Origin of the sequence: Pseudomonas hamedanensis, assembly GCF_014268595.2 — a bacterium.
Taxonomy (GTDB): domain Bacteria; phylum Pseudomonadota; class Gammaproteobacteria; order Pseudomonadales; family Pseudomonadaceae; genus Aquipseudomonas; species Aquipseudomonas hamedanensis.
Genome location: NZ_CP077091.1, coordinates 22,501 through 80,171, shown reverse-complemented (window position 1 = coordinate 80,171; position 57,671 = coordinate 22,501). Strand labels below are relative to the sequence as shown.

Genomic DNA, 57,671 nt, shown 5'->3' with positions numbered 1-57,671 from the left:
ACCGGTTTGCCGGCGGCAGCGGAAAGGTCTTTGACCAGCGTCGCTTCCAGCGTGGCAACGTCGGCGAACGGCGTCTGGTTCAGCGAATTCAGGTACAGCTTGAACGACTTCGACTCGATGATATTCGGCGAATCCGCCGGGATGCTGAATTCGCCGATCGCCACCACCGGCTTGCCCGACGGCAACAGCCACGACAGCTCGAAGCAGTTCCAGAAATCCACGCCTTTGTACGGCAGGGTTTCGGCGGTCAGTCCCAGCTCGGCCCATTTCGCCGTGCGCGGAATCGGGAACAGCAGGGACGGTGTGTACGTGGCGATGTATTCGCTGGATTTGCCCAGCGGCGAGTGTTCGGCTGCGGGATGCATGGCGGAAACCTGACTGAAGAATCAGCGGATTCTACCAGCCTTTGCGTCCGCCTTTGAGTGCTTACTGACTGACAGTCAGTTTGCCGACCATGCCTGCCTGATAATGCCCGGGGATATTGCAGGCGAACTCCAGGTTCGTTGCCTTGCTGAATGTCCAGGTCAACTCGGCGCGCTTGCCCGGTTCGACCAGCACGCTATTGGGGTCGTCATGCTTCATCCCGTGGCCCATCGCCGCATGATCCATGCCCGCCATGCCGTGGGACATTTCTTTCATGCCTGTCGGCGTGAGCATGCCGCTCTGCTGCATTTGCAGCATTTCCTGCTGGTGACCGGCATGCATCGCCGCATCACCGAGGTTGAATTCGTGCAGCAACTGGCCTTTATTCACCAGCACAAAGCGAACCGTCTCACCGGCTTTGAGCTCAAGGGTTTTGGGCTCGAACGTCATGTCCTCCATGACGATCTCGACGCTGCGCGAAGCCTGGCTGGCAGACGCCGGTTGGCCGAAGTCATAGGTGTGGGCGGGCGCGGCCCACACCGGCGAACTGATTGCCAGCCAGCAGGCAGCCAGCGTCAGGGTTTTGCGCAAAAACATGGTCGTACTCCAACAAGAAAAGGTTCAGCCTGTGGGAAACTCTAAGCGCCCCGCGCTGGCATCGACCTGACAAGCAGATTACAACTTTGTCAGGTTCATGCCGGGCGAGCGTTCTCACGATATAAAGTCTGCGTATTGACACCCGAACCCACCCGAGTCGCCCATGAAACTGTTGATCGTCGAAGACCAAGCGAAAACCGGCCAATACCTGCGCCAGGGCCTGACCGAAGCCGGCTTCAACACCGAACTGGTGGCCGACGGCATCAGCGGCCAGCAACTGGCGCTGAGCGGCGATTACGCGCTGCTGATCCTCGACGTGATGCTGCCCGGGCGTAACGGCTGGCAAATCCTGCAAGCGGTGCGCAGCGCCGGGCTGGAGACGCCAGTGCTTTTTCTGACGGCCAAAGACGCGGTGGAAGACAGGGTTCACGGCCTCGAACTCGGCGCCGACGATTATCTGGTCAAGCCCTTCGCCTTCTCCGAACTGCTGGCCCGGGTGCGCAGCCTGTTACGCCGCGGCAGCGCCAGCGCACAGGAAACCAGCCTGCAACTGGCCGACCTGCGCCTGGACCTGATTCGCCGTCGCGTCGAACGCAGCGGGCAGCGCATCGACCTGACGGCCAAGGAGTTCGCCCTGCTGGAGATGCTGTTGCGCCGTCAGGGCGAGGTGCTGCCAAAATCGTTGATCGCCTCACAAGTCTGGGACATGAATTTCGACAGTGACACCAACGTCATCGAGGTCGCCATTCGGCGTTTGCGCCTGAAGATTGACGACGAATACCCGCAAAAACTGATCCACACGGTGCGCGGCATGGGTTACGTACTGGAAGAGCGCGGCGTCTGATGCGCCGGTTGTCCTTGAGTACCCGTCTGGCCTTGCTGTTTGCCGCCTGCACAGCCGTGGTTTCGCTGTTCGCCGGAGTGCTGTTCGATCGCGCCAGCGAGGCGCACTTCATCGAACTCGACCAGCAACAACTCGATGCCCGCTTGCTCGGTCTGCGCCGTGCCATGCAGGGCGTGCAAGCCGATCAACGGGAAACGCGCCTGGCCGATGAACTGAGCCGTCAGGCCGATCTGTCCCTGCGCATTACCGGCAGCGACGGCCAGCACTGGTACGCCAGTTCGCCGCAGATCCCCGAGCAGTTGCCACAAGCCGCAGGCCTGTCGACCATCAGCCACAATGGCACCGACTATCGCCTGCTCAATGCCCCGCTTTATCCGGGCCAACCTGACTCGCCGCAATTGACGCTGCTGCTCGACATCACCCATCACCAGCATTTTCTGCAACGCATGCAGCATCTGATCTGGCTGACGGTCGGCCTCTCGGCACTGGCCACCGCGCTGCTTGGGGCCTGGGCCGCGCGCAGCGGTTTACGCCCGCTAAGGCGCATGAGTGCGGTGGCCGGGGGTATTTCCGCACAATCGCTGAATGCGCGATTGCCGCAAGCACACATGCCGCCGGAGCTTGCGCAAATGGCCCACAGCTTCAATGCCATGCTCGCCCGACTCGACGAGTCGTTTCAGCGGCTCTCGGCGTTTTCCGCCGACATCGCCCATGAGCTGCGCACGCCTCTGTCAAACCTGCTGACCCACACTCAAGTCACCCTCACCCGCCCCAGGACGCTTGAGGACTACCGCGAAGCGCTGCACAGCAATCTTGAAGAACTGCAATGGATGGCGCAGTTGGTCAATGACATGTTGTATCTGGCCAAGGCTGACCACGGCTTGCTGATGCCCAAGCGCGAAGCGCTGGAGCTGGAAGATGAAGCCGACATGTTGCTCGAGTTTTTTGCGCCATTGGCGGAAGACGCCGGCGTGCGTTTGAGCCGTGAAGGAAAGGCGCGTATCGAAGGTGATCGCGGCATGTTGCGCCGGGCCCTGTCGAACCTGCTGGATAACGCGTTGCGGTTTACCCAGGCCGAGGGTTACGTTCGCTTGAGCATTGTCGATGAGACGAACGCCGTGCGCGTTTGCGTCGAGAACAGTGGTGAGGGGATTTCAGCGCAGTTGTTGCCACGCTTGTTTGATCGATTCTATCGGGCCGATCCGGCGCGACAGGAAGGCAGCAGTGAGCATGCGGGGCTGGGGCTGGCGATTACTCAGTCGATCGTGCGGGCGCATGGCGGGACGATTCATTGCGAATCGGAGGCGGGGGTGACGCGGTTTGTGATCCAACTACCCCGAACCTGAGGCCAGCAGGTCCGGCCCCTTCGCGAGCAGGCTCGCTCCTACAGGGGGGAACGCATTCCAATTGTAGGAGTGAGCCTGCTCGCGATAGCGGTTCTGAAGTTTACGAATATCTCAACGCATGCGCCGGCTCAATCTTCGCCGCCCGCCACGCCGGGTACACCGTTGCCAGAAAGCTGAGAATAAAGCCAGCCGAGCAAATCAACAGCACATCGCCACCCTGCAGTTCCGACGGCAGATTGCTGACGAAATACACATCCGAACTGAAGATATGCTGCCCGGTCACGCGCTCGACCCAGCCGACCAATTCACTGACATTGAGCGCTGCAATCACGCCCAACACACCGCCAATGATCGTGCCGACAATGCCGATCACCGTGCCTTGCACCATGAAGATCGCCATGATCTGCCGTGGCGTGGCGCCAATGGTGCGCAGGATCGCGATGTCTGCGCCTTTGTCGTTCACCACCATGATCAGCGTCGCGATGATGTTGAACGCCGCCACTGCGACGATCATCAGCAACAGCAGGCCGATCATGGTCTTTTCCATCTTCATCGCACTGAACAGGCTGCCCTGGGTGTGGGTCCAGTCGTCAGCCTTGAAGTCGGCACCGAGACCGCTGGCAATGTCGGACGACACCTTGGGTGCCGCGTACAGATCCTTGACCGCCAGCCGCACGCTCTGCACCTGATTCGGTTGCCAATGCTGCATGGTCGCGGCATCGGCCACGTGGATCAGGCCCATCGAGCCGTCCAGCTCGGCGCCGACCTTGAACACACCCACCACATTCAGCCGCTGCATGCGCGGAGTTATACCGCCCGGCGCGGTGCTGACTTCCGGGACGATCAAGGTGATCTTGTCGCCGACATTCAGACGAAAACGCCGCGCCGTGATCTCACCGATCACCACGCCAAACTCCCCCGGTTTGAGGGCATCGAGACGGCCCTGGACGATGTGCTGAGCAACGATCGAGACCTTGCCTTCCTGCGCCGGATCGACACCGCTGATCTGGATCGGCTGCATCGCGCCCTTATAGGAAAGCATGCCTTCCATTTCGGTGAACGGCACAGCGGCGGTGACTTCCGGGTTTTTCATCGCGGCGGCGGCCACCGGCTGCCAGTCATCGATCGGCTTGACGCCGACGATGGTCGCGTGCGGCACCATGCCGAGGATGCGCGAGCTCATTTCGCGCTGAAAGCCGTTCATCACCGACAACACCACGATCATCGCCAGCACGCCGAGGGCGAGGCCGATCATCGAGGTCATCGAAATGAACGAAACAAAGCGATTGCGGCGCTTGGCGCGGGTATAGCGCGTGCCGATAAAGATCGATAACGGTCTGAACATTCGCTGGGGCACCGTATAAAAATAAAAGACCCGGCGCCATTACGGGCGCCTGGTTTCAGCCAGTCAGATGGGGGTCAGGCAACCTTCCTGCAATTGCAGGACGCGGTCCATCTGGCGAGCCAGGTTCATGTCATGCGTGACCACCAGGAACGCCGTGCGCATTGAGGTGCTCAACTCCAGCATCAAATCCTGGATGCCTTCAGCGGTGTGCAGGTCGAGGTTGCCGGTCGGCTCGTCGAGCATCACCAGGCCCGGATTGTTCACCAGCGCGCGGGCAATGGCCACACGCTGGCGTTCGCCGCCGGACAGCTCCGAAGGTTTGTGTTCGAGGCGATGGCCGAGACCGACACGCTCCAGCAATGCCGTGGCACGCTGACGTGCTTCGGGAATTGCCGTTTTGCCGATCAGCAGCGGCATGCAGACGTTTTCCAGCGCGGTGAATTCCGGCAGCAAGTGGTGAAACTGATAGACGAAGCCCAAGGCACGATTGCGCAGCAGGCCACGCTTCTTCTCGCTCAGCGCCGACAGCTCTTCACCGTCGAGCCAGACGCTGCCCTTGCTCGGCGTATCGAGGCCGCCAAGCAGGTTGAGCAAGGTACTTTTGCCCGAACCCGACTTGCCGACGATCGCCACACGCTCGCCCGGGTGCAACTCCAGTTGCAGACCGGCCAGCACTTCTACCGACTCCGGGCCTTCCTCGTAGGATTTGCCCAGGTTGCGGCAGCTCAGAATTGCTTGTTCACTCATGCCCGACTCACTCATAACGTAACGCCTCCGCCGGCTGGGTGCGCGCGGCACGCCAGGCGGGATACAGGGTGGCGAGGAAACTCAGGACCAACGCGGCGGCGCAAACCATGACGACATCCTGGCTCTGCACCTGCGACGGAAGATAATCAATGAAATACACGTCAGCATTAAGGAATTTGTGGCCGATCAACCCTTCCAGGGCCGAGATGGCCGCGCTGACGTTAAGCGCGGCAAAAATGCCGACCACCGCGCCAATGGCTGTGCCGACCACACCGATCACCGTACCTTGCACCATGAACGTACGCATGATCGTGCCCGGCGTCGCGCCCAGTGTGCGCAGAATGGCGATGTCGCCCTTCTTGTCGTTCACCACCATTACCAGGGTGGAAATGATATTGAACGCCGCCACCGCAACGATCAGCAGCAACAGCAGGCCGATCATGGCTTTTTCCATGCGGATCGCCTGATAAAGATTGCCGTGGGTGCGAGTCCAGTCGCGGGCGTAGTAGCGGTCTTCGCCGAGCTGCTGGGCGATGTTCCACGCCTCACGTGGGGCCTGGAACAGGTCGTCGAACTTCAGGCGCAGGCCCTGCACCTGATCCGGCTTCCAGCGGTGCATCTTCGCCAGGTCCTGCAGGTTGGTCACACCGAGATAGCCGTCGAGTTCACCGGCGCCGACATGGAAAATCCCGACCACGGTAAAGCGCTTCATGCGCGGGAACATCCCGGCGGGGGTCACGCTGACCTCCGGCGCGACGAAGGTGACCTTGTCACCGATGCCGACACCCAGCTTGGTCGCAGCCTTGTCGCCGATGACGATGCCGAAGCTGCCCGGCGTCAGGTCGTCGAGTTTGCCCTGCTTCATGAAGTTGTCGATGATCGACACATTGCGCTCCAGCGCAGGGTCGATGGCATTGAGCAACACCTTGGAGACCTGACCGTTGTTGGTCAGCAGGCCCTGCATCTGGGTGAACGGCGCCACCGCCGTCACTTGCCGGTTTTGTTTGACCTTGGCGGCGAGGCTCTGCCAATCATTGATCGGTTCGCCAGTCTCAAGGGTCGCGTGGGGCACCATGCCCAGCACGCGGGTGCGCATCTCATGATCGAAGCCGTTCATCACCGACAGCACGACAATCATCACGACCACGCCAAGGGCGAGCCCGATCATCGAAGTCAGGGAAATGAATGACACAAAATGATTGCGACGCTTTGCACGGGTATAACGCGTGCCGATAAATACGAAGAGAGGTCTGAACATGTCGGGGCTTGTTCGGAGGGAAAAGGAACGTCCTTGTGGCGGGGGTCGATAACCAGCTTTACACTCAGACCACCGCCGCTACCATGGGTTCGCCATGTCGACATTAGATGAAGAAGATCGCCGCGAATACTACCGTATCGAGGACACGATCGCACTGGAAATTCGGCCCCTGTCCGCTCCCGAAGCCGCAGGCGAGGAAGTGTTGCAGGATGCTTCCCCACTCTTCAACCTGCTCAGCGAACTGCACCTGAGCGAATTCGAGTCGCAGCACCTGTTGCGCCAGATCAGCGAGCGCGACCGGGCAATCGCCGCGTTCCTCAAATCCCAGAACAAACGCATCGACCTGCTCAGCCAGGTGGTCGCCCTGACCGTGCTCGGCCACATCGGCGAGCCACAACCGGTGATCATCTCCGAAGGCGGGATCGACTTTCAGTACCCGACAGCGATTGCCACCGGGGCACACCTGTCGGTCAAGCTGGTGTTGATGCCACAGGCACTGGGCCTGCTGCTGCGCGCCCGCGTCACCCACTGCGACCGCAAGGGCGATGGCTATGACGTCGGCACCGAGTTCGAACACCTGACCGATGCCCAGCGCCAGTTGCTCGCCCGCTACATCTTGCAGAAGCAGGCGCAGGAACGACGTCTGGCTCGCGAACAGAACGAATCTGGCATCTAACTTAAGGAAGCACCGTGACCCTCATTTACGGCCACCGCGGCGCCAAGGGCGAAGCACCGGAAAATACCCTGAGCAGTTTTCAGGAATGTCTCAAGCACGGCGTGCGCCGTTGCGAACTGGATCTGCACCTGTCCAAGGACGGCGAGCTGATGGTCATCCATGACCCTACGCTCAAGCGCACCACCGACCGTCGCGGCAAAGTTGTCGAGCACACCGCTGCCGAGCTGGTGACCTACGACGCGCGCAAGGGTGGCCCGGGCTGGATCAAGCCCTGCCCGATTCCCACGCTGGAAGAGCTGTTCGAACAATGTGATTTCGAGCACTGGCAGCTTGAAGTCAAAAGCGCTTCACGCACGCGCGCCGCAACCACCGTGCTGGCGATTCGGGAAATGGCTCAGCGCCATGGCTTGCTCGACAAGGTGACGATCACCTCGAGTTCGCGGGAAGTGTTGAAAGCGGCAGTGGACCTGGTTCCGGACGTATCCCGTGGCCTGGTGGCCGAATACGCCTGGCTCGATCCGCTGAAAGTGGCGGCCAGCTATGGCTGTGAGATTCTCGCGTTGAACTGGACACTGTGTACGCCGGAACGCCTGCAAAAGGCGCAGCGCCAAGGTCTGCATGTGTCGGTGTGGACCGTCAACGAGCCCGCGCTGATGCGCAGACTCGCCGACTTCGGCGTTGACAGCCTGATTACAGACTTTCCCGGTTTGGCCACTGCCACCCTTGAGAATTGCTGAAATCGGTCTCCCCGGCCGGCTCAGGCCACCGGCCGGAGCCCGTCAAAAAAGCCGGTTGAGGCCGTCGTATGCAGCTACCCGATAGGCTTCGGCCATGGTCGGGTAGTTGAACGTGGTGTTGACGAAATATTTCAGCGTATTCAGTTCGCCCGGCTGGTTCATGATCGCCTGACCGATGTGGACGATCTCCGACGCCTGATAACCGAAGCAGTGCACACCGAGCACTTCCAGGGTTTCGCGGTGGAACAGGATCTTCAGCATGCCTTGCGGCTCGCCGGCAATCTGCGCCCGCGCCATGCTCTTGAAGAACGCCTTGCCGACTTCGTAAGGCACTTTGGCCTGAGTCAGTTCCTGCTCGTTCTTGCCGATCGAGCTGATCTCCGGAATCGTGTAGATGCCGGTCGGCACGTCATTGACGAAACGCCAGCTGCCGTTATCAACGATGCTGCCAGCGGCCGAACGGCCCTGGTCGTGAGCGGCACTGGCCAGGCTCGGCCAGCCGATCACGTCACCGGCACCGTAGATATTTTCCACGCAGGTGCGGTAGTTCTGGTCGACTTCGATCTGGCCACGGCTGTTGACCTTGACGCCAATGTTTTCCAGACCCAGCGTATCGGTGTTGCCGGTACGGCCGTTGCACCAGAGCAAGGCGTCGGCCTTGATCTTCTTGCCCGACTTGAGGTGCAGGATCACGCCGTTGTCCACGCCTTCGACGCGGTCGTAGTCTTCGTTGTGGCGCACGGTGATGTTGTTGTTGCTGAAGTGATAGCTCAACGCTTGGGAGATTTCCGAGTCGAGGAAGCTCAGCAACTGGCCACGGTTGTCGACCAGCTCGACCAGCACACCCAGACCACTGAAGATCGAGGCGTATTCACAGCCGATCACACCGGCGCCGTAAACGATCAGTTTGCGCGGGGTGTGGCCGAGGCTGAGGATGGTGTCGCTATCGTAGATACGCGGGTGATGGAAATCGATGTCCGCCGGACGATAAGGGCGCGAACCGGTGGCAATGATGATGTGCTTGGCGACCAGTTTCTCGACCACACCGTTGCCGCAGACCACTTCGATGGTTTGCTCGTCGGCGAAGCTGCCGGTGCCGAAGAATACGTCGACGCGATTACGGGCGTAGTAGCCGGTGCGCGATGCGACTTGTTTGGAAATGACTTTTTCGGCGCTTTTCAACACGTCCGGGAAGGAGAACCAGCGCGGCTCGCCGATCGCCCGGAACATCGGGTTGGTGTTGAACTGCATGATCTGCCGCACCGAGTGACGCAGTGCCTTGGACGGAATGGTGCCGAGGTGGGTGCAGTTGCCGCCGACCTGACGACGGCTGTCGACCATCGCGACCTTGCGCCCTGCTTTGGCGGCGTTCATTGCCGCGCCTTCTCCCGCCGGGCCGGAACCCAGCACCACCACGTCGTAGTTGTAGACAGCCATGCGTACTCCTCAGAACAGGCCGCGGTGCCAGCAGCACCGGCGGCTAAATCACGCCGAACAACGGCGCGAAGGAACAATTGGGGGCCAGTAGAGAACCCGGACACAGTCTATAGAAGCGTCAACGCCGCGCACATTAACCCTTGGTCGCGTCGTAGGCTACTTTTGCCTGCACTACAACGCCAGCTTTCGTCTTGTCTTCAATCAATTTTTTGCACCCGCGAGCTGATCGAACGCCTCACTGGTGCGGATGATAAAACCTGTATCGGCACGCAAGACAAAGAATGCAGCAATGGCATGTTTTTGGGCATAGTCCCGCGCCCTTTCCGGGCCGAGAATCAGCAACAGCGTCGATAGTCCATCGGCCATCAGCGCTGAAGGATGAATCACCGTGACGGACGCCAGGTCGTGTAGGACCGGGGCACCGCTGCGCGCATCGACGGTGTGGGAATAGCGCCGGCCATCCTGCAGAAAATAGTTACGGTAATCGCCGGACGTGGACACGCCGTAGCCGTCGACATTAATAATGCGCTCGGCCACTTGCTGGTCGTCACGAGGCTCTTCCAATGCGATGCGCCAGGGCGAGCCATCAAGCTTTTTCCCCTTGGCCTTTAATTCGCCCGTGGCTTCGACGAGGTAAGCGTGGATGCCCATGGCCTCCAGCCTCGCGGCAATGCTGTCCGCGGCGTAGCCGGCTGCGATGCTGTTCAGGTCGACTTCGACAGCGGCGTCCTTGCACAAGCGGTTGCCGTCGATGTGCAAGTGCTGATAGCCGACGCGCTGCATGACCTCACTTACCGCCGCCGGGTCGGGGATCTTTTCCGCGCGCCCTTGCGGACCGAATCCCCAGAGGTTGATCAGCGGTTCGACGGTCAGGTCGTAAGCACCCGCGCTTTGCGCCGACAGGTGTTCGCCGACACGGACCAATTGCAATACCGAGGCGGGCATGGCCAGACAGTCATTGGCGGGCAAGGCGTTGAAGCGCTCGATAGCCGAATCGCTCCGATAGGTCGACATCTGTAGATCGACTTCAGCGAGGATGCACGCCACTTCGCCGCGCACTTGCGCAGGATCGGCGAGGCCGGCATGGCGCACGTACTTGACCGACCAGGTACTGCCCATCGTCGGGCCGCCAATGCTCTCCATGGAATCGCCGTTGCCACAGCTGGCGCACAGCATCGCCAGCATCACAAGCCCCACCCAGCGTCCAGTTAACAATTCTTCATCTCCCCGCAAAACCGCGGCGGCCATTATGGACTACAGCGCCCGCTCGCTCCCGCACGGCTGCAATGCCTTTCTACAAAATTGAAACAGTGAGTAACCGACCATGTCCTCCACCCCGGGCAAAGGCAAAGCGATTTTCCGCGTTGTCAGCGGCAACTTCCTCGAAATGTTCGATTTCATGGTCTACGGCTTCTATGCCACGGCCATCGCCAAAACCTTCTTCCCCACCGACAGCGCCTTCGCTTCGCTGATGCTGTCGCTGGCCACCTTTGGTGCCGGCTTCCTGATGCGCCCGCTGGGGGCGATTTTCCTCGGCGCCTATATCGACCGTCACGGACGGCGCAAAGGACTGATCATCACCTTGGCGATGATGGCCGCCGGCACAGTGCTGATTGCCTGCGTGCCCGGCTACGCGACGCTCGGTGTCGCCGCGCCGCTGCTGGTGTTATTCGGACGACTGCTGCAAGGCTTCTCAGCCGGCGTTGAGCTGGGCGGCGTCTCGGTCTATCTGGCAGAAATCTCCACACCGGGGCGCAAAGGCTTTTTCGTCAGTTGGCAGTCTGCCAGCCAACAGGCTGCGGTGGTCTTCGCCGGCCTGCTTGGGGTCGGCCTCAACCATTGGCTGAGCCCGGAGCAAATGGGCGAATGGGGCTGGCGCGTGCCGTTTCTGATTGGCTGCTTGATCGTGCCGGTGATTTTCTTCATCCGCCGCTCGCTGGAGGAAACCCCGGAATTCCAGGCGCGTACCCACCGCCCCACCCTCGGCGAAGTCGTCCGTTCGATCGGCCAGAACTTTGGCATCGTCATCGCCGGCATGGCGCTGGTGGTGATGACCACGGTGTCGTTCTACCTGATCACCGCGTACACGCCGACTTTCGGCAAGGCAGAGTTGCACCTGTCAGATCTCGATGCGTTGCTGGTGACGGTGTGTATCGGCCTGTCGAACTTCTTCTGGCTGCCGGTGATGGGCGCGGTGTCCGACAAGATCGGCCGAAAACCCTTACTGCTGGCGGCGACGACTCTGGCGATTCTTACCGCCTACCCTGCCCTGTCGTGGCTGGTGGCGAATCCTAGCTTCAGCCATTTGCTGATCGTCGAACTGTGGCTGTCGTTCCTCTATGGCTCGTACAACGGCGCGATGGTGGTGGCGCTGACCGAAATTATGCCGGTGGAAGTGCGCACGACCGGTTTCTCTCTGGCGTACAGCCTGGCGACGGCGACGTTTGGCGGGTTTACCCCGGCGGCGTGCACGTATCTGATTCATGTGCTGGACAATAAGGCGGCGCCGGGAATCTGGCTCAGTGGCGCGGCGGTGTTGGGGTTGATTGCGACGTTGGTGCTGTTTCGTGGCAACCGGCATGAACTGCGCACGGCGCAAGCGTCGGTTGCCAGCGGCGCCTGACAGAATGCTTTCGCGAGCAGGCTCGCTCCCACAGGAGACGTGATCGTTCCCACGCTCTGCGTGGGAATGCACCCCGGGACACTCTGCGTCCCATTGGAACGCGGAGCGTCCCTTGAGGCATTCCCACGCAGAGCGTGGGAACGATCACTCCACAAACAAAAACGCCCCGACAAAATGTCGGGGCGTTTTCGTTCAAGCCTGCGGCTTAGCGCGGGAACGCTGGCGGATTTACATCAGCCATGTCTTCCATCACGCGAACCACCTGGCAGCTATAGCCGAACTCGTTGTCGTACCACACGTACAGCACAACGCGGTTGTCCTGAACGATGGTCGCTTCAGCGTCGACCACACCGGCGTGGCGCGAACCGACGAAGTCAGTCGACACCACTTCCTGCGAATTGACGAAATCGATCTGCTTGTGCAGTTCGGAGTGCAGCGCCATGTAGCGCAGGTACTCGTTCATCTCCTCACGGGTGGCGGCTTTCTCAAGGTTGAGATTGAGAATGGCCATCGACACGTTCGGCGTCGGCACGCGAATCGCGTTGCCGGTCAGCTTGCCGGCCAGCTCAGGCAGGGCCTTGGCAGCAGCGGTGGCGGCACCGGTCTCGGTGATCACCATGTTCAGTGCGGCGCTACGGCCACGGCGATCGCCCTTGTGGAAGTTGTCGATCAGGTTCTGGTCGTTGGTGTACGAGTGAACGGTTTCGACGTGACCGTTGATGATGCCGAACTTGTCGTTAACCGCTTTGAGCACCGGCACGATAGCGTTGGTGGTGCAGGAAGCAGCCGACACGATCTTGTCGTCAGCGGTGATTTCACCGTGGTTAATGCCGTGAACGATGTTCTTCAGCTTGCCCTTGCCAGGTGCGGTCAGAACAACGCGGTCGATACCCGGGCAGGCCAGGTGCTGACCCAGGCCATCGGCGTCACGCCATACACCGGTGTTGTCCACCAGCAGCGCGTCTTTGATACCGTACTGGGTGTAATCCACCTCGGTCGGGTTCTTCGCGTAGATCACCTGGATCAGGTTACCGTTGGCAGTGATGGTGTTGTTTTCTTCGTCGATGGTAATGGTACCGTTGAACGAACCGTGCACCGAATCGCGACGCAGCAGGCTGGCGCGTTTGGTCAGGTCGTTCTCGGCGCCTTTGCGCACGACGATGGCGCGCAGACGCAGGCCGTCGCCACCACCGGTTTTTTCGATCAGGATGCGCGCCAGCAGGCGGCCGATACGACCGAAGCCGTACAGCACAACGTCGGTGCCTTTGCGGGGCGAAGCGTTTTGCTGACCCACCACGTCAGCCATTTCTTCACGCACGAACTGCTCGGCGCTGCGGCCATTGCCTTCGTTACGGAATTTGAACGCCAACTTGCCCAGGTCTACCGAAGCCGCGCCGAGCTTGAGCTCGCTCATGGCCTTGAGCAGTGGGAATGTTTCGTGGACGGAGAGTTCGCTGTCGTCGGAGGAACGGTGGCGCGCAAAGCGGTGAGCTTTGAGAATCGCGATGACAGACTGGTTGATCAGGCTGCGGCCATAGATCGAGCTCACCACATTGTTATTGCGGTAGAGCTGACCGATAAGCGGGATCATCGCTTCTGCGAGTGCTTCACGGTCGATCCATTCACCAAGACACTGGTCGGGCTTCTGAGTCACGGTAACCTTCCACATGTAGGGGCAGAAAAAAGGGGCTACATTATGCCGCCGACAACCTCTTTCAGCAATGCGCGCTTGTCGCCAATCCGTTAACAAAATCCTCTTCAAAAAAATTACGCCGCTCTCCAGCCCAGTAAAACCGCGGCTTGCAGCGCAGTCAATTTTTCGACGACTGTTAGACGATGTCTGTAACCCTCCGAAACACCACCCGGTTTCGGCACTACATAACCACTGAAAAAGTGCTCGTTTTTATGGTTACCACTACATTTCGTCCAAACCGCGAAGATAGACGTAGTCTGCAACTGACAGGTGGCACCGCAGACCGCTACAATTACCGACTTTGTCGCAACGCCTGGAGCTCAACCTTCCGTGCCTGTTCTGCGTCTACCGCTACTCCCTGCCGAGGCAGGTAAACAGCATTGGGGCAATCTGCCCGGTGCTGCCCTCAGCCTGGCGATTGCCGAGGCTGCCAGCGCTGCCAAGCGCTTCACCCTGCTGCTGACCGCCGACAGCCAAAGCGCCGAACGGCTGGAACAGGAGCTGAGTTTCTTCGCCCCGGATTTGCCCGTGCTGCATTTCCCCGACTGGGAAACCCTGCCGTACGATTTGTTCTCGCCACACCAGGACATCATTTCCCAGCGCATCGCCAGCTTATACAGGCTGCCGGAATTGGCGCATGGCGTACTGGTGGTGCCGATTACCACGGCCCTGCACCGACTGGCGCCGACCAAATTCCTGCTCGGCAGCAGCCTGGTGCTGGATATCGGCCAGAAGCTCGATGTCGAGCAGATGCGCGCGCGGCTTGAGGCCAGCGGCTATCGCTACGTCGACACAGTTTATGAGCACGGCGAATTCACCGTACGTGGCGCGCTGATCGACCTGTTCCCGATGGGCAGCAAACTGCCCTATCGCATCGACCTGTTCGATGATGAAATCGAAACCCTGCGCACCTTCGATCCGGAAACCCAGCGTTCGATCGACAAGGTCGAATCGGTCAAGCTACTGCCGGCCCGCGAGTTTCCGTTGCAGAAAGATGCAGTCACCCGCTTCAAAGCGCGCTTCCGTGAGCGCTTCGACGTGGACTTCCGCCGTTGCCCGATCTTTCAGGACCTGAGCAGTGGTATCACACCGGCCGGTATCGAGTACTATCTGCCGCTGTTCTTCGACGAAACCTCGACGCTGTTCGACTACCTGCCGCAGGACACTCAGGTGTTCTCACTGCCGGGCATCGAGCAAGCGGCGGAGAATTTCTGGAACGACGTGCGCAATCGGTATGAAGAGCGCCGCGTCGATCCTTCGCGCCCTTTATTGCCACCGGCCGAATTGTTCCTGCCGGTGGAAGACTGCTTTGCACGGCTGAAGAACTGGCGACGGGTAGTGGCGAGTCAGCAAGACGTTGAGAGCGGTGTCGGCCGTGAACGCTTCCCGGCGCATGCATTGCCGGATCTGGCGATCGAAGCCAAAGCCACCCAACCGCTGGCGGCGCTGGCAGGCTTCCTCGAACAATTCCCCGGACGCGTGCTGTTCACCGCCGAATCGGCGGGTCGTCGCGAAGTCCTGCTGGAACTGCTCGAACGCCTGAAGCTGCGTCCAAAAACCGTCGATAGCTGGCCGGATTTCGTCGCTGGCAAGGATCGTCTGGCGATCACCATCGCCCCGCTCGACGAAGGTCTGGTGCTCGACGACCCGGCACTGGCACTGGTCGCGGAAAGTCCGCTGTTCGGCCAACGGGTGATGCAACGACGTCGCCGCGAGAAGCGCAGCGACGTCAGCAACGATGCAGTGATCAAGAACCTCACCGAGCTGCGCGAAGGCGCGCCGGTGGTGCACATTGATCACGGTGTCGGTCGCTATCTGGGCCTGACGATTCTGGAAATCGACAATCAGGCCGCCGAATTTCTCACCCTCGAATACGCCGAGAACGCCAAGCTCTACGTGCCGGTTGCCAACCTGCACCTGATCGCCCGTTACACCGGCAGCGACGACTCGCTGGCGCCGCTGCATCGTCTCGGCTCGGAAACCTGGCAGAAAGCCAAACGCAAAGCCGCCGAACAGGTGCGCGACGTCGCCGCCGAACTGCTCGACATTTACGCCCGTCGCGCCGCCCGCGAAGGTTACGCGTTCGCCGACCCGAAAGCCGATTACGCCACGTTCAGCGCCGGTTTCCCGTTCGAAGAAACCCCGGACCAGCAAGCGACCATCGAAGCCGTGCGCGAAGACATGCTCGCGCCGAAACCGATGGATCGCCTGGTCTGCGGCGACGTCGGCTTCGGCAAGACCGAAGTGGCCATGCGCGCCGCGTTCATCGCGGTGCACGGCGGTCGTCAGGTGGCGATTCTGGTGCCGACCACCCTGCTCGCCCAGCAGCACTACAACAGTTTCCGCGACCGCTTCGCCGACTGGCCGGTGACCGTAGAGGTGATGAGCCGCTTCAAGTCCGCCAAGGAAGTCAACGCGGCGATTGCAGATCTGGCGGAAGGCAAGATCGACATTGTCATCGGCACGCACAAGCTGCTGTCCGACGACGTGAAAATCAAAAACCTCGGCCTGGTGATCATCGACGAAGAACACCGCTTTGGCGTGCGTCAGAAAGAACAGCTCAAGGCGCTGCGCAGCGAAGTCGACATTCTCACCCTGACCGCGACACCGATTCCGCGCACGCTGAACATGGCGGTGTCGGGCATGCGCGACCTGTCGATCATCGCCACGCCACCCGCGCGACGCCTGTCGGTGCGCACCTTCGTCATGGAGCAGAACAAGAGCACGGTCAAAGAGGCCCTGCTGCGCGAGCTGCTGCGTGGCGGCCAGGTCTACTACTTGCACAACGATGTGAAAACCATCGAGAAATGCGCCGCCGACCTCGCCGAACTGGTGCCGGAAGCGCGCATTGGTATTGGCCACGGGCAGATGCGCGAGCGCGACCTCGAACAGGTGATGAGCGACTTCTATCACAAGCGTTTCAACGTGCTGATCGCCTCGACCATCATCGAGACCGGCATCGACGTGCCGAGCGCCAACACCATCATCATCGAACGAGCCGACAAGTTCGGTCTGGCACAGCTGCACCAGTTGCGTGGCCGCGTCGGCCGCAGTCACCACCAGGCTTACGCCTACCTGCTGACGCCGCCGCGCCAGCAAATCACTTCGGACGCGGAAAAGCGTCTGGAAGCGATCGCCAACACCCAGGACCTCGGCGCCGGCTTCGTGCTGGCGACCAACGACCTGGAAATCCGCGGCGCTGGCGAACTGCTCGGCGACGGTCAGAGCGGGCAGATTCAGGCGGTGGGCTTCACGCTGTACATGGAAATGCTCGAACGCGCGGTGAAGTCGATTCGCAAAGGCGAGCAGCCGAACCTCGATCAGCCGCTTGGCGGTGGTCCGGAAGTCAACCTGCGGGTGCCGGCGCTGATTCCGGAAGACTATCTGCCGGATGTGCATGCGCGCCTGATTCTGTATAAACGCATCGCCTCAGCCACCGATGAAGAAGGTCTGAAGGATCTGCAGGTCGAGATGATCGACCGCTTCGGCCTGCTGCCGGAGCCGACCAAGAACCTGGTGCGGATCACCGCGTTGAAACTGCAGGCGGAAAAGCTCGGCATCAAGAAAGTCGATGGCGGGCCGCAGGGCGGGCGCATCGAGTTCGAAGCCCAGACGCCAGTCGACCCGATGACCCTGATCAAGCTGATCCAGACGCAGCCCAAACGCTACAAATTCGAAGGCGCGACGATGTTTAAATTCCAGGTGCCGATGGAGCGCCCGGAAGAACGTTTTAATACTGTAGAGGCGCTGTTTGAGCGTCTCATCCCGAAATCCGCTTGAAGGACGCCCAATGCGCCTGTTCCGCTCTCTGACTTTGCTGCTCACCTCGCTGTCGATAACAGTGCTGGCACCGATGGCGTTTGCCGATGACACGTATCAGGTCGAAATGATTCTGGTGCGCCAGAATGCCGTGCCGGCCATCGTCAGCCGCGCCGCGCCGGAAGACTGGGCCGCCGGCGCCCAACGCCTGGGCAACGACAGCCTGCGCACGCCTGCGCTGAACGATGTCGTGAGCAAACTCACCGCCAGCGGCGAGTACACCGTGCTGATGCACAAAGCCTGGCAGCAAAGCCTCGGCGAAACGCCGGTGAAAGTCGCAGTCAGTGACGGCCAGGAGCAGTTTGGGCAGTTTCCGATCGAAGGCACGCTGGAGATGAAACTCGGTCGCTTCACCGACGTAACCGCCGACTTCTGGGTCAACCAGATCGACGCCAACGGCTTGGTCACCGCCAGTGAACGGCTGCGCCAGGACAGCCACACCAAGAACGGCCAACTCAACTACCTCGACAACGGCCACCTGGCTTTGCTGATCAAGATCACTTCCCTGACCGCGCCGGCGCCACGGGAAGCACCTGAAGCGATTCCGGACTGATCGAAGTCCTTATGCCCCCGCCCCTCAGCAAACCGTTGGCGCCCTCCTGGGTCAGCCGATTCAAGGAACAGAGCCTGGAGCGTGGCCGTCGCTACGCCCTGGAAAACCGGGTACGCATCGCACAGGTCGGCGATGCGACCATCACGGCCAGTTGCGAAGGCTCCGGTGGCAGCGTTTATCGCCAGACGATTCACTTGCGCGAGTCGGCCAAAGGCACGCTGCTGCTGGTCGACGCCGTTTGTACCTGCCCGGTCCGCAGCAACTGCAAGCACTGTGCAGCGGTGCTGCTGAAAGTCCAGGAAACCCTCGATTATCCCGCCGCCGCGAAAGATGCCGAGCTGCTGGAAAAGCTCCAGGCTGTCCTGGAAAACCGCAGCCCGAAAGCGCCGCCGCAGGTGCTGGTGGACAACGTGCAACCGCTGCCACGCCTGTGGCTGGCGAGCGCCGAGTTCAGCGCGTTCGAGCCGCGTAACGGCAAGATGCAGCGCTATATCCAGCACCGCGCGGCACTCTCGTTCAGCTATCTGGACGAGTACGTCAGCGGGCAGAAGAACAGCGATATCCTGATTCGCCAAGAGACCCAGACCCTGCGCGTCAAGCGCCACCCCGACGTCGAACAGTCCTACCGGGAACAACTGCGCATACTCGGCTTCCGTATCGCCACGCGGCAGAGCAAAGCCTTGCCGGAGAGCGCGGGCGAGCTGTACGAAATGGTCAACGACAGCGCCTGGCTGACCTTCACCCTTAACGACCTGCCAAAGCTGCGCAGCCTGGGCTGGGAATTACAGATCGACGAGGAGTTCGGCTTCGACCTGACTGCCGTCGACGACTGGTACGCCACGGTTGAACAGGTCCCGGAACGCGACTGGTTTGATCTGGAACTGGGCATCATCGTCAATGGCGAACGCCTGAGCCTGCTGCCGATTTTGCTCAATCTGATGCGCTCACACGCCGAAATCCTCAACCCGGAACGCCTGGCGCGCCGCCGCGATGACGAGCTGATTCTGGTCAATATTCCACAACGGACCAGCGAACACGGTCCGCTGCAGGTCGCGCTGCCGCTCGGCCGCCTGAAACCGGTACTGACCACCCTCGGCGAGTTTTACCTGCAAGAGCCTGGCGAAACCACCTTGCGCCTGAGCAAGGCCGATGCGACGCGCCTCAATGCGCTGGACGGCATTCCACTGTTGTGGGAGGGCGGCGAACAGATCCGCACACTCGCCCAACGCCTGCGCGACATCCGCGATTACAGCGCCGAAGCGCCGCAAGGCCTGAACGCGACGTTGCGTCCCTATCAGCTCGAAGGCTTGAGCTGGATGCAGTCGCTGCGGCAACTGGAGGTGGGCGGGATTCTCGCGGACGACATGGGTCTGGGTAAAACCCTACAGACCCTGGCGCATATTCTCAGCGAGAAGAACGCCGGGCGCCTGGATCGCCCATGCATGGTGGTGATGCCGACCAGCCTGATCCCGAACTGGCTCGATGAAGCCGCGCACTTCACGCCGCAATTGAGGTTGGTGGCGTTGTACGGGGCCACGCGCAAAAAGCATTTCGACAACCTCGCCGACTTTGACCTGATTCTTACCACCTATGCGCTGCTGCCCAAGGACGTCGAACGCTTGGCGAAACAGCCGCTGCACGTGCTGGTGCTGGACGAAGCGCAGTACATCAAGAACCCCAACAGCAAAGCGGCCCAGGCCGCGCGCGAGCTGAATGCGCGCCAGCGCTTGTGCTTGAGCGGCACCCCACTGGAGAACCACTTGGGCGAGCTGTGGTCGCTGTTTCACTTTTTGCTGCCGGGCTGGCTCGGCGATGTGAAAAGCTTCAATGCCGATTACCGCGTGCCGATCGAAAAGCGCGGCAGTGAAGTCAGACTTCAGCACCTCAACGGTCGGATAAAGCCGTTTCTGCTGCGCCGCACCAAAGAACAGGTCGCCACCGAACTGCCGCCGAAAACCGAAATCATCCATTGGGTCGAACTCAACGAAGCGCAGCGCGATGTCTATGAAACGATGCGTCTGGCCATGGACAAAAAGGTTCGCGACGAGATCACGCGCAAAGGCGTGGCGCGCAGTCAGATCATTATTCTTGAGGCACTGCTGAAGTTGCGTCAGGTCTGTTGCGATCTGCGTCTGGTCAGCGACACGGCCCTGCCCGCTCGTGCCAGCACCTCGGGCAAGCTCGACAGCTTGATGGAAATGCTTGAAGAGTTGTTCGAGGAAGGTCGGCGGGTTCTGCTGTTTTCGCAGTTCACCTCGATGCTGACATTGATTGAGGATGAGCTGAAAAAACGTAACGTCGCCTATGCGCTACTGACCGGGCAAACCCGCGACCGACGCACGCCGGTGAAGGAATTCCAGAGCGGCAAGCGTCAGATCTTTCTGATCAGCCTGAAAGCTGGCGGTGTCGGCTTGAACCTGACCGAAGCCGATACGGTGATTCACTACGATCCGTGGTGGAACCCGGCGACCGAGAATCAGGCAACTGATCGGGCGTATCGCATCGGTCAGGAAAAACCCGTATTCGTTTACAAGCTGATTGCCCGCGGCACGGTGGAAGAGAAGATTCAGCACCTGCAGAAGGAGAAATCTGATCTGGCGGCAGGCGTACTGGATGGGCGCAAGGCCGGGGACTGGAAGTTGCAGAGTGATGATATTGAAGCGCTGTTTGCGCCGTTACCGGACAAGATCGACAAGCGTTGAGATCGGCGTCGCCGGTTAGATTGTTATCGCGAGCAGGCTCACTCCTACAGGGGAACGCATTTCAAACTGTAGGAGTGAGCCTGCTCGCGAAAGGCATCACCTCGGTCTAACGATTGAAACCGAAGCTCAATCCCTGGAAACAGGCAACGGCGCAAACAGCGCCTCGATATCGCCCTGCTCCAGTTTGAAACCACCCGTCGTGCCCCCTTCCAGCACCGCCCCGGCCAGCGCAGCCTTCTCCTGCTGCAGCGCCTGGATTTTTTCCTCCACCGTGCCTTTGGCAATCAACTTGTAAACAAACACCGGATTGTTCTGGCCAATGCGATACGCCCGGTCAGTGGCCTGATTCTCCACCGCAGGATTCCACCAAGGATCAAAGTGGATCACCGTGTCCGCCGCCGTCAGGTTCAAACCCGTTCCGCCGGCCTTGAGGCTGATGAGGAACAACGGCACTTTGCCGCCCTGGAAATCCTTGACCGGCGTGCGTCGATCCGCGGTATCGCCGGTCAGCAACGAGTAACTTAACCCTCGTTGCTGCAACTCCTGCTCGATCAGCGCCAGCATCGACGTGAACTGGGAGAACAGCAGAATCCTGCGCCCCTCGCCGAGCAATTCCTCGAGCATCTCCATCAAGCTGATCAGCTTGCCGCTACCCGAGCGCAGGGCCTTCGCCGAGAGCGGCATGTTGATCAGGCGCAAGTCGCAACAGACCTGACGCAGCTTTAGCAGCGCATCGAGAATAATGATCTGACTGCGCGACACGCCACTGCGGGCGATTTCGTCGCGGACCTTTTTGTCCATCGCCACACGCACCGTTTCATACACGTCGCGCTGCCCATCGCTGAGTTCGACCCAGTGGATGATCTCGGTTTTCGGCGGCAACTCCGTGGCGACCTGATCTTTTTTGCGTCGCAACAAAAACGGCTTGATGCGCGCGGTCAGGTGCTGCATGCGCTGCACGTTGCCGTGCTTCTCGATCGGCGTGCGGTAATCGCGATTGAAGGATTTGCTGTCGCCCAGCCAACCCGGCATCAGGAAGTGAAACTGCGACCACAGTTCGCCGAGGTGGTTTTCCAATGGCGTGCCACTCAGGCAAAGGCGCTGGCGGGCCTGCAGGTCACGCGCGGCTTGGGCGGCTTTGCTGAGCGGATTCTTGATGTTTTGCGCTTCGTCGAGAATCAATACGCTCCACGATTGTGGCTGCAAAATCTCAAGATCCCTCGGCAGCAACGCGTAAGTGGTCAGCACCAAGTCGTATTCGGCGAGATTGGCGAAGTCTTTTTGCCGCCCGGTCCCGTGCAGCGCCAATACTTTCAACTGCGGAGTAAAACGCTCGGCCTCGTCGAGCCAGTTCGGAATCAGGCTCGTCGGCATGACTGCCAGCGCCGGGCAATCCAGCCGCCCGGCGTTTTTCTCCGTAAGCAGATGCGCCAAGGTCTGCAGGGTTTTGCCCAGGCCCATGTCATCGCCAAGAATGCCACCGACCTCAAGCTCGCGCAGGGTTTGCATCCAGTTCAGGCCTTCGAGCTGATAGGGACGCAGTTGCGCGTTAAGGCCAACCGGCGCAGCGACTTGGGTGTGACTGGAATTTTGCAGGCGCTTGGCAAAGTTGCGCAGCCGCTCGCCGCCCTGCCAATCCAGCGGCACGTCGTCGAGCAGACTCAGGCGCGCAGCATCCGGCGCAGTCAAGCGCAGCGCATCGCCGTGATGACCGCCCAGATACAACTCGCCTAACGTGGCCATCAGCGGTTTGACCCGACTCAGCGGCAACGCCACCTTGGCGCCCGCATCGCCGCCGAAACCGCTGGGCTTGAGTTCGATCAGCAGTTTTTCATCATCGCTGCGTTCCGCCAGATTGACCGGGTCGAGCAAGCGCGGCTGGGTGCGCAACAGATGCAAAAGGATCGGCAACAGGCTGTAGCGCTCGCCGTTGACGACGATGCCCAATTGCAGATCAAACCATTGATGCCCGGCCTCCTCCTCGACCTCGGCGTACCACTGCTCAACCGGTTGCACGTTGAAATGAAAACCGGGGCTGATCTCGATCTGCCAATTCGCGGCGCGCAGCGTGGCAAGCCCTTCGTGCATGAATGCGAGCCAGGCGGAATCGTCCGGTAACGTAAACATTTCTCCGGGACGATCCAGCGAACTCTTGCGCGTGGCTTTCTTGAAGCCGTGTTGTTGCAGGCTCTGACGCAGTTTCTTTTCCACCGCGGGCTGGCGTTGAATACGCTGGGTTTCGGTACCGTCGAGGATCATCACCTCCGGGTTGCGATCCAGCGCCGGATGACCGTTGTAGGTGAACACCAGAGCGGCGCGGTGCTCCAGCATATACTCCCAGCGGGAGTGCTCTCGACCGCTGACAAGGATCAGCTGCGGCTGCGGCAGTACGTCATCAATGGTGCGTTCGGTGAGTTTGTGTGGCGGCGGGATTTTTGTCGCCGCACTCATTCGATGGCTGAACTGCATGGCCTGACGCGCCGGAATGTCCGGTGCGAGGGCCAAATGGCAGGCCAGTTTTTCTTCCAGCTCATTGAACAGAGGGCCAACCTGCCGTTGTTCACGATCGAGGTAATAAAGCGGCTCCAGCGCCAGCACGGTTTCCTGCGCAGCTTCGGCACTGCTCCACTGCGCGCGGAACCCACCATCAGCCTGTTCGGCCCAGGCGAACTGACCCACGCGTTTTGCCCCCGGCGTCAGCGGTCGCAGGTCTTCGAAATCGAGGAACAGCCGCGAGGTGCGCAGGAGCATTTCCAGCAGTTCGGCGCCACTGCTGCCCTCCAGCGGATAACCGCTGTAATAGGCGTGATGAGAGTGCATGGCAACCAGCAGCCTGGCGACGCGCAAATCCAGCTCGGACAGGTAGCCGGGCTGGCGCATGAGCATTTCCGCCAGCGAATACATCGGTTTGGCTTCGCGTAACTCGCCGCTCTTGAGCTGGTAGACCTTGAAAATATCGAGCAGCCATTTGCCGCTCGCAGACGTGGGCTTGAGCTTGTAAAACAGGCGTGTACCTGCGGGTTGCGCGCTTTCTTCGGTGGGTTTGGCCGGGACCGGGATTGTCGAAAGCCAGTGCTCCAATGCCCGACCCAACGGGACCTGCGCGGCACTTTCCGGTACATCAGGGTCACTGCCCTGCAAAGAATAGAGCACCGCCGCGCAATGCTTGCAGTCGATCGCGACGGGGCAGGTGCATATGCAACGCAAATTAACCGATCCCAAGCGATCTTCGGACAGGTAAATGATTTGTTCATACGCCTGACTTTCGGAACCGACGCAGAATGCCTCGATCTTTCTGGCATCGATCTCGATGATCTCTACCCGATCATCGTCGGCATAAGCGCGGGCCTTGGCGAGCGCCTTGCTGTTGAATGCCCGGGTCCATGCCAGTCCTTTAAGCCGTTCGATGAAAATGCTCATGGGCGATCCTTAGCCGGCCAGCACCCGCGCCAGTGTCGACTTGACCTTGCCCATGCCATCGTGCAGCGCCTGCTCGATTTCGGCCATGGTGATGACGTCGGTGGTCTTGCCCGCTGCCGGGTTCACCACCAGCGCCAGACACGCGTAATCCAGGTCCAGCTCACGAGCCAGTGCCGCTTCAGGCATACCGGTCATGCCGACGATGTCGCAGCCGTCACGTTCCAGCCGGACGATCTCGGCGACCGTTTCCAGCCGCGGGCCCTGCGTGCAGGCGTATACGCCCTGATCGCTGTATTCGCAGCCTTCGGCGGCGACGGCGGCAATCAATTGCTGGCGCAACGGCTCGCTATAGGGAAAGCTGAAATCGATGTGAGTGACCTGCTCCAGATCATCGGCGAAATAGGTGTGCTCGCGCCCGCTGGTGTAATCGACGATCTGATGCGGCACGCAAAAATGCCCGGTGCCCATGGCCGGGTGAATCCCGCCGACGGCATTCACCGCGATGATTGCTTGCGCGCCCGCCTGCTTCAACGCCCACAGGTTGGCGCGGTAGTTGACCTTGTGCGGGGGGAAGCGATGCGGATGACCGTGACGGGCGAGGAACAACACTTCCTTGCCGGCGTATTCGCCAATCTGCACCTCGGCCGAAGGTGCGCCGTAAGGGGTATCGACTGCCAGCGACTGGCGAATGCTCAAGCCTTCGAGCTGAGTCAGGCCGGTGCCACCGATGATTGCGTAAACGGTCATAACGGAAAATCCTTAATCGATCAGTTGAGCGTCTTTGAGCGCGCCGAGGGCGGTGAGCCAACGCGGGTCCTGACGATAATCGGTGCTGGCGAAGGCCTGGCCGCGCATTTTGGCGATGCGTGCGGACGGCTTGACCTTCATGCGTTGCGCAGCACTCAGCGCCAACTCGGCGGCGGCGCGGTCGTTGCACACCAGGCCCATGTCGCAGCCGGCCGTAAGCGCGGCTTCGATGCGGCTGGCGGCATCGCCAACCACATGGGCGCCAGCCATCGACAGGTCGTCACTGAAGATCACGCCGTCAAATTGCAACTCGCCGCGCAGAATGTCCTGCAGCCAGCGCCGGGAGAAACCGGCGGGCTGTGAGTCGACTTGCGGATAGATGACGTGAGCGGGCATGACGGCGGCCAGTTGTTTGCTCAGCCGAGCGAAGGGCACGAGGTCGTTGGCGCGGATCTGGTCGAGGCTGCGCTCGTCGTTCGGGATGGCGACGTGAGAGTCCGCTTCTGCCCAGCCGTGGCCGGGAAAGTGCTTGCCAGTGGCGGCCATGCCCGCGCTGCTCATGCCACGAATGAAAGCCCCGGCGAGCAACGCAGCGCGCTGCGGATCACCTTCAAAAGAACGGGTACCGACAACAGCGCTGCGCTGGTAATCCAGATCCAGCACCGGGGCAAAGCTGAGGTCGAGGCCGACGGCGAGGACTTCCGTCGCCATGATCCAGCCACATTGCTCGGCGAGGTATTCGGCATTGTGATTGTCAGCAATCGCGCGCATGGCCGGCAGACGTACAAAGCCCTGACGCAGGCGCTGTACGCGCCCGCCCTCTTGATCCACCGCCAGCAGCAGATCCGGGCGAATCGCGCGAATGGCGGCGCTCAGCTCGCGCACCTGGCGTGGATGTTCGATGTTGCGGGCAAAAATGATCAGACCGCCCACTTCGGGCTGACGCAACAATTGGCGATCTTCGGCCGTCAGCCAGGTACCGGCGACGTCCACCATCAACGAGCCTTGCAGGCCAGCAGTCATAAAAATTCCTTGAAAACGAAAAACCCGATCGGCACACGTCCGCTACCGCGGGCGGCGCCCGGACGGTCAGCAGAATCCATGCGGATCGGGTTCAGAACGAGAGTCGGCATGGGCGGCTAGCTTAGCGGATACCAGCTGCCGCGCCCACCCGTGCGCGGTTAAACCTTGGCGGCTACCGGGGCTGACTTGGTGCGCGGACGCAATTGCGCGGTGGCCATGGCCGTGTCGGTGACGCCGGTCTCGGCGCGCATGCCGGCGGCGAGAAACGGCACCATCAGGCGCATGACTTGCTCTATGGACGTGTTGACGCCGAAATCGGTCTCGGCAATCGCGCGCAACGCTTTGATCCCGGACATGCTGAATGCGGCGGCGCCGAGCATGAAGTGCACACGCCAGAACAGTTCGATGGGCGGAATGCGTGGCGCCGCTTCGTTGACCAGCAGCATGTAGCGGCGGAACACCTTGCCGTACATGTCCTCCAGATAACGCCGCAGGTGACCCTGGCTCTGGCTGAACGCGAGGCCAAGCAAGCGCATGAAGATCGACAGGTCATTACCGCTGCGCGGCTGTACGACGAGCGCTTGCTCGACGAGAATTTCCAGCAGCTCTTCAAGGGTCGGCTTGTTGTCCGGCTTGGCCTGGCGCCGCTCCAGCTCTTTATCGAGACTGACGCAGAACGGTCCGAGGAAACGCGAAAACACCGCTTGAATCAGCGCCTTTTTCGACCCGAAGTGATAGTTCACTGCTGCCAGGTTGACGCCAGCCTTGCTGGTAATCAAACGCAATGAGGTTTCAGCGAAACCTTTCTCCGCGAACAACTGCTCGGCAGCATCAAGAATGCGTTCAACGGTTTCCGACTGGGCCATGGCTACTCCGCGCCTGACAAACACTTGTTTGAAACATACGTTTCAGCCTGTGCCTTGTCAAGCCTGGCGGTTCGTTTTGCGAATGGTCGGTCAGCTATTTAACCACACAAGGCTGGCGCATTAATAAACGTGTCTGTCGACCGTCCGGCGGCATGCGCAAAAACGGCCATTGCCAAGACCGCTTCACTGTATATAATCCCAGTCACTGTATAAAAAGACAGAGCGATCAATATGCTAAAGCTGACGCCACGCCAAGCCGAGATTCTGGCCTTTATCAAACGATGCCTTGAAGACAACGGCTATCCGCCTACCCGCGCAGAAATCGCTCAGGAACTGGGCTTCAAGTCACCCAATGCCGCCGAAGAGCATCTCAAGGCCCTCGCTCGCAAAGGCGCCATCGAGATGACGCCTGGTGCCTCCCGCGGCATCCGAATTCCCGGCTTTGAAGCCAAGCCCGATGAGTCCACCCTGCCGATCATTGGCCGGGTAGCAGCCGGTGCGCCGATCCTCGCCCAGCAGCACATCGAAGAGTCCTGCAACATTAATCCAGCGTTCTTCCATCCTCGCGCCGACTATCTGTTGCGCGTCCATGGCATGAGCATGAAGGACATCGGCATTTTCGACGGCGACCTGCTGGCGGTTCACACCACTCGCGAAGCGCGCAACGGCCAGGTCGTGGTTGCCCGCATCGGTGACGAAGTGACGGTAAAACGTTTCAAGCGAGAAGGCAGCAAAGTCTGGCTGATTGCCGAAAACCCTGAGTTCGCCCCTATCGAAGTTGACCTGAAAGATCAGGAACTGGTGATCGAAGGCTTGAGTGTCGGCGTCATCCGCCGCTAAAGGAGGCTTTATGCAGTTCCCACACATACCTCAGCAAACACAACTGCCTTTATTCGAAGCGTTTCTGGCACAACCCATGGCGCCGATCCTGAAAGACGTGGTCGCGCGCGAATGGCATGCCGAACCCGAAGTATTCAGTGAGCTGTCACTGCGCGGTGCGGCAGGGAATTGCCTGAACCTGCTTGCCCCGATCCTTCGCGAACTGAGCGAAGACCAGGACGCGCGCTGGCTGACACTGATTGCACCACCGGCCAGCCTGACTCAAACCTGGCTGCGGGATGCCGGCCTGAACCGCGAACGCATTCTGCTGTTGCAGCCCCGGGGCACTCAAAGCGCCCAGCAGTTGGCGTGCGAAGCATTACGCCTGGGTCGCAGCCACACGGTGGTCACTTGGCTCAACCCGCTGAACAGCAGCTCACGGCAACAGTTGATCAGCGCCGCGCGCACGGGCGATGCTCAGAGCCTGAACATTCGATTGGGTTGATGGCGAATAAAGAGCGCTGTGTGAAGCGCAGGGCTTCTCAAGGGACAGAGAAGCCGATCTGTAGCAGTTACGGCTAAAGAAAAAACGAGCGCAGATCAGTGAAGAACCCGCGTTCCTTCTTCCTTGTCGAACTCGCCTTCGACCATACGACCCGCCATCTGCACGCCGACGCTCAACATCGCTTTAGCGATTTCCACATGCTGGCCTTGCAGGAACGCCTTGGCATCCTCGGAGAAATCCAGCGTCACCAGAGAACCTTCGTCCTCAGCCCTGCGCAGTTCGATTCGGCCGTCTGGTAACTCGACAATTTCTAGAAAGGACGTTGGCATATAAGTCTGTTCTCCACGAAAGGCAGCGATTATATAGACATCATTCGGGCTTCGCTTGGGATCTTGACCAGCAGCATATTTCAGATTGCCACCGCGTCAATCACTGTCAGCACTCGTTCAAGCCTTCACGAAAACGGATGGCCAGACTCTTGAGGTTCTGCCTCCAGCTCTCCAGCTCCTCACGACTCAGCTCCGCTGGCGCCTGCTCTTCATCCAGATTAACAGCTTGAATCAACGGCTGCGTCACGTCGCCCTTGGGCTTGTGCGGTACGCGCGGTGGCTGGAACAGCGCTGAATGCGCCGCCAGCAATTTCGCCAGCCAGGTTTCCGGGTTCCCCGCCAGCTCGACCATTTCTGCCAGTTCGGGAATCGCCATCGACTCCAGTACTTCAGGCGTCAGCAACAGCTCAGCCCGCGCGGCATTCGCCTGAGGCAAACGATAGAAGCCGGCGATTTCATGACATAACCCCAACAGCGCGCCATAAAGGTGAAACAACGCTGACTCACGCCCAGCCTGAATCAACGCCAGGGCATTCATCGCCCGCCCCTCTTCAGCGCGAGCCAGGGCTTCCAGCGACAGACCGGCGAAATAGATCTTCTGATTGGTACGGGTATAGAGTTCGTGGGCCATGACGGCAGTCTCCACAACGAAATATTTGCTTCACACAGGCCGGACAGTGTCGTGGATCAGCCGATCCCACCGCAAGCACAAAACAAAAAGGCCGCCTGAAAACCCGGAGGTTCTCATGCGGCCTTTTCAGTAGGCAGACTAAGGCTTACTCAGCCTTCGCCTTGGCACTGCGCTTGTCTTCGACCGTCCACTTGCCACCGTCGTAGTACGCCTTCCAGCCCGTAGGCTTGCCGTCGACTTCGGTCTGCACGTATTGCTCCTTGGTCTTGCGGCTGTAGCGAATGACCGCCGGCAGACCGTCAGGATCTTTCTGTGGTGCCTCGCACAGGAAGTGATACTTCGGATCGATCTCATCTTTGTGCGGCAGGATCTCGATCACCAGCGGAGCGCGAGTCTCGCGGTTTTTCGGGAACTGGCTGGCCGCCAGGAACAGACCGGACGCACCGTCACGCAGGATGTAGGTGTCGTTGACCTTTTCGCATTTCAGCTCAGGCATCTTCACCGGATCCATCTTGGGCGGTGCCGCGTCGCCGCTCTTGAGCAGCTTGCGGGTGTTCTTGCAGGTCGGATTGGTGCAGCCGAAGAACTTGCCGAAACGGCCGGTCTTGAGCTGCATCTCACTGCCACACTTGTCGCATTCCAGGCTCGGGCCTTCATAGCCCTTGATGCGATAGCTGCCCTCTTCAATCTCATAACCGGCGCAATCCGGGTTGTTACCGCAGATGTGCAGCTTGCGCTTCTCATCCAGCAGATAAGCGTCCATCGCCGTGCTGCAGATCGGGCAGCGATGCTTGCCACGCAGTACCAGAGATTCCGATTCACCCTCATCGTCCGCAGCGATTTCGTCGCCCGGCACCAGGTTGACGGTGGCCTTGCAACGCTCTTTCGGCGGCAGGCTGTAACCCGAGCAGCCGAGGAACACGCCAGTGGAGGCCGTGCGAATCTGCATCGGACGACCACACGTTGTGCACGGGATATCGGTCATCACCGGCTGGTTGGCGCGCATGCCATTGTCCGGGTTTTCCGCAACTTCGAGTTTCTTTTTGAAGTCGCCGTAGAACTCGTCCAGTACGCTTTTCCAGTCGCGCTCGCCCTGCGCCACGTCATCGAGATTCTCTTCCATGCCGGCGGTGAAGCCGTAGTCCATCAGGTTCGAGAAGCTCTCGGACAAACGCTCGGTGACGATGTCACCCATCTTTTCCGAATAGAAACGACGGTTATGCAGGGTCACGTAACCGCGGTCCTGAATGGTCGAGATGATCGCTGCGTACGTCGAAGGACGGCCAATGCCGCGCTTTTCCATTTCCTTCACCAGGCTGGCTTCCGAGTAACGGGCCGGCGGCTTGGTAAAGTGCTGGGAGGGATCAAGCTTGATCAGCTTCATCACGTCGCCCTGCGCCATGTCCGGCAGAACGTCGTCATCGCCCGGCTTGGCAATCTGCGGCATAACGCGAGTGTAACCGTCGAACTTGAGGATACGGCCCTTGGCGCGCAGCTCGAAGTCGCCAGCGCCGACGCTGACTGTGGTCGACAGGTACTGCGCCGGCAACATCTGGCAAGCGAGGAACTGACGCCAGATCAGCTCGTAGAGACGCTCAGCGTCACGTTCCATGCCCGCAAGCTTGCTCGGCGTGGTGTTGGCGTCGGACGGGCGAATCGCTTCGTGAGCCTCTTGTGCGCCTTCTTTGCTGCTATAGACGTTCGGCGTCTCTGGCAGGTACTTCTTGCCGAACTCGTCTTCGATGTAGGTACGCGCCATCGCCACGGCGTCAGCCGAGAGGTTGGTCGAGTCGGTACGCATATACGTGATGTAGCCAGCTTCATACAGACGCTGGGCCATCATCATGGTTTTCTTCACGCCGAAGCCCAGGCGGTTGCTCGCGGCTTGCTGCAGGGTCGAGGTGATGAACGGCGCCGACGGCTTGCTGCTGGTCGGCTTGTCTTCGCGCTTGACGATGCTGTAGCTGGAGGCCTTGAGCTTCTCCAGCGCGGCCATGGCCTGGGCTTCGTTCAGCGGCTTGAAGGCTTCGCCTTTCTCGCGTGCGACTTCGAAACGCACAGTCGAGCCTTTGGCGGTGCCGAGATCGGCATGCACTTCCCAGTATTCTTCCGGATTGAAGGCACGAATCTCACGCTCGCGTTCGACCACCAGCTTCACGGCAACCGATTGCACGCGACCAGCAGACAGACCGCGGGCGATCTTGGCCCACAGCAGCGGCGAAACCATGTAGCCGACCACGCGATCGAGGAAGCGCCGCGCCTGCTGCGCGTTGACACGATCGATGTCCAGCTCGCCCGGCTCGGAGAACGCTTCCTGAATCGCCTTCTTGGTGATTTCGTTGAACACCACGCGCTTGTAGCGGCTGTCATCACCACCGATGGCTTCGCGCAGGTGCCAGGCAATGGCTTCCCCCTCGCGATCCAAGTCGGTTGCGAGATAGATGGTGTCAGCATCCTTGGCGAGCCGGCGCAGCTCCTCGATGACCTTTTCCTTGCCAGGAAGGATCTCGTACTGGGCTTTCCAGCCGTGCTCGGGATCGACGCCCATACGCGAGACCAGCTGCTTGCGCGCTTTCTCTTTCGGCGAGAGCACCGGACCTTCGCCTGCAGCAGCCTTGCCGCGCTTGGCAGCAGGCTCTTTGCTGGCGCTAGCCGAACCGCTGGTGGGCAGGTCTCGGATATGGCCGATACTCGACTTCACCACGTATTGGTTACCCAGATACTTGTTGATGGTCTTGGCCTTAGCCGGGGATTCCACAATGACCAGCGATTTGCCCATGGATCAGAAAATTCCTGAATTCTAGAAGTGAAAGGCGGTTGGCGCCTGACGCGGCACCGCTATATATAGTTGATACAGGGTGAGGTCAAGCACAGGGTTCTGTGCGCACTCGCCTCAAACCTTGTCAAAAAGGCTCGGTTCGGCTTGCACCAAAGCAAAGCGTGGTACCTGCTCGCCGTCAACTTCGACGGACTCGACGAACATGCTCAACGGGCGCACCCAAAAGCCGTAATCGCCATACAGGGCTTGGTAGAAGACCACCTCTTCTTCGGTCTCGGAGTGCCGCGCAACACTGAATACGCGGTACTGCGGACCTTTGTAATGTTGGTAGAGCCCAGGTTGTATCGGCATGCTTCGGCCCTCACTGAAATTTTTTCAAAATAAAATAAAAAACCCAAAAAACAAAAACCGGGGCACTGGGCCCCGGCTTCCATCGACGAGACGCTTAAACGCGTTCGAAGACGGTGGAGATGCCTTGGCCGAGACCAATGCACATAGTGGCTACCCCGAAGGTGCCGCTATTCTGCTTCATAACATTGAGCAGGGTGCCGGAAATACGCGCACCGGAGCAACCGAACGGGTGACCCAGGGCGATCGCGCCGCCGTGCAGGTTAACCTTCTCGTTCATCTTGTCGAGAACTTTCAAATCTTTCAGCACTGGCAGGGCCTGTGCGGCGAAAGCTTCGTTGAGCTCGAAGAAGTCGATATCGTTGATGCCCAGGCCCGCGCGCTTCAGGGCTTTTTGGGTTGCCGGCACTGGACCATAGCCCATGATTGCCGGATCCACACCAGCCACTGCCATCGAACGGATCACCGCCATCGGCTGGATGCCAAGGTCCTGCGCACGCTGGGCCGACATCACGATCATGCACGAAGCACCATCAGTGATCTGCGACGAAGTACCGGCCGTCACGGTGCCGCCCTTTGGATTGAATGCCGGCTTGAGCGCCGCCAGACTTTCCAGGGTGGTTTCCGGACGAATGGTTTCATCGTAGTCGAACAGTTTCAGGAAGCCGTTCTCGTCGTAGCCCTGCATCGGGATGATTTCGTCTTTGAACTTGCCTTCCACAGTTGCCTTGTGGGCCAACTGGTGGGAACGCACGCCGAATGCATCCTGCTGCTCACGGGTGATGCCGTGCATCTTGCCGAGCATTTCCGCGGTCAGGCCCATCATGCCCGAGGCTTTCGCCGCGTACAGAGACATGTGCGGGTTCGGATCGACACCGTGCATCATGCTCACGTGGCCCATGTGCTCGACGCCGCCGACCACGAACACGTCGCCGTTACCGGTCATGATCGCTTGCGCAGCGGTGTGCAGCGCGCTCATCGACGAACCACACAGACGGCTGACGGTCTGGCCGGCCGAAGTGTGCGGGATCTGGGTCATCAGCGACGCCATGCGTGCGATGTTCCAGCCCTGCTCCAGGGTCTGGTTGACGCAGCCCCAAATCACGTCCTCGACTTCCGCCGGGTCGACCTTGGCATTGCGTTCCAGCAATTTGCTGATCAGGTGCGCCGACATGTCTTCGGCACGGGTGTTGCGGTGCATGCCGCCCTTGGAGCGGCCCATCGGAGTACGACCGAAGTCGACAATCACGACGTCTCTAGGATTCAAGCTCATAAGTTCACTCTCACTCTAGTTGGGGGCGCTTAACCGAAGAAGCTTTGGCCGTTCTTGGCCATTTCGCGCAGCTTCGCGGTCGGGTGGTACAGCGCGCCCAAATCAGCGTACTGGTCAGCCAGGGCAACGAACTCGGCCACACCGATCGAATCGATGTAGCGCAGCGCACCGCCACGGAATGGAGGGAAACCGATGCCGTAGACCAGACCCATGTCGGCCTCGGCAGCCGTTTCGACGATGCCGTCTTCCAGGCAACGCACGGTTTCCAGGCACAGCGGGATCATCATCCAGTTGATGATGTCTTCGTCCGTGACTTCGCGCTGCTCGTAAACGATCGGCTTGAGCACTTCCAGTACCGATGGATCGGCAACTTTCTTCTGCTTGCCTTTCTTGTCGGCCTCGTAGGCGTAGAAACCCTTGCCGTTCTTCTGGCCCAGGCGCTTGGCCTCGTAAAGCACATCGATAGCCGAACGACGGTCATCTTTCATGCGGTCCGGGAAACCCTCAGCCATCACGTCACGACCGTGGTGACCGGTGTCGATGCCGACCACGTCCATCAGGTACGCCGGGCCCATCGGCCAGCCGAACTTTTCCATGACCTTGTCGATGCGGACGAAGTCGACACCGGCGCTGACCAGCTTGGCGAAACCGCCGAAGTACGGGAACAGCACGCGGTTGACCAGGAAGCCCGGGCAGTCGTTGACGACGATCGGGTTCTTGCCCATTTTCTTGGCGTAGGCAACGGTGGTGGCAACGGCCAGCTCGCTGGACTTCTCACCACGAATCACTTCCACCAGCGGCATCATGTGCACCGGGTTGAAGAAGTGCATGCCAACGAAGTTTTCCGGACGCTTGAGGGCCTTGGCCAGCAGGCTGATGGAAATGGTCGAGGTGTTGGACGCGAGTATCGTGTCCTCTTTGACCTTGTCTTCGACTTCGGCCAGTACAGCTTGTTTGACCTTCGGGTTCTCGACCACGGCTTCGACAACCAGATCCACGTGACCGAAATCACCGTAGGACAGGGTCGGACGAATACCGTTGAGCACTTCAGCCATTTTCGCGGCGGTCATGCGGCCTTTATCAACGCGACCGACCAGCAGCTTGGCGGCTTCTGCCAGGCCCTGCTCGATGCCGTGTTCGTTGATGTCCTTCATCAGGATCGGCGTACCTTTGGAAGCCGACTGATAAGCGATACCGCCACCCATGATGCCAGCGCCGAGTACGGCGGCCTGCTTCACGTCTTTGGCGATTTCATCGTAGGCCTTGGCCTTTTTCTTCAGCTCCTGATCGTTCAGGAACAGACCGATCAGGCTCTGCGCGGCAGAGGTCTTGGCCAGTTTGACGAAACCGGCGGCTTCGACTTCCAGCGCCTTGTCGCGACCGAAGTTGGCGGCTTTCTGAATGGTCTTGATCGCTTCAACCGGCGCCGGGTAGTTCGGGCCAGCCTGACCGGCGACGAAACCTTTGGCGGTTTCGAAAGCCATCATCTGTTCAATGGCGTTCAACTTGAGTTTTTCAAGTTTCGGCTGACGCTTGGCCTTGAAATCGAACTCACCGGAGATGGCGCGCTTGATCAGTTCAAGGGCAGCTTCCTGCAGTTTCTCAGGCGCAACCACGGCGTCGACGGCGCTGACTTTCAACGCGTCTTCGGGACGGTTTTCCTTGCCGGCGGCAATCCACTCGATGGCGTTGTCGACGCCAATCAGGCGCGGCAGGCGGACCGTACCGCCGAAGCCCGGGTAGATGCCCAACTTGACTTCCGGCAGGCCGATCTTGGCCTTGGTGGACATGACGCGGTAATCAGCCGCCAGGCACATTTCCAGACCGCCGCCCAGCGCGATGCCATTGATGGCGGCTACGGTCGGTACGTTGAGGTCTTCGAAATCGCTGAAGATCTTGTTGGCTTCGAGATTGCCAGCAACCAGCTCGGCATCCGGCAGCTTGAAGTTCTCGACAAATTCGGTGATGTCGGCGCCGACGATGAACACGTCCTTGCCACTGCTGACGATCACGCCCTTGATCGAAGCATCTGCCTTGATGGTGTCAACGGCCTGACGCAGCTCGTTCAGGGTTAGACGGTTGAACTTGTTGACGGACTCACCCTTGAGGTCGAATTTCAATTCGACGATGCCACTTTCAAGAGCTTTAACCGTGATGGCTTTACCTTCGTAAATCATCAACTGATCTCCACGATATGGAAGCTGAACAGTACACGTCGGACGCAGGCGAATGGCTCGGCAGGACGCTTTTCCGTCGATGCTAACGCCAATCCACCCGGCACACCCGCCAACGCGATAGTCGGGATTCTGTAGGAGCGGTCAGTAAGACAAACGCTCAATTCATACGCCCGTTTGATTCGGGTACGTCACCTTCACGGAATTTCTGACAATTGTCAATCGCCCAAAATGCCGGTTGAAACGCGACTTTGCGGTCATTTCTGTAAGACAAGGAGAAGCAACACGCACCTGCATGCAGAGCCATTCATAGAATCAATAATTAGAAAATTCGCCCTAATACCTTCACGGCCTTGTTTAACAGGCTACGCTGGCGGGACTACCTGCAAACGTGCCGAGCTTGATCGGCCCGAAAGAATCACCGGCCTGCCTGGCCAATCCCGCCCGATGAATCATGTCGGGCTTTTTATTGCTCGTCTGCCGGACGCTTCGCACCGTTGCAGTGCGAAAAGTCCGAGCATCACGCCAGCGCTTTCAGTGTTGCGTCGATGGTCTGCAAAATCGAGGCATCGCCCTTTTCGCCCCAGTACAAGGCGATCATCTGTTTGTCGGCCTCGATTTTGAAAACGTTGCCTGGCAATTTTTCGAAATGATTGAGCAGCAACCGGTCTTCGCACACTTCCTGCCACTGATTGACCCAGACACCGGGTGTCTTCTGCCAATAAGTCCAGCACGCTGGTTGACTGCCGCGTCGGGGCCGGTGGTACTGCGCGCAAGGGTTGGGCGGCTCCTGGGAAAGCCAGTGCGGCCATTCCTGCGGCGCCAGTTGCATGGCCAGGCCGATGCGGCGAGCCTCCATGCGCAGGGCGATGCGACCGCTTTGCGCGCGCGAGGGGCGCAACCAGGCCAGCGGACTTAAAACCACCAGCAGGATTGACACCACTATCCAGACCGTCATATCTCTACTCCCGATTTTGATGAGCCCATTGCGTCACTTCGCAACCAATGCGCTTGAAACCAGCCATACTTACCAATATTGAACCTTCGGAGGAGCACCTCATGCCCTACCACCACATCCTGGTCGCTGTAGATCTGACTGAAGAGTGCGACCCTGTAATCCACCGCGCCCGCGAGCTGTCGGTGAGTAATGGCGCCAAGCTGTCACTGGTGCACATCGTTGAACCGATGGCCATGGCGTTCGGCGGCGACGTGCCAATGGACCTGTCACAACTGCAACAACAGCAGTTCGATCAGGCCAAGGAGCGCCTTGAAAAGCTGAAATCCAAATACACCGAGCTCGAAGGCGCCAACTGTCACCTGACCTATGGTCAGCCACGCCAGGAAATCCACCATTTCGCCAAGGAACAAACCTGCGACCTGATCGTGGTCGGCAGCCATGGCCGCCATGGTCTGGCGCTGCTGCTTGGCTCGACCGCGAATGACGTGCTGCACGGTGCGCCTTGCGATGTATTGGCGGTGCACCTGGTCAAACGCTGAAACACCGATCAATGTAGGAGTGAGCCTGCTCGCGATGGCGTTTTGTCAGGCGACGAAAGTGTCGAATATCAGGACGCTATCGCGAGCAGGCTCACTCCTACAGAGGTTCAGCGCTGACATATGAAAAGCCCGGCGCTCATCACTGAGCGCCGGGCTTTTTCACGTGCGCATCAATCAGGCATCCAGCTCGGCCCAACGTTCCACCAACGCATCCAGCTCAGCCTGCAATTGCTCCAGCGAGGCAATCACCTTGGCCGTCTCCGCCGGCGGACGCTGATAGAAACCGGCTTCAGCCATTTCAGCTTCCACCGCTGCGATCTGCTGTTCCTTGGCGTCGATGTCGCCCGGCAGGGCTTCCAGCTCACGCTGCAGCTTGTAGCTCAACTTCTTCTTCGCTGCCGGCGCAGCAGCGGCGGGCGTGGCGACTGGCGCGGGTTCAGCGCTCACCACCGCCGAGTTCAGGTCAGCCTTGCCCGACTTGCTCTCGGTCACGCCCAACAGTCGCGGCGAACCGCCCTGGCGGATCCAGTCCTGATAGCCGCCAACGTACTCACGGACCTTGCCTTCACCTTCGAAGACCAACGTACTGGTCACCACGTTATCGAGGAATGCCCGGTCGTGACTGACCATCAGCACGGTGCCGTTGAAGGTCAGCAGCACCTCTTCGAGCAGCTCGAGGGTTTCCACATCGAGGTCGTTGGTCGGTTCGTCGAGCACCAGCAGGTTGGCCGGCTTGCTGAACAGCTTGGCCAGCAGCAGCCGCGCCCGCTCACCACCCGACAGCGCCTTGACCGGCGTGCGGGCACGCTGCGGACTGAACAGGAAGTCACCGAGGTAGCTGAGTACGTGACGACTCTGGCCATCGATGTCGATAAAGTCGCGACCTTCGGCGACGTTATCGATCACGGTTTTTTCCAGATCCAGTTGGTGGCGCAACTGGTCGAAGTAGGCGACGTCGATCCGGGTGCCCTCTTCGACCTTGCCGCTGGTGGGTTGCAGACCGCTGAGCATCAGCTTCAACAGTGTGGTTTTGCCGGTACCGTTGGCGCCGAGCAGACCGATACGGTCGCCGCGCGTCAGCACCATCGAGAAATCCTTGATCAGGAACGGGCCACCCGGGTGCGCGAAGCTGACGTTCTCGAGCACCATCACTTGCTTGCCGGACTTGTCGGCAGTATCCAACTGAATGTTAGCCTTGCCAGTGCGCTCACGACGTTCGCTACGCTCGACGCGCAAGGCTTTCAAAGCGCGGACGCGGCCTTCGTTACGGGTCCGGCGCGCCTTGATGCCCTGACGGATCCAGACTTCTTCCTGGGCCAGTTTTTTGTCGAACAGCGCGTTGGCGGTTTCTTCCGCGGCCAGCGCCGCCTCCTTGTGGACGAGGAAACTGGCGTAGTCGCCGTTCCAGTCGATCAGACCGCCGCGGTCCAGTTCAAGGATGCGCGTGGCGAGGTTTTGCAGAAAGGAACGGTCGTGCGTGATGAACAGCACGGCGCCCTGGAAATCTTTCAGCGCTTCTTCGAGCCAGGCAATCGCACCGATGTCCAGGTGGTTGGTGGGCTCGTCGAGCAGCAGCAGATCCGGCTCGGAGACCAGCGCCTGCGCCAGCAGGACACGGCGACGCCAGCCGCCGGACAGTTCGGCGAGGGTTTTGTCGGCCGGCAATTGCAGGCGGCTCAGAGTGCTGTCGACCAGCGTTTGCAAGCGCCAGCCGTCACGGGCTTCGAGGTCGTGCTGGACGTGCATCAGCTTGTCCAGATCGGCATCGGTGACGATGTTCTGGCTCAGGTGATGGTATTCGGCAAGCAAGGCGCCCACGCCATCGAGGCCCTCGGCGACCACGTCGAATACCGTCCGCTCGTCGGCCACCGGCAACTCTTGCGGCAATTCGCCGATTTTCAGACCGGGGGCACGCCACACCGAGCCGTCATCGGGCTTCTGGTCGCCCTTGACCAGTTTCATCATGCTGGACTTGCCAGTGCCGTTGCGACCGATGATGCACACCCGCTCACCACGGGCGATCTGCCAGGACACCTTGTCCAACAACGGCATAGCGCCGAACGCAAGGGACACATCGCTGAATTTGAGCAGGGTCATGAGCTTCTCCAAAAACCGGGCGCGCATTCTACCTGACTTAGGGCTTCAACAGGCCGGCAATTTGTCTGTCGAAGCACTCTGCACAACATTTGTTGCGAACTTGTGCAGCGAGGCTTGCAAAGCTTTCGCCGCTTGCTGGCAAAAGGCTAAGCTACAGACAATTCAGTGCTGATCGAGGTCGGCACTTGTCATGATTTCTCTGCCCGGATGTCTCATGCGCAGTCGCCTTTTCAGTGTTTTGTCGTGTTTGCTACTTACCGCCGCTGCCGCTCAATCCGTCCAGGCGGTGGACCTGTCCACCCAACGCCAGTATTACGATGAAGCCAAGCGCGCTCTGGCCAAGGGCGATACCGGCCCGTATTTTCGCTATAGCCAGGCGCTGGCCGATTATCCGCTGGAGCCGTATCTGGCCTACGACGAACTGACCGCACGTCTGAAAACCGCGAGCAATGCGGAAATCGAGAAGTTCCTCGCCGAACATGGCGACCTGCCCCAGGCCAACTGGATGAAACTGCGCTGGTTGCGCTGGCTGGCCGACCGTGGCGACTGGGCAACCTTCGTCAAGTATTACGACCCGAAGCTCAATTTCACCGAACTCGACTGCCTCAACGCGCAGTATCAGATCAGCCATAACCAGAAGGCCGAGGGTTACGCCAATGCTGAAAAACTCTGGCTGACCGGTAAATCGCAACCGGCCGCCTGTGACGCCTTGTTCGGTATCTGGGCTGCCGACGGTCAGCTCACCGAACAGAAACGCTGGGAACGCACCAAACTCGCCGCCCAGGCGCGCAACTATCCGCTGGCCAACAGCCTGATCAACGGCCTGACCACCCTCGCCCCGCGCGGTCGTTTACTGGTTGACGTCGCGCAGAAACCCGAGCTGCTCAACCAACCCTCGCGTTTCACGCCGGCTGATGAGCCGATGTCCGACGTGGTCAGCCTCGGCCTGCGCCGCCTCGCCCGTCAGGACCCGGACAAGGCCATGGCCTTGCTCGACGGCTACGCCAGCAGCATGCATTTTTCCCGCGATGAAAAAGTCGCGATCGCCCGGGAAATCGGTCTGACCCTGGCCCGGCGTTTCGACAGCCGTGCGCTGGACGTGATGACCAAATATGACCCCGAGCTGCGTGACAACACCGTGTCGGAATGGCGCCTGCGCCTGTTGCTGCGCCTGGCTCGCTGGGACGACGCTTATGAACTGACCAAACGTCTTCCACAAGATCTGGCCACCACCAACCGCTGGCGCTACTGGCAGGCGCGCAGCCTGGAACTGGCACAGCCGCAGAACCCGCAAGTCCAGAGCCTGTACAAGAACCTTGCGCGGGAACGTGACTTCTACGGTTTCCTCGCGGCCGACCGCTCGCAATCGCCGTACTCGCTGAACAATAAGCCGCTGGTGCTCAGCCAGGCGCTGATCAACAAAGTCCGCAACACACCGGGGGTGCGCCGCGCCCTGGAATTCCACGCCCGCGGGCAGATCGTCGACGGCCGTCGCGAGTGGTATCACGTCAGCCGCCATTTCAATCGCGACGAAATGGTCGCCCAGGCCAAACTGGCCTATGACCTGAAGTGGTATTTCCCGGCGATCCGCACCATCAGCCAGGCGCAATATTGGGACGATCTGGATATCCGTTTCCCGATGGCCCACCGCGACACCCTGGTGCGTGAAGCCAAGGTCCGCGGCCTGCATTCGAGCTGGGTATTCGCCATCACGCGGCAGGAAAGCGCGTTCATGGACGACGCGCGCTCCGGCGTTGGCGCCAGCGGCCTGATGCAATTGATGCCCGCCACCGCCAAGGAAACCGCACGCAAGTTCAGCATCCCGCTGGCCTCACCGCAGCAAGTGCTCGATCCGGACAAGAATATTCAACTGGGCGCCGCCTACCTGAGCCAGGTGCACAGCCAGTTCAACGGCAACCGGGTTCTTGCCTCCGCCGCCTACAACGCCGGCCCGGGCCGCGTACGTCAGTGGCTGCGCGGCGCCGATCATTTGAGCTTCGACGTGTGGGTGGAAAGCATCCCGTTCGACGAAACCCGCCAGTACGTGCAGAACGTGCTGTCGTACTCGGTGATCTACGGCCAGAAGCTCAACTCGCCACAGCCACTGGTGGATTGGCATGAGCGGTATTTTGATGATCAGTAATCGGTAATACCGGTTACGTAGGAGCTGCCGAAGGCTCAGGACGCGATCGAACGATCTTGCTACACAGAAAATGCCCGCATCTGAATGTGGGCATTTTTTTGAGCGCTGTAAATCTATCGTAGCGCCTGCATCATCTTGAGCTTGCCGGCTTCGGTGAGCAGGTATTTCTGAACGGGACTGTTCGGACTCTGAGGGTCCGTCATTTGTACGAATCCCGCCGCCAGCGCGGATTTAAGGTAGTTGGATCTGAATGTCGCTTTATGTGTAAGGCCCAACTCACCCATTAGCTCGCTGGTTCTCAGCGCCCGGTTTTCCAATGCTTGCAACAGCTTCTTTACTGGGTCGGTTACTGGGTCGGTCGCTTGCTCACTTTCGACCGCCTCGCGCAGTGCAAGGCTCAACGCGTGGAGCATGTATTCAACAAACGGCGTTGATTCTGCCATCCGATCTGCCGTCGAAAGCGCAGCGTAATAAGCGTCCTGTTGATCCCGGATAACCGCCTCAACTGGCAAATAGGCAAGCACGGGGCGCCACTGGCTGAGAATCAGAGCTTGCCAGAGACGCCCCATTCTCCCATTCCCATCAGCAAAGGGATGAATAAACTCGAATTCGTAATGGAAGACACAACTGATGATCAGCGGATGCCAATCAGATGAGCCAAGCCATGCCAAGAGGTCATCGATCAGATGCGCAATCCGGCTCGGTGGCGGCGCCATATGCAACAGTTGATCGCCTCGGTAGATGCCCACGCCTGTACGGCGCAGTTGCCCACAATCCTCGATCAAACCATGCATCAATAACTCATGGGCGCGCATAAGATCGGGTTTGCTTCCCGGGTTCCAACTCGGCATCGACTCATACGCCGCAAAAGCGTTGTGAACTTCCTGTATCTCTTTGGGCAACCCCAGGACTCGACGCCCGGCAATGACCGCAGTGACCTGCTCAACGCTCAACGTATTGTTTTCGATAGCCAGCGAAGCCTGAATCGTACGGATTCGATTGCTTCGACGCAGCTGAGGCGTCTGCCGGCTATCGTCCACAGCCAGGAGTTGACCTATCTGTTCGCTGATTTCAGCGATCAGCGTAACCATTCGTGCAGTCAGGGTCAGCGGCGGCTGGTAACGACTCATATCCTCATCCCGACAATTCATGCAGTTCGCCATGATGCCCGATGTGGGCGCAAGGCATCAGTCCTGTTTAGTCGTCTCAATTGCCATCATTGAATTGCAACGCCGCCAGCCGCGCATACAGCGGATTGCTCGCGATCAATTCCTGATGTGTCCCGACGGCCACCAGCCTGCCCTGGTCCATCACCGCGATCCGATCGGCGTTTTTCACCGTGGCCAAGCGGTGGGCAATCACCAGCGTGGTGCGATTTTGCATCAGCGTTGGCAGGGCCTGCTGGATCAAATGCTCGCTTTGCGCGTCGAGAGCACTGGTGGCTTCGTCGAGCAGCAGAATCGGCGCGTCCACCAGCAGCGCGCGGGCGATGGCCAGGCGCTGGCGCTGACCGCCGGACAGGCCGAGGCCACCGTCGCCCAGATGGGTCTGATAACCGTCGGGCATTTGTTCAATGAAGTCGTGCGCGTGGGCGATTCGTGCGGCTTCCTTGACCTGCGCAAGCGTGGCCGTCGGGCAACCGTAGCGAATGTTCTCCTCCACACTGCCGAAAAACAGCGCAGGCGTTTGCGAGACCAGGGCAAAACAACGGCGCAGATCCAGTGGATCGAGACGGGTCAGCGGCACGCCATCGAGCAGAATCTGGCCCTCGCGCGGATCGTAAAAGCGCAACAACAAATCGTAAACCGTGGACTTGCCCGCGCCGGACGGCCCGACCAAAGCGAGGGTTTCGCCCGCCTTCACCGTCAGATCCAAGCCATCGACCGCATAGCTTTCTGGGCGCGACGGGTAGGAAAAACGCACGTCGCGAAGCTCAAGTTCACCTCTGACCCGCGGCGGCAACGTCACCAGACCGGTCGTTGGCGGCTGGATGATATTTTCCGAACGCAGCAGTTCGGCGATACGTTCAGCCGCGCCCGCGGCGCGTTGCAGTTCGCCGATGACTTCGCTCAAGGTGCCGAACGCGCTGCCAACGATCAGGCTGTAGAAAACGAACGCCGCCAGCTCACCGGCCGAGATCCGCCCGGCCATCACATCCATGCCGCCGACCCACAACATCACGGCCACAGCGCCGAGCACCAGCACAATCACCAGCGTGATCAGCCATGCCCGCTGGAAGATGCGTTTGCGCGCGGTCTCGAACGCCTGCTCGACGGTTGCGGCAAAACGCTGCTCATCCTGCACCTGATGGTTATAGGCCTGCACGGTTTTGATCTGGCCGAGGGTTTCGGACACGTAGCTGCCTATGTCGGCGATGCGGTCCTGGCTTTGCCGCGACAGATTACGCACGCGTCGGCCGAAGATCAGGATGGGCGCAATCACCAGCGGCAACGCAATCACGACGATGCTGGTGAGTTTCGGATTGGTGATGAACAGCAGCACCACGCCGCCGATGACCATCAACAGGTTGCGCAGAAACAATGACAGCGACGAGCCGATCACCGATTGCAGCAGCGTTGTGTCGGCGGTCAGTCGCGACTGGATCTCCGAGCTGCGGTTGTCCTCATAGAACCCCGGATGCAAATACACCAAATGATTGAACACTTGGCGGCGGATGTCGGCGACTACCCGCTCGCCGATCCAGGACACCAGATAGAAACGGGCGAAGGTGCCCACCGCCAGTGCAAACACCAGCAACATGAAAATCCCGATGGACTGATTGAGCAGGTGCGGCGATCGAGTCATGAAGCCCTGATCGACCAATAGCTTGATGCCCTGCCCCATCGACAAGGTAATGCCGGCAGTGGCGATCAGTGCCAGCAGCGCGCCAAAGGCCTGCCAGCGATACGGCAGGAGAAAATGACTGGTCAGGCGCAGGGCGCGCCGGTGCCGGGAAGAAAGCATGGAGATCATGGAATTCACGTCTGCGCTGATGAATAGGGCCAGCCTGATGACTCAGATGGGGGGGAACTCTGTAAATCACAATGAGTCAGGTTAAATATGCCCGTGATGTCCGGATGCTAGAAACGATTGGTCTAAGGCTCCGGTTGAGGCCGGCCGACATTTCTGTTTGAGTAGAGATGCCGCCGACCGACAGACCGCAGGGAGTTGTCATCGCCTGGTCACGCGGCGGTTTTACCCTAGGCACGCAACCTGATGAGGAGACAGGCCATGTCCTTGCAACACAGCAGCGAAGACAAGATTCAAGTGATACGCACCCAGCCCGACCAGTCTCTGGGTTGCTCGATTATTGATGAGCAGGGCCGCGAAGTACCGATCACCGAAAACATGATTCAGGACGCTTGTCGCGAACTGGAGAAGCGATTGGTCAAGCCTGCCGAACAAGAGTGATATAGCCACCGTCTTCCTGACCCGGCCCTGCTTGGCCGGGTTTTTTCTGCCTGCAATTCAGGATCGGTGGTATGGCTTTCGCGAGCAGGCTCGGTTTCTAGGCAGCCACCGCCCCCAGCGCCGACACGATCTGCCGCAACGCCGGCGAAGCCCCTTCAATCCGCACCTTCAGCCCTTCGATTTCGCGTCGCACCGGATACTGTTTACGCAACACATCAAATGCCGCACGTTGCTCAGCGACATTGCCTGCCAGACTGCGACGAAAATCCGCGTCGTCACGGCGCGGGTCATACACGCCACGGCACAACATCGCCAGCGCCCATGCAGGGTCGCTGTCGCCGTGCAGGGAAACTTCCGACAACCACGGTGCCGGCAGCAGGTCACTGAGCTGGATACTGGCGGGCTGGCCAGTGAACGTGCAGTAGGCCTGATAGATCTGTGCGGTGCCGCGCTGCTTGCCGTCGAGGCTGTATCCGGCAATGTGCGGCGTCGCCAATACACAGAGCTCGGCTAGCGCAGCATCGACTTCGGGCTCTTTTTCCCAGACGTCGAGCACCGCTTGCAGGTCTTCACGCTCCAGCAGCACCTCACGCAGCGCCGCATTATCGACAACAGGGCCGCGCGCGGCGTTGATCAGCCAGGCACCTTGCTTGAGTTGCTGTAAACGCGGCTGATCGAACAGATGCCAGGTCGCATCGAAGCCGGTGCGCGTCAGTGGCGTATGCAGGCTGATCACGTCGCACTGTTCGATGATCTGCTCGATACTGACGTAATCGCCGCCCTCGACGGCCTGACGCGGTGGATCGCAGACCTTGACGTTCCAACCGAGCCCCTTCAAGACCTTGATCAAGCGACCGCCGACTTCACCGGCACCGACGACACCGTACGTACGCTGGGACAGATCGGCGCCTTCGATCTCGGCCAGCGTCATAAGACTGCCCAGTACGTAATCGACGACGCCACGGGCATTGCAGCCCGGCGCGCTCGACCAGGTAATACCGGCCTCATTGAAGTAATCAAGATCCAGATGGTCGGTGCCGATGGTGCAGGTGCCGACAAAGCGCACCTTGCTGCCCTCGAGCAGCGTACGGCTGACGTTGGTCACCGAACGCACCAGCAATACATCGGCCTGCTCCACCGTCGCGCGATCAATGGAACGGCCCGGCACGCGGCGGATTTCGCCGAAACCGGCAAAAAAATCATCGAGCAGCGGAATATTTTCGTCGGCAACAATCAGCATGGCGGGCTCCTTGGGCGGATCGGCAGTTTAGGTGCAGACGCGTCGATCAGCCAGCAGGGTTTACGCTTACAAATCCGCAACAGAGGATTTTTCCTGACCAAGGCGTCAGCGGCGTAGAATGCGGCGCCTTGCGCATCAACCTCTGTGGACGCTTTGCCTGTGAATTCCGTACCTGACCAACCCGCCGCCGTTTCCCTGACCCGCCCTGCGCGGGTTCGCCTGGAGTTCAAGAACCTGCTCGCCCTGGCGGTGCCGATCATCATCGCGCAACTGGCGACCACGGCCATGGGCTTTGTCGATGCGGTGATGGCCGGACGCGTCGGGCCCAAGGACCTGGCAGCCGTGGCGCTGGGCAATTCGATCTGGGTGCCGGTCTTTCTGTTGATGACCGGGACGTTGCTGGCGACGACGCCAAAAGTCGCCCAGCGTTTCGGCGCTGGCAAGCACAGCGAGATTGGTCCGATCGTGCGGCAGGCGTTGTGGCTGGCGCTGGTGGTGGGCTTGATTGCAACCGCGATGCTGCTTGCCGCCGAACCGATTTTGCACTTGATGAAAGTAGACCCCGAGTTGATCGGCCCGTGCATGCAGTACCTGCACGGGATCGCTAGCGGGCTACCGGCGGTGGCGTTCTACCATGTGCTGCGCTGCACCAGCGACGGCATCGGCCGGACCCGCCCGGCCATGGTACTGGGCCTTTGCGGTCTGGCGCTGAACATCCCGTTGAATTACATCTTCATTTACGGCCATTTCGGCGTGCCGGCGATGGGCGGTGTCGGCTGCGGCTGGGCCACGGCTATCGTAATGTGGGTGATGGCGCTGGGCCTGGCCGGTTACGAGCGTTGGGCGCCGGCTTATCGCTCAAGCGAGCTGTTCAGCCGCTTCGACTGGCCGCAGTGGCCGGTGATCAAGCGTCTGCTGTCGATTGGCTTGCCGATCGGCATTGCGGTGTTTGCCGAGTCGAGTATCTTCGCCGTGATCGCGCTGTTGATCGGCAGCCTCGGTGCCACGGTAGTGGCCGGGCATCAGATTGCGCTGAACGTCAGTTCGCTGGTGTTCATGATCCCTTACTCGCTGGGCATGGCCGTTACCGTGCGCGTCGGCCAGGCGTTGGGCCGTGAAGAACCGCGCGAGGCGCGTTTTGCCGCCGGCGTCGGCATGGGCACGGCACTGGCCTACGCCTGCCTGTCGGCCAGCCTGATGCTGTTGCTGCGCGAACCGATTGCGGCGATCTATACCGCTGACCCGACGGTGATTCACATCGCGGCGATGCTGATTGTGTATTCGGCACTGTTTCAGTTTTCCGACGCCATCCAGGTCACCGCGGCCGGCGCCCTGCGCGGGTATCAGGACACGCGTGTCACCATGATCCTGACCTTGTTCGCTTATTGGGGCATTGGCTTGCCGGTGGGTTACGCACTGGGCCTGACCGACTGGCTCGGCGAGCCACGCGGTCCGAGCGGTTTGTGGCAGGGTCTGATCGTCGGCTTGAGTTGCGCGGCCCTGATGCTGTCGATCCGCCTGACGCGCAGTGCGCGCAAGCGGATCCGGATCAGTCGTTCGGCGGGTTGAAGACTTTACTCAGAACGAAAAAATGTGGGAGCGGGCTTGCTCACGAATGCGGTTTGTCAATCACTGTTGATGTCGACTGACAGATCGCTTTCGCGAGCAAGCTCGCTCCCACATTGGTTTTAGGCGTAGCGGCAATTACGCGTCCTTCTTGCGGATCCAGTACAGATAAGTACCGGCCTCTTCTTGCTGGCTGACCAGTTCATGGTCGAGGAACACGCAAAACTTGGGAATATCGCGCTTGGTCGAAGGGTCGGTGGCGATCACTTTGAGCAGGCCACCGGGCACCAGATCGCGGATGTGCTGATGCAGCATCATCACCGGTTCCGGGCAATTGAGGCCGGTGGCGTCGAGCGTGCCGTCGACCGGGGTATCGATCATTTCACTCATGATTTACTCCAAAAACTGGCCGGCATTGTCGCGCATTGCCGGGGGAGTCGTCTAACCCCTGTGGGAGCGAGCCTGCTCGCGAATGCGGTGTTTCATCCAGCATTGATGTCGGCTGATAAGACGCCTTCGCGAGCAGGCTCGCTCCTACAAGGGTTTGCGCTGTTTCAGCGGGATTTCGGTTTTTTCGTGTCATGCCGACGCAAATGGCAGGTCACTTCCTCGCGGTCGTGATAAAGCTGTTTGCAGCCGATATCGACTTTGATCCCACGCGCCTTGAAACCATCGGCGATGCGTTCAAGCAGACGCTTCACTTCAGCGTACCGCTGCTTCATCGGCAATTTCAGGTTTACCACTGCCTCGCGGCAATGCCCCTCACCGATCCACTCTTCGAGCATCGCGGCGTTACGCGCCGGTTTCTCGACGATGTCGCAGACCATCCAGTCCACCGGTTGCTTGGGCTTGAAGGTAAAACCGTCGGCCATCAAATGCTGCACCAACCCGGTGTCCATCAGGCTTTCGGCCATCGGACCGTTGTCGATGGCGGTGACCAGCATGCCGCGGTTGACCAGTTGCCAGGTCCAGCCGCCCGGTGCGGCGCCGAGGTCGACACCGGTCATGTCGCTGTGCAGGCGATCGTCCCATTGATCGCGCGGAATGAAGTGATGCCAGGCCTCTTCCAGCTTCAACGTCGAACGGCTCGGAGCCTCACGGGGAAACTTCAGGCGCGGAATGCCCATTGGCCACATCGCCGAGTTGCCAGCATCGGCCATGCCGAGAAACACTTCGCGACCGCTTTTGAAAGTCAGCAACAGACGCGGCTTGCTGGCGTCCTCGATCAGCTTGCCGGCGGCGGTCAACGCCTTTCGTAGCGGACCTTCAAATTTCTTGCAGAAGTTCGACAGTTCCTTGCCGTCGTTGGTGTCGACAACTTCCAGCCACAAGCTGCCAAACACCGGGAAGTCGGCCATGTGCGCGAGGATCACGCTGATGCGATCGTTTTCCGGCAAATCAATGAAGAAGCCGCGCGCCCACTGGCGCGGGAAGATCAGCTCGGCAAAACGCTGGCCGCGCATCAGACGTTCGGCGCCGTCTGCTTCGGTGCAGACGAACTCGGCGCACGCGGCGGCCGTTTTGGCCTTGGCGTAGCCGGCCACGTTGAGCCGGGCGGCGAGGTCGGAAATCTCCGAGCAGACTTCGCCCTCGAAGCCGGGCCGGCAATGCATGAATAGGGTGTTCATTCTTACTCCTGGGCAGCGGACGATGATTCGGCCCCTGCGCGATGCTCAAGCCTTGCGTTGCCGCAACGCCTGTCACGAAAACCGGCGCATGATAGCTGAAGTCGGAACCATGGTTGCGCCCATAGAGTCCAGTTATTAGCCAGCTACTCAAAACAGGGCTAGGTTTAAGGCTCTGTCCGTCCCCTCAATCCGTAGCCGTGCGGATTCAAAGGAGTGATCGTAATGCCGTCCCTCGATAGCCTGAATGCTCTCAAAACGTTGATAGTCGATGACAAGACCTACCATTATTTCAGCCTGCCGGACGCCGCCAAGACCTTGGGCGACCTCGACAAGCTGCCGATGTCGCTGAAAGTCCTGCTGGAAAACCTGCTGCGCTGGGAAGATGAAAAAACCGTCACCGGCGCCGACCTCAGGGCGCTGGCGGCCTGGCTCAAGGAGCGCCGCTCCGACCGGGAAATCCAGTACCGCCCGGCCCGCGTATTGATGCAGGATTTTACCGGTGTCCCCGCCGTGGTCGACCTCGCCGCGATGCGCGCGGCGATGGCCAAGGCCGGCGGCGACCCGCAGCGGATCAATCCATTGTCGCCGGTGGATCTGGTGATCGACCACTCGGTAATGGTCGATAAATTTGCCAGCGCCAGCGCCTTCGAAGAGAACGTCGACATCGAAATGCAGCGCAACGGCGAGCGTTACGCCTTTTTGCGCTGGGGCCAGAGCGCGTTCGATAACTTCAGCGTGGTACCGCCGGGCACCGGCATCTGCCACCAGGTCAACCTCGAATACCTCGGCCGCACGGTATGGACCAAAGATGAAGACGGCCGCACCTACGCCTTCCCCGACACGCTGGTCGGCACCGACTCGCACACCACCATGATCAACGGCCTCGGCGTACTCGGCTGGGGTGTCGGCGGGATCGAGGCGGAAGCGGCAATGCTCGGGCAACCCGTGTCGATGCTGATTCCGGAAGTGATCGGCTTCAAACTGACCGGCAAACTCAAGGAAGGCATCACCGCCACCGACCTGGTGTTGACGGTGACGCAGATGTTGCGCAAGAAAGGCGTGGTCGGCAAATTCGTCGAGTTTTATGGCGACGGCCTCGCCGACTTGCCGCTGGCCGATCGCGCGACCATCGCCAACATGGCCCCGGAATATGGTGCGACCTGCGGTTTCTTCCCGGTCGATGATGTGACACTGGACTACCTGCGCCTGTCCGGCCGTCCGGCCGAAGTGGTGAAACTGGTCGAGGCATACACCAAGGCTCAGGGCCTGTGGCGCCTGCCGGGCCAGGAACCTGTATTCACTGACAGCCTGGCGCTGGACATGGGCAGCGTCGAAGCCAGCCTGGCCGGACCGAAACGCCCACAGGATCGCGTCTCGCTGCCGAATGTCGCCCAGGCGTTCAGCGATTTTCTCGACCTGCAATTCAAGCCCACCAGCAAGGAAGAAGGACGCCTGGAAAGCGAAGGCGGTGGTGGCGTCGCAGTGGGCAATGCCGATCTGGTCGGCGAAGCCGAATATGAATACGAAGGCCGCACCTATCGCTTGAAAAACGGCGCGGTGGTGATCGCAGCAATCACCTCCTGCACTAACACGTCCAACCCCAGCGTGATGATGGCCGCCGGGCTGCTGGCGAAAAAAGCCGTGGAAAAAGGCCTGACCCGCAAACCCTGGGTAAAGAGTTCGCTGGCACCGGGCTCGAAAGTCGTTACGGATTACTACAAAGCTGCCGGGCTGACGCAGTATCTCGACCAGTTGGGCTTCTCGCTGGTCGGTTATGGCTGCACCACTTGCATCGGCAACTCCGGGCCGCTGCCGGAACCGATCGAAAAAGCCATCCAGAAAGCCGATCTTACCGTGGCGTCGGTGTTGTCCGGCAACCGCAACTTTGAAGGACGGGTGCATCCGCTGGTGAAAACCAACTGGCTGGCCTCGCCGCCACTGGTGGTTGCCTATGCCTTGGCCGGCAGCGTACGCAGCGACATCAGCAGCGAGCCGTTGGGCCATGACCCGCAAGGCAATCCTGTGTATCTGCGCGATATCTGGCCGAGCAGCCAAGAGATCGCCGACGCGGTAAATCAGGTCAACACGGCGATGTTTCATAAGGAATACGCCGAAGTCTTCGCCGGGGACGAACAGTGGCAAGCCATCGCGGTGCCGCAAGCGGCGACTTATGTCTGGCAGGGCGACTCGACTTATATCCAGCATCCGCCGTTCTTTGACGACATTTCCGGCCCGCTGCCACAGATCGAAGACGTCAAAGGTGCTCGCGTGTTGGCCCTGCTCGGTGACTCGGTGACCACCGACCACATCTCCCCCGCCGGCAATATCAAGGCCGACAGTCCCGCCGGCCGGTACTTGCGGGAAAAAGGCGTCGAGCCGCGGGACTTCAACTCCTACGGTTCACGTCGTGGCAACCACGAAGTGATGATGCGCGGCACCTTCGCCAACATCCGTATCCGCAATGAAATGCTCGGTGGCGAGGAAGGTGGCAACACGATCTACATGCCCACCGGGGAAAAAATGGCGATCTATGACGCCGCCATGAAATATCAGGCTTCGGGCACGCCACTGGTGGTGATTGCCGGGCAGGAATATGGCACCGGTTCGAGCCGGGACTGGGCGGCCAAGGGCACCAATCTGCTCGGTGTCAAAGCGGTCATCGCCGAGAGCTTCGAACGGATTCACCGTTCCAACCTCGTGGGCATGGGCGTACTGCCGCTGCAGTTCAAGCTCGATCAGAACCGCAAGAGCCTCAACCTGACCGGCAAGGAGACCTTCGAAATTCAGGGCCTGAGTGGTGTCGAGTTGACGCCGCGGATGAACCTGCCGCTGGTCATCACTCGTGAGGATGGACGTCAGGAGAGGATCGAGGTGCTGTGCCGGATCGATACGTTAAATGAGGTGGAGTACTTCAAGGCGGGCGGGATCTTGCACTATGTCCTGCGCCAGCTGATTGCCTCCTGATTGACCCTGTATCGTGGTGGGGGAATATATCCCCCACCACAACCTCACACGCCACCGTTGCAGATGTTTTTCTGCAGGCGAAAAAAAACCCGCCGAAGCGGGTTTTTCCCAAGACCATTATCGACTCCCTGTCGGCAGCGATCCTTGCAATGGTCGATCGTCCTTGATCCTGAAACACTCCCTGTGTCTCAGTTGATGTGTGTAGATTACGCAGTGGATCCAATCAGCAATAGTCGTAAAAGCTACCAGCGCGTGTAAGACATTCGCTATAAGACGACTTCCGAAAAACCTTAGACCTGTCAGGCACTGCCGCTTTCCCGCGTCTTCGCCGCCTCGGCAAGGAACTGTTCAAGCCGGCTCAACTGCTCTTCCCAACCCCGACTGTCCATGTAATACGCTTCTTTCTGGCGAATATCGGGAATATGGGCAAAACCGGACTCGGAGACCTTGAGCAGGGTGCCGTTTTCGTAATCTTGCAATTCGAATTTGACCAGCGTCGTCGGTTCCTGGGAATAATCGATCTTGGGATTCACCGCATACGGATGCCAACGAAACGAGAACAACTGCTGCGGCTCGACCCGCTCGATCAGCACATTCCACAAGACGTGTTCATAACCTGGGTAGGTGACCTGCCCCTGCGTCCATTCCCCGGCAATAAACCGCCTGCCCTCCAGCGCCACGCCAAACCACTGGCCGAACGCCTCGGCATCGACCAAAGCGCGCCAGACGTACGAGCGCGGCGCCTTGAGCGTGATTTTGCGTTCGAAACTGTTAGGTACTGGTTTCATACGTCACCTCCTGTTCTGAACACTAGGCTTGTATGACCACATGTCCAATCTGAAGTTGTATCAAACCCGTGCAGCCACCGTATCAGTCAGGAAAAATAAGGCGCATTTGCCGCCCCGACAACTGGCTACGATTGGCTGATACGGCTGTCGCCGGTGGTGTGGTTTTACTACTCGGACACCCGATAGATACCAGCGTCTCGACTGCGTCGACTGAGTAAGCGCGACGCAATCGCTACACTGTTCGGCACTTACCTTCGAAACAGCGAGAATTGCCCATGTCCCCCCGTTTACTCTTGGCCCTGTCGCCCTTCCTGTTCGTACCGTTCGCCCAGTCTGCCGTCGACTGCGCCAATGCCAGCGATCAGGCAACGATGAATCAGTGTGCCGGTCAGGCGTACAAAGCAGTGGATAAAGAGCTGAACACGGTGTATCAACAGATCACCGGGCGCTTGAAGAACAATCCGGACAGCAAAAAAATGCTGATCACTGCGCAACGGGCCTGGATCGGGTTTCGTGATGCCGAATGCCAGTTTTCGGCGTCCGGCGTGGCGGGCGGTAGCGTTTATCCATTGGTTTACAGCCAATGCCTCACCGCCGTGACCAAGGCACGGGTAGAGGCGCTGAAGCCGTATTTGCAGTGCGAGGAAGGCGACCTGAGCTGCCCGGTGCCAGGAGCCTGATTCGCGGCCAGGTATTTAGCAAGAGCTTCACAGCACCCGCTCAGCTTGCGTGAGCCAGTGCTGTGAAGCCGTCACGGTCAAACGTGCGGGTCACCCGGCGCTTTGCTTGGCGCGGCGTATTGCGGCTTGAGATGGCCGTCCTGGTCGAGTAACCAGGCGTCCATGATCTGCCGCACCACCGGGCCCGCGACCCGACCACCGGCCTCGCCGTTTTCGATCATCACCGAAATCGCGATCTTCGGATGCTCCGCCGGTGCGAAGCCGACGAACAAGGCATTGTCGCGGTGGCGCTCGAGGGTTTTCTCACGGTTGTAGCGCTCGCCCTGCTTGATCGCCACCACTTGCGCCGTACCACTCTTGCCGGCGATGCGGTATTGCGCACCGGCCGCGGCCGCACGGGCGATGCCCCGGGCGTCGTGCATGACCATCTGCATGCCATGGTTGACCTGCTCCCAGTCGCGCGGATCCTTGAGCAGGATATTCGGCATAGGGTGTTCGTCGACCGGTGCGACGCCATCGACGGTTTTGGCCAGATGCGGTCGGTTCCACACGCCTTTATTGGCGATCAACGCGGTCGCTTGCGCCAATTGCAGCGGCGTGACCTGCATATAGCCCTGACCAATGCCGAGGATCACGGTTTCGCCGGGATACCACGCCTGACGGCGCGTGGCGCGCTTCCAGGCTTGAGATGGCATCAGGCCCGGCGATTCCTCAAACATGTCCAGCGAGACTTTCTCGCCCAGGCCGAACATCGCCATGTAGTCGTGCAGACGATCGATGCCCAGCTTGTGCGCCAAATCGTAAAAGTAGGTGTCATTGGAGCGCATGATCGCCGCGTCCATGTCTACCCAGCCGTCACCGCTGTGGTTCCAGTTGCGGTACTTGTGATCGAAGTCCGGCAGTTGGTAATAACCTGGGTCGAAAACACGGGTCTGCGGCGTGACGACGCCGGCATCGAGACCGGCGATTGCGACTTCCGGCTTGATGGTCGAACCCGGGGCGTAAAGTCCGCGCAACACACGGTTGAACAATGGCCGGTCGATGGAATCTCGCAGCGCCGAATATTCCTTGGAACTGATGCCGGTGACAAACAGGTTCGGGTCGAAACTCGGGTTGCTGACCATCGCCAGCACTTCGCCGGTCGCTGGATCAAGCGCAACCACCGAGCCTCGACGATCCCCCAGCGCGGCTTCTGCGGCCTGCTGCAACTTGACGTCGAGGCTCAACACGATGTTTTTGCCCGGTATCGGATCGGTGTGTTTAAGCACACGCAGCACCCGGCCCTGAGCATTGGTTTCGACTTCTTCGTAACCGACGTGACCGTGCAGTTGCGCCTCGTAGAAGCGCTCGACCCCGGTTTTGCCGATGGATTGAGTACCTCGATATTCAACCGGATCGAGCACCTTGGACTCTTTTTCATTGATACGGCCGACGTAGCCGATCGAATGGGCGAAATGCGCACCGAGAGGATAATGACGAACGAACTGCGGCTCGACATCCAAGCCCGGCAAGCGGAACTCATTGACCGCGAGAACGGCAATCTGCTCTTCCGTCAGTTCATAAAACAGTGTCACTGGCGTAAACGGGTGACGGGACTGCTTCATGGCTTTATCGAATACCGTACGGTCTTCGGCAGGCAGATGAAGAAGGTTGATGACCTCGTCCAGCTCCCGATTGACATCAGTGGCGCGCTCGCGGGTGATGGTCAGGTTGAAGCTGGGACGGTTATCGGCGAGCAGGACACCGTTGCGGTCGTAGATCAGGCCCCGTGTCGGCGGGATCGGCAAGACATGCACGCGGTTGTTTTCAGAGATCGTCGAGTGGTAGTCGAATTCCACCACTTGCAGGATGTACAACCGTACCACCAAGGCACAGCTGACGGCGAAGACAAACAGGGCGCAGGCGATCAACCGTTTGTTGACCAGGCGCGTTTCTTTTTCATGATCCTTGATCGGGATAGGTTCAGGCATTTCTACAGCAACTCTTTGACATAATTGAGTGCCGATCCATGGGCATGGCATCAGTCCGTTAAAAAACGAGCTGCACCATACCAAAAACTGCGCGGTGACTTCAGAAGGATTTTCCCGACGGCAGCGCTTGCGAAGGTAGCGTTTCGCCGGGATAGCAAAACTTTCTCGCAGGCAAAACAAAACCCCAACTGCTTTCGCAATTGGGGTTTCGGAATTTAATCTTGACGATGACCTACTCTCACATGGGGAAACCCCACACTACCATCGGCGATGCATCGTTTCACTGCTGAGTTCGGGATGGGATCAGGTGGTTCCAACGCTCTATGGTCGTCAAGAAATTCGGGTACCGAATCGTGGCCAGATGGCCGCGCTTCAGCAAATTGGGTATGTGACAGCTTTCGGTGTTTTCGTGAGATTCAAACTTTCGGTTCGTTTCGTCTTCACACACCGCAATCTGGTGCTCTTTCGCTTTTCAGCTCGAAGCAAGCAAATTGCTTGGGTGTTATATGGTCAAGCCTCACGGGCAATTAGTATTGGTTAGCTCAACGCCTCACAGCGCTTACACACCCAACCTATCAACGTCGTAGTCTTCGACGGCCCTTCAGGGAACTCAAGGTTCCAGTGAGATCTCATCTTGAGGCAAGTTTCCCGCTTAGATGCTTTCAGCGGTTATCTTTCCCGAACATAGCTACCCGGCAATGCCACTGGCGTGACAACCGGAACACCAGAGGTTCGTCCACTCCGGTCCTCTCGTACTAGGAGCAGCCCCTCTCAAATCTCAAACGTCCACGGCAGATAGGGACCGAACTGTCTCACGACGTTCTAAACCCAGCTCGCGTACCACTTTAAATGGCGAACAGCCATACCCTTGGGACCGGCTTCAGCCCCAGGATGTGATGAGCCGACATCGAGGTGCCAAACACCGCCGTCGATATGAACTCTTGGGCGGTATCAGCCTGTTATCCCCGGAGTACCTTTTATCCGTTGAGCGATGGCCCTTCCATACAGAACCACCGGATCACTAAGACCTACTTTCGTACCTGCTCGACGTGTCTGTCTCGCAGTCAAGCGCGCTTTTGCCTTTATACTCTACGACCGATTTCCGACCGGTCTGAGCGCACCTTCGTACTCCTCCGTTACTCTTTAGGAGGAGACCGCCCCAGTCAAACTACCCACCATACACTGTCCTCGATCCGGATAACGGACCTGAGTTAGAACCTCAAAGTTGCCAGGGTGGTATTTCAAGGATGGCTCCACGCGAACTGGCGTCCACGCTTCAAAGCCTCCCACCTATCCTACACAAGCAAATTCAAAGTCCAGTGCAAAGCTATAGTAAAGGTTCACGGGGTCTTTCCGTCTAGCCGCGGATACACTGCATCTTCACAGCGATTTCAATTTCACTGAGTCTCGGGTGGAGACAGCGCCGCCATCGTTACGCCATTCGTGCAGGTCGGAACTTACCCGACAAGGAATTTCGCTACCTTAGGACCGTTATAGTTACGGCCGCCGTTTACCGGGGCTTCGATCAAGAGCTTCGCGTTAGCTAACCCCATCAATTAACCTTCCGGCACCGGGCAGGCGTCACACCCTATACGTCCACTTTCGTGTTTGCAGAGTGCTGTGTTTTTAATAAACAGTCGCAGCGGCCTGGTATCTTCGACCGGCATGAGCTTACGGAGCAAGTCCTTCACCCTCACCGGCGCACCTTCTCCCGAAGTTACGGTGCCATTTTGCCTAGTTCCTTCACCCGAGTTCTCTCAAGCGCCTTGGTATTCTCTACCCAACCACCTGTGTCGGTTTGGGGTACGGTTCCTGGTTACCTGAAGCTTAGAAGCTTTTCTTGGAAGCATGGCATCAACCACTTCGTCACCCAAAGGGTAACTCGTCATCAGCTCTCGGCCTTAAGATCCCGGATTTACCTAAGATCTCAGCCTACCACCTTAAACTTGGACAACCAACGCCAAGCTGGCCTAGCCTTCTCCGTCCCTCCATCGCAATAACCAGAAGTACAGGAATATTAACCTGTTTTCCAT

Annotated in this window: 43 protein-coding genes and 2 rRNA genes (2 of these 45 only partly in view); 16 read left to right on the top strand and 29 right to left on the bottom strand. The window is 59.6% G+C overall.

What is annotated here, in order from left to right:
- Together queF and copI are read right to left on the bottom strand one after the other, a co-directional pair.
- A protein-coding gene (gene queF / locus HU739_RS00355) for an NADPH-dependent 7-cyano-7-deazaguanine reductase QueF (RefSeq protein ID WP_186550416.1) crosses the window boundary here: on the bottom strand, positions 1-365 show its 5' end (the start). Its footprint begins 466 nt before the window's first position; 365 of the gene's 831 nt are visible here — the first part of the coding sequence; it begins with the start codon at positions 363-365; its stop codon lies off the left edge, out of view.
- Between the two features lie 61 nt (positions 366-426).
- A complete protein-coding gene (gene copI, locus HU739_RS00350) occupies positions 427-960 on the bottom strand; it encodes a copper-resistant cuproprotein CopI (protein WP_186550414.1) in 534 nt (177 codons plus the stop codon).
- 163 nt (positions 961-1,123) lie between these two features.
- On the opposite strand from copI, the gene HU739_RS00345 reads away from it, so the two are divergent.
- Positions 1,124-1,804, top strand: coding sequence for a heavy metal response regulator transcription factor (locus HU739_RS00345; protein WP_186550412.1), 681 nt, complete (start codon positions 1,124-1,126; stop codon positions 1,802-1,804).
- Positions 1,804-3,150, top strand: a complete 1,347-nt coding sequence (locus HU739_RS00340) for a heavy metal sensor histidine kinase (protein WP_186550410.1) — start codon at positions 1,804-1,806, stop codon at positions 3,148-3,150. The genes HU739_RS00345 and HU739_RS00340 overlap by 1 nt, the downstream gene beginning before the upstream one ends.
- 100 nt (positions 3,151-3,250) lie before the next feature.
- Here HU739_RS00340 and HU739_RS00335 read toward each other — a convergent pair whose 3' ends face one another.
- From HU739_RS00335 to HU739_RS00325, 3 genes are all read right to left on the bottom strand, one after another.
- Complete coding sequence (locus HU739_RS00335; RefSeq protein ID WP_186550408.1) at positions 3,251-4,495, bottom strand: lipoprotein-releasing ABC transporter permease subunit; 1,245 nt, start codon at positions 4,493-4,495, stop codon at positions 3,251-3,253.
- A gap of 63 nt (positions 4,496-4,558) precedes the next feature.
- Positions 4,559-5,257, bottom strand: a complete 699-nt coding sequence (gene lolD, locus HU739_RS00330; RefSeq protein WP_407681938.1) for a lipoprotein-releasing ABC transporter ATP-binding protein LolD — start codon at positions 5,255-5,257, stop codon at positions 4,559-4,561.
- Complete coding sequence (locus tag HU739_RS00325; protein WP_186550404.1) at positions 5,250-6,500, bottom strand: lipoprotein-releasing ABC transporter permease subunit; 1,251 nt, start codon at positions 6,498-6,500, stop codon at positions 5,250-5,252. Before HU739_RS00325 ends, lolD begins: the two co-directional genes overlap by 8 nt.
- Positions 6,501-6,594: 94 nt before the next feature.
- On the opposite strand from HU739_RS00325, the gene HU739_RS00320 reads away from it, so the two are divergent.
- Both HU739_RS00320 and HU739_RS00315 read left to right on the top strand, forming a co-directional pair.
- A complete protein-coding gene (locus HU739_RS00320) occupies positions 6,595-7,176 on the top strand; it encodes a PilZ domain-containing protein (RefSeq protein ID WP_186550402.1) in 582 nt (193 codons plus the stop codon).
- 14 nt (positions 7,177-7,190) lie between these two features.
- Positions 7,191-7,913, top strand: a complete 723-nt coding sequence (locus HU739_RS00315; RefSeq protein ID WP_186550400.1) for a glycerophosphodiester phosphodiesterase — start codon at positions 7,191-7,193, stop codon at positions 7,911-7,913.
- A 42-nt stretch (positions 7,914-7,955) separates the two neighbouring features.
- Here HU739_RS00315 and sthA read toward each other — a convergent pair whose 3' ends face one another.
- Positions 7,956-9,350 (bottom strand): Si-specific NAD(P)(+) transhydrogenase, encoded by a 1,395-nt coding sequence (gene sthA, locus HU739_RS00310; protein WP_186550398.1) that lies wholly within the window; start codon positions 9,348-9,350, stop codon positions 7,956-7,958.
- A gap of 201 nt (positions 9,351-9,551) precedes the next feature.
- Positions 9,552-10,598: an FAD:protein FMN transferase gene (locus HU739_RS00305; RefSeq protein ID WP_186550396.1), complete on the bottom strand. Its 1,047-nt coding sequence runs from the start codon at positions 10,596-10,598 to the stop codon at positions 9,552-9,554.
- Between the two features lie 76 nt (positions 10,599-10,674).
- On the opposite strand from HU739_RS00305, the gene tcuC reads away from it, so the two are divergent.
- Positions 10,675-11,973, top strand: coding sequence for an MFS transporter (gene tcuC, locus HU739_RS00300; protein WP_186550394.1), 1,299 nt, complete (start codon positions 10,675-10,677; stop codon positions 11,971-11,973).
- A 205-nt stretch (positions 11,974-12,178) separates the two neighbouring features.
- Here tcuC and HU739_RS00295 read toward each other — a convergent pair whose 3' ends face one another.
- Complete coding sequence (locus tag HU739_RS00295; protein ID WP_186550392.1) at positions 12,179-13,642, bottom strand: glyceraldehyde-3-phosphate dehydrogenase; 1,464 nt, start codon at positions 13,640-13,642, stop codon at positions 12,179-12,181.
- Positions 13,643-13,996: 354 nt separating this feature from the next.
- On the opposite strand from HU739_RS00295, the gene mfd reads away from it, so the two are divergent.
- The 3 genes from mfd to HU739_RS00280 are packed head-to-tail and all read left to right on the top strand — an operon-like array spanning position 13,997 to position 20,740.
- Positions 13,997-17,446, top strand: coding sequence for a transcription-repair coupling factor (gene mfd / locus HU739_RS00290; RefSeq protein WP_186550390.1), 3,450 nt, complete (start codon positions 13,997-13,999; stop codon positions 17,444-17,446).
- A 10-nt stretch (positions 17,447-17,456) separates the two neighbouring features.
- Entirely contained in the window at positions 17,457-18,038 is a 582-nt protein-coding gene (locus tag HU739_RS00285) for a CsiV family protein (RefSeq protein WP_186550388.1), read from the top strand.
- An 11-nt stretch (positions 18,039-18,049) separates the two neighbouring features.
- On the top strand, positions 18,050-20,740 hold the full coding sequence (locus tag HU739_RS00280) for a DEAD/DEAH box helicase (RefSeq protein ID WP_186550386.1): 2,691 nt from the start codon (positions 18,050-18,052) through the stop codon (positions 20,738-20,740).
- A gap of 126 nt (positions 20,741-20,866) precedes the next feature.
- Here HU739_RS00280 and HU739_RS00275 read toward each other — a convergent pair whose 3' ends face one another.
- From HU739_RS00275 to HU739_RS00260, 4 genes are all read right to left on the bottom strand, one after another.
- Positions 20,867-24,160, bottom strand: a complete 3,294-nt coding sequence (locus tag HU739_RS00275; protein WP_186550384.1) for a DEAD/DEAH box helicase — start codon at positions 24,158-24,160, stop codon at positions 20,867-20,869.
- Positions 24,161-24,169: 9 nt separating this feature from the next.
- Positions 24,170-24,907 (bottom strand): S-methyl-5'-thioinosine phosphorylase, encoded by a 738-nt coding sequence (locus HU739_RS00270; RefSeq protein WP_186550382.1) that lies wholly within the window; start codon positions 24,905-24,907, stop codon positions 24,170-24,172.
- Between the two features lie 12 nt (positions 24,908-24,919).
- On the bottom strand, positions 24,920-25,930 hold the full coding sequence (nagZ, locus tag HU739_RS00265) for a beta-N-acetylhexosaminidase (protein ID WP_186550380.1): 1,011 nt from the start codon (positions 25,928-25,930) through the stop codon (positions 24,920-24,922).
- Positions 25,931-26,088: 158 nt separating this feature from the next.
- A complete protein-coding gene (locus HU739_RS00260; RefSeq protein WP_186550378.1) occupies positions 26,089-26,796 on the bottom strand; it encodes a TetR/AcrR family transcriptional regulator in 708 nt (235 codons plus the stop codon).
- A gap of 231 nt (positions 26,797-27,027) precedes the next feature.
- On the opposite strand from HU739_RS00260, the gene lexA reads away from it, so the two are divergent.
- Together lexA and sulA are read left to right on the top strand one after the other, a co-directional pair.
- Positions 27,028-27,636 (top strand): transcriptional repressor LexA, encoded by a 609-nt coding sequence (gene lexA, locus HU739_RS00255; RefSeq protein WP_186550376.1) that lies wholly within the window; start codon positions 27,028-27,030, stop codon positions 27,634-27,636.
- Between the two features lie 10 nt (positions 27,637-27,646).
- A complete protein-coding gene (gene sulA / locus HU739_RS00250; RefSeq protein ID WP_186550374.1) occupies positions 27,647-28,120 on the top strand; it encodes an SOS-induced cell division inhibitor SulA in 474 nt (157 codons plus the stop codon).
- A 95-nt stretch (positions 28,121-28,215) separates the two neighbouring features.
- Here the strand turns inward: sulA and HU739_RS00245 are convergent, their stop codons facing one another.
- The 7 genes from HU739_RS00245 to HU739_RS00215 all read right to left on the bottom strand — a co-directional run bounded on the left by HU739_RS00245 (position 28,216) and on the right by HU739_RS00215 (position 36,612).
- Complete coding sequence (locus HU739_RS00245) at positions 28,216-28,449, bottom strand: hypothetical protein (RefSeq protein WP_186550372.1); 234 nt, start codon at positions 28,447-28,449, stop codon at positions 28,216-28,218.
- Positions 28,450-28,555: 106 nt separating this feature from the next.
- Positions 28,556-29,080, bottom strand: a complete 525-nt coding sequence (locus HU739_RS00240) for a DUF6586 family protein (protein WP_186550370.1) — start codon at positions 29,078-29,080, stop codon at positions 28,556-28,558.
- Positions 29,081-29,225: 145 nt separating this feature from the next.
- Positions 29,226-31,859 carry a type I DNA topoisomerase gene (topA, locus tag HU739_RS00235; RefSeq protein ID WP_186550368.1) on the bottom strand — a complete coding sequence of 878 codons (2,634 nt, stop codon included), beginning with the start codon at positions 31,857-31,859 and terminating at the stop codon, positions 29,226-29,228.
- Positions 31,860-31,973: 114 nt separating this feature from the next.
- Complete coding sequence (locus HU739_RS00230) at positions 31,974-32,210, bottom strand: DUF1653 domain-containing protein (RefSeq protein WP_024013639.1); 237 nt, start codon at positions 32,208-32,210, stop codon at positions 31,974-31,976.
- Between the two features lie 94 nt (positions 32,211-32,304).
- Positions 32,305-33,480 (bottom strand): acetyl-CoA C-acyltransferase FadA, encoded by a 1,176-nt coding sequence (fadA, locus tag HU739_RS00225; RefSeq protein WP_007910465.1) that lies wholly within the window; start codon positions 33,478-33,480, stop codon positions 32,305-32,307.
- A gap of 29 nt (positions 33,481-33,509) precedes the next feature.
- Complete coding sequence (gene fadB, locus HU739_RS00220; RefSeq protein ID WP_186550366.1) at positions 33,510-35,657, bottom strand: fatty acid oxidation complex subunit alpha FadB; 2,148 nt, start codon at positions 35,655-35,657, stop codon at positions 33,510-33,512.
- 517 nt (positions 35,658-36,174) lie between these two features.
- Positions 36,175-36,612 (bottom strand): hypothetical protein, encoded by a 438-nt coding sequence (locus tag HU739_RS00215; RefSeq protein WP_186550364.1) that lies wholly within the window; start codon positions 36,610-36,612, stop codon positions 36,175-36,177.
- A 101-nt stretch (positions 36,613-36,713) separates the two neighbouring features.
- Here HU739_RS00215 and HU739_RS00210 point away from each other — a divergent pair, with 101 nt between their 5' ends.
- Positions 36,714-37,151: a universal stress protein gene (locus HU739_RS00210; RefSeq protein ID WP_186550362.1), complete on the top strand. Its 438-nt coding sequence runs from the start codon at positions 36,714-36,716 to the stop codon at positions 37,149-37,151.
- 174 nt (positions 37,152-37,325) lie between these two features.
- Here the strand turns inward: HU739_RS00210 and HU739_RS00205 are convergent, their stop codons facing one another.
- Entirely contained in the window at positions 37,326-39,248 is a 1,923-nt protein-coding gene (locus HU739_RS00205) for an ATP-binding cassette domain-containing protein (RefSeq protein WP_186550360.1), read from the bottom strand.
- A gap of 214 nt (positions 39,249-39,462) precedes the next feature.
- Between HU739_RS00205 and HU739_RS00200 the strand changes: the two genes are divergently transcribed.
- Complete coding sequence (locus HU739_RS00200) at positions 39,463-41,391, top strand: transglycosylase SLT domain-containing protein (protein ID WP_186550358.1); 1,929 nt, start codon at positions 39,463-39,465, stop codon at positions 41,389-41,391.
- Between the two features lie 113 nt (positions 41,392-41,504).
- Here HU739_RS00200 and HU739_RS00195 read toward each other — a convergent pair whose 3' ends face one another.
- Together HU739_RS00195 and HU739_RS00190 are read right to left on the bottom strand one after the other, a co-directional pair.
- On the bottom strand, positions 41,505-42,521 hold the full coding sequence (locus HU739_RS00195; RefSeq protein ID WP_186550356.1) for a Fic family protein: 1,017 nt from the start codon (positions 42,519-42,521) through the stop codon (positions 41,505-41,507).
- A 76-nt stretch (positions 42,522-42,597) separates the two neighbouring features.
- Positions 42,598-44,364 carry an ABC transporter transmembrane domain-containing protein gene (locus HU739_RS00190; protein ID WP_186550354.1) on the bottom strand — a complete coding sequence of 589 codons (1,767 nt, stop codon included), beginning with the start codon at positions 44,362-44,364 and terminating at the stop codon, positions 42,598-42,600.
- Between the two features lie 258 nt (positions 44,365-44,622).
- Here HU739_RS00190 and HU739_RS00185 point away from each other — a divergent pair, with 258 nt between their 5' ends.
- Positions 44,623-44,802, top strand: a complete 180-nt coding sequence (locus HU739_RS00185) for a PA1571 family protein (protein WP_186550352.1) — start codon at positions 44,623-44,625, stop codon at positions 44,800-44,802.
- Positions 44,803-44,899: 97 nt separating this feature from the next.
- On the opposite strand, the gene pdxB is transcribed toward HU739_RS00185, so the two are convergent.
- Entirely contained in the window at positions 44,900-46,042 is a 1,143-nt protein-coding gene (gene pdxB / locus HU739_RS00180) for a 4-phosphoerythronate dehydrogenase PdxB (RefSeq protein WP_186550350.1), read from the bottom strand.
- A gap of 159 nt (positions 46,043-46,201) precedes the next feature.
- Between pdxB and HU739_RS00175 the strand changes: the two genes are divergently transcribed.
- Positions 46,202-47,611: an MATE family efflux transporter gene (locus HU739_RS00175; RefSeq protein ID WP_186550348.1), complete on the top strand. Its 1,410-nt coding sequence runs from the start codon at positions 46,202-46,204 to the stop codon at positions 47,609-47,611.
- A 135-nt stretch (positions 47,612-47,746) separates the two neighbouring features.
- On the opposite strand, the gene tusA is transcribed toward HU739_RS00175, so the two are convergent.
- Together tusA and rlmM are read right to left on the bottom strand one after the other, a co-directional pair.
- On the bottom strand, positions 47,747-47,998 hold the full coding sequence (gene tusA / locus HU739_RS00170; protein ID WP_186550346.1) for a sulfurtransferase TusA: 252 nt from the start codon (positions 47,996-47,998) through the stop codon (positions 47,747-47,749).
- Positions 47,999-48,162: 164 nt separating this feature from the next.
- A complete protein-coding gene (rlmM, locus tag HU739_RS00165; RefSeq protein WP_186550344.1) occupies positions 48,163-49,236 on the bottom strand; it encodes a 23S rRNA (cytidine(2498)-2'-O)-methyltransferase RlmM in 1,074 nt (357 codons plus the stop codon).
- 222 nt (positions 49,237-49,458) lie between these two features.
- Here rlmM and acnA point away from each other — a divergent pair, with 222 nt between their 5' ends.
- Positions 49,459-52,200 carry an aconitate hydratase AcnA gene (gene acnA / locus HU739_RS00160; RefSeq protein ID WP_186550342.1) on the top strand — a complete coding sequence of 914 codons (2,742 nt, stop codon included), beginning with the start codon at positions 49,459-49,461 and terminating at the stop codon, positions 52,198-52,200.
- A gap of 299 nt (positions 52,201-52,499) precedes the next feature.
- On the opposite strand, the gene HU739_RS00155 is transcribed toward acnA, so the two are convergent.
- Entirely contained in the window at positions 52,500-52,988 is a 489-nt protein-coding gene (locus tag HU739_RS00155) for an SRPBCC family protein (RefSeq protein WP_186550340.1), read from the bottom strand.
- Positions 52,989-53,263: 275 nt separating this feature from the next.
- On the opposite strand from HU739_RS00155, the gene HU739_RS00150 reads away from it, so the two are divergent.
- Entirely contained in the window at positions 53,264-53,668 is a 405-nt protein-coding gene (locus HU739_RS00150; protein ID WP_186550338.1) for a lysozyme inhibitor LprI family protein, read from the top strand.
- A 77-nt stretch (positions 53,669-53,745) separates the two neighbouring features.
- Here HU739_RS00150 and mrdA read toward each other — a convergent pair whose 3' ends face one another.
- The 3 genes from mrdA to HU739_RS00135 form a co-directional block, all read right to left on the bottom strand.
- Positions 53,746-55,638, bottom strand: coding sequence for a penicillin-binding protein 2 (mrdA, locus tag HU739_RS00145; protein ID WP_186550335.1), 1,893 nt, complete (start codon positions 55,636-55,638; stop codon positions 53,746-53,748).
- 219 nt (positions 55,639-55,857) lie between these two features.
- Positions 55,858-55,973: ribosomal RNA gene (gene rrf, locus HU739_RS00140) — 5S ribosomal RNA — on the bottom strand.
- Positions 55,974-56,144: 171 nt separating this feature from the next.
- Positions 56,145-57,671, bottom strand: a 23S ribosomal RNA gene (locus HU739_RS00135) (it continues 1,367 nt past the right edge of the window).

Bases quoted from the DNA above. Each gene is read 5' to 3' on its own strand.
- HU739_RS00245 (WP_186550372.1), bottom strand. From the start codon at position 28,449: ATGCCAACGTCCTTTCTAGAAATTGTCGAGTTACCAGACGGCCGAATC.
- lolD (WP_407681938.1), bottom strand. From the start codon at position 5,257: ATGAGTGAGTCGGGCATGAGTGAACAAGCAATTCTGAGCTGCCGCAAC.
- HU739_RS00240 (WP_186550370.1), bottom strand. From the start codon at position 29,080: ATGGCCCACGAACTCTATACCCGTACCAATCAGAAGATCTATTTCGCC.
- HU739_RS00280 (WP_186550386.1), top strand. From the start codon at position 18,050: ATGCCCCCGCCCCTCAGCAAACCGTTGGCGCCCTCCTGGGTCAGCCGA.
- fadA (WP_007910465.1), bottom strand. From the start codon at position 33,480: ATGAGCTTGAATCCTAGAGACGTCGTGATTGTCGACTTCGGTCGTACT.
- HU739_RS00270 (WP_186550382.1), bottom strand. From the start codon at position 24,907: ATGACCGTTTACGCAATCATCGGTGGCACCGGCCTGACTCAGCTCGAA.
- copI (WP_186550414.1), bottom strand. From the start codon at position 960: ATGTTTTTGCGCAAAACCCTGACGCTGGCTGCCTGCTGGCTGGCAATC.
- sthA (WP_186550398.1), bottom strand. From the start codon at position 9,350: ATGGCTGTCTACAACTACGACGTGGTGGTGCTGGGTTCCGGCCCGGCG.
- HU739_RS00205 (WP_186550360.1), bottom strand. From the start codon at position 39,248: ATGACCCTGCTCAAATTCAGCGATGTGTCCCTTGCGTTCGGCGCTATG.
- nagZ (WP_186550380.1), bottom strand. From the start codon at position 25,930: ATGACTGCTGGCCTGCAAGGCTCGTTGATGGTGGACGTCGCCGGTACC.
- mrdA (WP_186550335.1), bottom strand. From the start codon at position 55,638: ATGCCTGAACCTATCCCGATCAAGGATCATGAAAAAGAAACGCGCCTG.
- tusA (WP_186550346.1), bottom strand. From the start codon at position 47,998: ATGAGTGAAATGATCGATACCCCGGTCGACGGCACGCTCGACGCCACC.
- HU739_RS00260 (WP_186550378.1), bottom strand. From the start codon at position 26,796: ATGGCCCAGTCGGAAACCGTTGAACGCATTCTTGATGCTGCCGAGCAG.
- HU739_RS00295 (WP_186550392.1), bottom strand. From the start codon at position 13,642: ATGTGGAAGGTTACCGTGACTCAGAAGCCCGACCAGTGTCTTGGTGAA.
- HU739_RS00230 (WP_024013639.1), bottom strand. From the start codon at position 32,210: ATGCCGATACAACCTGGGCTCTACCAACATTACAAAGGTCCGCAGTAC.
- fadB (WP_186550366.1), bottom strand. From the start codon at position 35,657: ATGATTTACGAAGGTAAAGCCATCACGGTTAAAGCTCTTGAAAGTGGC.
- HU739_RS00210 (WP_186550362.1), top strand. From the start codon at position 36,714: ATGCCCTACCACCACATCCTGGTCGCTGTAGATCTGACTGAAGAGTGC.
- HU739_RS00285 (WP_186550388.1), top strand. From the start codon at position 17,457: ATGCGCCTGTTCCGCTCTCTGACTTTGCTGCTCACCTCGCTGTCGATA.
- HU739_RS00340 (WP_186550410.1), top strand. From the start codon at position 1,804: ATGCGCCGGTTGTCCTTGAGTACCCGTCTGGCCTTGCTGTTTGCCGCC.
- HU739_RS00335 (WP_186550408.1), bottom strand. From the start codon at position 4,495: ATGTTCAGACCGTTATCGATCTTTATCGGCACGCGCTATACCCGCGCC.
- HU739_RS00150 (WP_186550338.1), top strand. From the start codon at position 53,264: ATGTCCCCCCGTTTACTCTTGGCCCTGTCGCCCTTCCTGTTCGTACCG.
- tcuC (WP_186550394.1), top strand. From the start codon at position 10,675: ATGTCCTCCACCCCGGGCAAAGGCAAAGCGATTTTCCGCGTTGTCAGC.
- HU739_RS00320 (WP_186550402.1), top strand. From the start codon at position 6,595: ATGTCGACATTAGATGAAGAAGATCGCCGCGAATACTACCGTATCGAG.
- acnA (WP_186550342.1), top strand. From the start codon at position 49,459: ATGCCGTCCCTCGATAGCCTGAATGCTCTCAAAACGTTGATAGTCGAT.
- HU739_RS00275 (WP_186550384.1), bottom strand. From the start codon at position 24,160: ATGAGCATTTTCATCGAACGGCTTAAAGGACTGGCATGGACCCGGGCA.
- HU739_RS00190 (WP_186550354.1), bottom strand. From the start codon at position 44,364: ATGATCTCCATGCTTTCTTCCCGGCACCGGCGCGCCCTGCGCCTGACC.
- rlmM (WP_186550344.1), bottom strand. From the start codon at position 49,236: ATGAACACCCTATTCATGCATTGCCGGCCCGGCTTCGAGGGCGAAGTC.
- HU739_RS00305 (WP_186550396.1), bottom strand. From the start codon at position 10,598: ATGGCCGCCGCGGTTTTGCGGGGAGATGAAGAATTGTTAACTGGACGC.
- sulA (WP_186550374.1), top strand. From the start codon at position 27,647: ATGCAGTTCCCACACATACCTCAGCAAACACAACTGCCTTTATTCGAA.
- HU739_RS00155 (WP_186550340.1), bottom strand. From the start codon at position 52,988: ATGAAACCAGTACCTAACAGTTTCGAACGCAAAATCACGCTCAAGGCG.
- pdxB (WP_186550350.1), bottom strand. From the start codon at position 46,042: ATGCTGATTGTTGCCGACGAAAATATTCCGCTGCTCGATGATTTTTTT.
- HU739_RS00345 (WP_186550412.1), top strand. From the start codon at position 1,124: ATGAAACTGTTGATCGTCGAAGACCAAGCGAAAACCGGCCAATACCTG.
- topA (WP_186550368.1), bottom strand. From the start codon at position 31,859: ATGGGCAAATCGCTGGTCATTGTGGAATCCCCGGCTAAGGCCAAGACC.
- HU739_RS00215 (WP_186550364.1), bottom strand. From the start codon at position 36,612: ATGACGGTCTGGATAGTGGTGTCAATCCTGCTGGTGGTTTTAAGTCCG.
- HU739_RS00325 (WP_186550404.1), bottom strand. From the start codon at position 6,500: ATGTTCAGACCTCTCTTCGTATTTATCGGCACGCGTTATACCCGTGCA.
- lexA (WP_186550376.1), top strand. From the start codon at position 27,028: ATGCTAAAGCTGACGCCACGCCAAGCCGAGATTCTGGCCTTTATCAAA.
- HU739_RS00200 (WP_186550358.1), top strand. From the start codon at position 39,463: ATGCGCAGTCGCCTTTTCAGTGTTTTGTCGTGTTTGCTACTTACCGCC.
- HU739_RS00195 (WP_186550356.1), bottom strand. From the start codon at position 42,521: ATGAGTCGTTACCAGCCGCCGCTGACCCTGACTGCACGAATGGTTACG.
- HU739_RS00185 (WP_186550352.1), top strand. From the start codon at position 44,623: ATGTCCTTGCAACACAGCAGCGAAGACAAGATTCAAGTGATACGCACC.